This window comes from Paramesorhizobium salinisoli (assembly GCF_003335045.1).
GTDB lineage: Bacteria > Pseudomonadota > Alphaproteobacteria > Rhizobiales > Rhizobiaceae > Paramesorhizobium > Paramesorhizobium salinisoli.
This window is the reverse complement of the sequence record NZ_QOZG01000002.1, coordinates 171028-227506: the sequence shown is the minus strand read 5'-3', so window position 1 is coordinate 227506 and position 56479 is coordinate 171028. Positions and strand designations below refer to the sequence as shown.

At 62.0% G+C, this 56479-nt stretch carries 52 protein-coding genes and 1 tRNA gene (2 of these 53 running past the window's edge); 30 read left to right on the top strand and 23 right to left on the bottom strand.

Translation table 11 applies throughout. The features are described 5' to 3' along the window. From DUT91_RS04630 to DUT91_RS04615, 3 genes are all read right to left on the bottom strand, one after another. Positions 1–3387: the 5' portion of an AAA family ATPase gene (locus DUT91_RS04630; RefSeq protein WP_114439204.1), read on the bottom strand. 96 nt of this gene lie to the left of the window's left edge; only the first 3387 of its 3483 coding nucleotides appear in the window; the start codon lies at positions 3385–3387; its stop codon lies beyond the left edge, outside the window. Beyond that, positions 3387–4658 (bottom strand): metallophosphoesterase family protein, encoded by a 1272-nt coding sequence (locus DUT91_RS04625; RefSeq protein WP_114439203.1) that lies wholly within the window; start codon positions 4656–4658, stop codon positions 3387–3389. The genes DUT91_RS04630 and DUT91_RS04625 overlap by 1 nt, the downstream gene beginning before the upstream one ends. Positions 4659–5307: 649 nt before the next feature. After that, a complete protein-coding gene (locus DUT91_RS04615) occupies positions 5308–5676 on the bottom strand; it encodes a hypothetical protein (RefSeq protein WP_114439201.1) in 369 nt (122 codons plus the stop codon). Between the two features lie 150 nt (positions 5677–5826). On the opposite strand from DUT91_RS04615, the gene DUT91_RS04610 reads away from it, so the two are divergent. Further along, entirely contained in the window at positions 5827–6357 is a 531-nt protein-coding gene (locus DUT91_RS04610; RefSeq protein WP_114439200.1) for a DUF4142 domain-containing protein, read from the top strand. Positions 6358–6504: 147 nt separating this feature from the next. On the opposite strand, the gene DUT91_RS04605 is transcribed toward DUT91_RS04610, so the two are convergent. The 3 genes from DUT91_RS04605 to DUT91_RS04595 form a co-directional block, all read right to left on the bottom strand. Next, the gene (locus tag DUT91_RS04605) at positions 6505–6954 is read right to left on the bottom strand and encodes a c-type cytochrome (RefSeq protein WP_114439199.1); all 450 of its coding nucleotides are present in this window, start codon (positions 6952–6954) and stop codon (positions 6505–6507) included. A 160-nt stretch (positions 6955–7114) separates the two neighbouring features. Next, entirely contained in the window at positions 7115–8596 is a 1482-nt protein-coding gene (locus tag DUT91_RS04600) for an ATP-binding protein (RefSeq protein ID WP_114439198.1), read from the bottom strand. Further along, on the bottom strand, positions 8593–9312 hold the full coding sequence (locus DUT91_RS04595; protein ID WP_114439197.1) for a response regulator: 720 nt from the start codon (positions 9310–9312) through the stop codon (positions 8593–8595). Before DUT91_RS04595 ends, DUT91_RS04600 begins: the two co-directional genes overlap by 4 nt. Positions 9313–9631: 319 nt before the next feature. Between DUT91_RS04595 and DUT91_RS04585 the strand changes: the two genes are divergently transcribed. The 9 genes from DUT91_RS04585 (at position 9632) to DUT91_RS04545 (ending at position 16375) form a co-directional block, all read left to right on the top strand. Then, positions 9632–10102, top strand: a complete 471-nt coding sequence (locus tag DUT91_RS04585) for a (2Fe-2S)-binding protein (protein WP_114439195.1) — start codon at positions 9632–9634, stop codon at positions 10100–10102. A gap of 11 nt (positions 10103–10113) precedes the next feature. Then, positions 10114–12291, top strand: a complete 2178-nt coding sequence (locus DUT91_RS04580) for a xanthine dehydrogenase family protein molybdopterin-binding subunit (protein ID WP_114439194.1) — start codon at positions 10114–10116, stop codon at positions 12289–12291. Continuing rightward, the gene (locus DUT91_RS04575; protein WP_245419550.1) at positions 12278–12643 is read left to right on the top strand and encodes a c-type cytochrome; all 366 of its coding nucleotides are present in this window, start codon (positions 12278–12280) and stop codon (positions 12641–12643) included. Before DUT91_RS04580 ends, DUT91_RS04575 begins: the two co-directional genes overlap by 14 nt. Continuing rightward, positions 12630–13892, top strand: coding sequence for an NAD(P)/FAD-dependent oxidoreductase (locus DUT91_RS04570; protein ID WP_200834900.1), 1263 nt, complete (start codon positions 12630–12632; stop codon positions 13890–13892). Before DUT91_RS04575 ends, DUT91_RS04570 begins: the two co-directional genes overlap by 14 nt. Next, entirely contained in the window at positions 13889–14341 is a 453-nt protein-coding gene (soxX, locus tag DUT91_RS04565) for a sulfur oxidation c-type cytochrome SoxX (RefSeq protein WP_342634440.1), read from the top strand. Before DUT91_RS04570 ends, soxX begins: the two co-directional genes overlap by 4 nt. 35 nt (positions 14342–14376) lie before the next feature. Then, positions 14377–14844 (top strand): SoxY-related AACIE arm protein, encoded by a 468-nt coding sequence (locus tag DUT91_RS04560; protein WP_114439632.1) that lies wholly within the window; start codon positions 14377–14379, stop codon positions 14842–14844. Next, complete coding sequence (soxZ, locus tag DUT91_RS04555) at positions 14844–15164, top strand: thiosulfate oxidation carrier complex protein SoxZ (RefSeq protein ID WP_114439192.1); 321 nt, start codon at positions 14844–14846, stop codon at positions 15162–15164. The genes DUT91_RS04560 and soxZ overlap by 1 nt, the downstream gene beginning before the upstream one ends. Then, entirely contained in the window at positions 15164–15943 is a 780-nt protein-coding gene (gene soxA, locus DUT91_RS04550) for a sulfur oxidation c-type cytochrome SoxA (RefSeq protein WP_114439191.1), read from the top strand. The genes soxZ and soxA overlap by 1 nt, the downstream gene beginning before the upstream one ends. A gap of 192 nt (positions 15944–16135) precedes the next feature. Then, positions 16136–16375 (top strand): hypothetical protein, encoded by a 240-nt coding sequence (locus DUT91_RS04545; RefSeq protein WP_114439190.1) that lies wholly within the window; start codon positions 16136–16138, stop codon positions 16373–16375. Positions 16376–16889: 514 nt separating this feature from the next. Here the strand turns inward: DUT91_RS04545 and DUT91_RS04535 are convergent. Together DUT91_RS04535 and DUT91_RS04530 are read right to left on the bottom strand one after the other, a co-directional pair. After that, positions 16890–17144, bottom strand: a complete 255-nt coding sequence (locus tag DUT91_RS04535) for a 3-keto-5-aminohexanoate cleavage protein (RefSeq protein ID WP_281032599.1) — start codon at positions 17142–17144, stop codon at positions 16890–16892. A gap of 584 nt (positions 17145–17728) precedes the next feature. After that, a complete protein-coding gene (locus tag DUT91_RS04530) occupies positions 17729–18727 on the bottom strand; it encodes a GlxA family transcriptional regulator (protein ID WP_114439189.1) in 999 nt (332 codons plus the stop codon). A 263-nt stretch (positions 18728–18990) separates the two neighbouring features. Here DUT91_RS04530 and DUT91_RS04525 point away from each other — a divergent pair, with 263 nt between their 5' ends. From DUT91_RS04525 to DUT91_RS04505, 6 genes are all read left to right on the top strand, one after another. Further along, positions 18991–20328, top strand: coding sequence for a tetratricopeptide repeat protein (locus DUT91_RS04525; RefSeq protein ID WP_114439188.1), 1338 nt, complete (start codon positions 18991–18993; stop codon positions 20326–20328). A gap of 3 nt (positions 20329–20331) precedes the next feature. Beyond that, positions 20332–20493, top strand: coding sequence for a YjiS-like domain-containing protein (locus DUT91_RS27370; RefSeq protein WP_114439187.1), 162 nt, complete (start codon positions 20332–20334; stop codon positions 20491–20493). Between the two features lie 175 nt (positions 20494–20668). Continuing rightward, positions 20669–21112 carry a carboxymuconolactone decarboxylase family protein gene (locus DUT91_RS04515; RefSeq protein ID WP_114439186.1) on the top strand — a complete coding sequence of 148 codons (444 nt, stop codon included), beginning with the start codon at positions 20669–20671 and terminating at the stop codon, positions 21110–21112. Positions 21113–21194: 82 nt separating this feature from the next. Further along, the gene (locus DUT91_RS27160) at positions 21195–21323 is read left to right on the top strand and encodes a hypothetical protein (protein ID WP_281032592.1); all 129 of its coding nucleotides are present in this window, start codon (positions 21195–21197) and stop codon (positions 21321–21323) included. Between the two features lie 99 nt (positions 21324–21422). After that, positions 21423–21986, top strand: a complete 564-nt coding sequence (locus DUT91_RS04510) for a GNAT family N-acetyltransferase (protein WP_114439185.1) — start codon at positions 21423–21425, stop codon at positions 21984–21986. 201 nt (positions 21987–22187) lie between these two features. After that, positions 22188–22601 carry a hypothetical protein gene (locus DUT91_RS04505; protein ID WP_147272155.1) on the top strand — a complete coding sequence of 138 codons (414 nt, stop codon included), beginning with the start codon at positions 22188–22190 and terminating at the stop codon, positions 22599–22601. Here DUT91_RS04505 and DUT91_RS04500 read toward each other — a convergent pair. Both DUT91_RS04500 and DUT91_RS04495 read right to left on the bottom strand, forming a co-directional pair. Next, a tRNA-Arg gene (locus DUT91_RS04500) sits at positions 22572–22648 on the bottom strand. The two genes, DUT91_RS04505 and DUT91_RS04500, sit on opposite strands and share 30 nt — an antisense overlap. 188 nt (positions 22649–22836) lie before the next feature. Further along, on the bottom strand, positions 22837–24393 hold the full coding sequence (locus DUT91_RS04495; RefSeq protein ID WP_114439183.1) for a sensor histidine kinase: 1557 nt from the start codon (positions 24391–24393) through the stop codon (positions 22837–22839). Between the two features lie 214 nt (positions 24394–24607). Here DUT91_RS04495 and DUT91_RS04490 point away from each other — a divergent pair, with 214 nt between their 5' ends. Both DUT91_RS04490 and DUT91_RS04485 read left to right on the top strand, forming a co-directional pair. Then, positions 24608–25729 carry a carbohydrate kinase gene (locus tag DUT91_RS04490; RefSeq protein ID WP_114439182.1) on the top strand — a complete coding sequence of 374 codons (1122 nt, stop codon included), beginning with the start codon at positions 24608–24610 and terminating at the stop codon, positions 25727–25729. Next, the gene (locus DUT91_RS04485) at positions 25726–26649 is read left to right on the top strand and encodes a pseudouridine-5'-phosphate glycosidase (RefSeq protein ID WP_114439181.1); all 924 of its coding nucleotides are present in this window, start codon (positions 25726–25728) and stop codon (positions 26647–26649) included. The genes DUT91_RS04490 and DUT91_RS04485 overlap by 4 nt, the downstream gene beginning before the upstream one ends. 46 nt (positions 26650–26695) lie before the next feature. Here the strand turns inward: DUT91_RS04485 and DUT91_RS04480 are convergent, their stop codons facing one another. Then, positions 26696–27709 (bottom strand): aldose epimerase family protein, encoded by a 1014-nt coding sequence (locus tag DUT91_RS04480; RefSeq protein WP_114439631.1) that lies wholly within the window; start codon positions 27707–27709, stop codon positions 26696–26698. A gap of 300 nt (positions 27710–28009) precedes the next feature. Here DUT91_RS04480 and ytfQ point away from each other — a divergent pair, with 300 nt between their 5' ends. From ytfQ to DUT91_RS04455, 5 genes are all read left to right on the top strand, one after another. Further along, positions 28010–28975, top strand: a complete 966-nt coding sequence (gene ytfQ / locus DUT91_RS04475; RefSeq protein WP_114439180.1) for a galactofuranose ABC transporter, galactofuranose-binding protein YtfQ — start codon at positions 28010–28012, stop codon at positions 28973–28975. A 96-nt stretch (positions 28976–29071) separates the two neighbouring features. Beyond that, the gene (gene ytfR, locus DUT91_RS04470; RefSeq protein WP_114439179.1) at positions 29072–30622 is read left to right on the top strand and encodes a galactofuranose ABC transporter, ATP-binding protein YtfR; all 1551 of its coding nucleotides are present in this window, start codon (positions 29072–29074) and stop codon (positions 30620–30622) included. Then, positions 30619–31662, top strand: coding sequence for an ABC transporter permease (locus DUT91_RS04465; protein WP_114439178.1), 1044 nt, complete (start codon positions 30619–30621; stop codon positions 31660–31662). Before ytfR ends, DUT91_RS04465 begins: the two co-directional genes overlap by 4 nt. Continuing rightward, positions 31659–32648, top strand: a complete 990-nt coding sequence (gene yjfF, locus DUT91_RS04460; RefSeq protein WP_114439177.1) for a galactofuranose ABC transporter, permease protein YjfF — start codon at positions 31659–31661, stop codon at positions 32646–32648. Before DUT91_RS04465 ends, yjfF begins: the two co-directional genes overlap by 4 nt. 11 nt (positions 32649–32659) lie before the next feature. Next, the gene (locus DUT91_RS04455) at positions 32660–33421 is read left to right on the top strand and encodes a FadR/GntR family transcriptional regulator (RefSeq protein ID WP_114439630.1); all 762 of its coding nucleotides are present in this window, start codon (positions 32660–32662) and stop codon (positions 33419–33421) included. Positions 33422–33530: 109 nt separating this feature from the next. On the opposite strand, the gene araD1 is transcribed toward DUT91_RS04455, so the two are convergent. Continuing rightward, positions 33531–34523: an AraD1 family protein gene (araD1, locus tag DUT91_RS04450; protein WP_114439176.1), complete on the bottom strand. Its 993-nt coding sequence runs from the start codon at positions 34521–34523 to the stop codon at positions 33531–33533. Between the two features lie 370 nt (positions 34524–34893). On the opposite strand from araD1, the gene DUT91_RS04445 reads away from it, so the two are divergent. Both DUT91_RS04445 and DUT91_RS04440 read left to right on the top strand, forming a co-directional pair. Continuing rightward, positions 34894–36087: an efflux RND transporter periplasmic adaptor subunit gene (locus DUT91_RS04445; RefSeq protein WP_114439175.1), complete on the top strand. Its 1194-nt coding sequence runs from the start codon at positions 34894–34896 to the stop codon at positions 36085–36087. Between the two features lie 7 nt (positions 36088–36094). After that, entirely contained in the window at positions 36095–39235 is a 3141-nt protein-coding gene (locus tag DUT91_RS04440) for an efflux RND transporter permease subunit (RefSeq protein WP_114439174.1), read from the top strand. Positions 39236–39324: 89 nt separating this feature from the next. Here DUT91_RS04440 and DUT91_RS04435 read toward each other — a convergent pair whose 3' ends face one another. The 7 genes from DUT91_RS04435 to DUT91_RS25740 form a co-directional block, all read right to left on the bottom strand. Next, positions 39325–40314, bottom strand: coding sequence for an ABC transporter substrate-binding protein (locus DUT91_RS04435; RefSeq protein ID WP_114439173.1), 990 nt, complete (start codon positions 40312–40314; stop codon positions 39325–39327). Positions 40315–40365: 51 nt separating this feature from the next. Further along, the gene (locus tag DUT91_RS04430; protein ID WP_114439172.1) at positions 40366–41223 is read right to left on the bottom strand and encodes an ABC transporter permease; all 858 of its coding nucleotides are present in this window, start codon (positions 41221–41223) and stop codon (positions 40366–40368) included. Further along, positions 41220–42110, bottom strand: a complete 891-nt coding sequence (locus tag DUT91_RS04425; protein WP_114439171.1) for an ABC transporter permease — start codon at positions 42108–42110, stop codon at positions 41220–41222. Before DUT91_RS04425 ends, DUT91_RS04430 begins: the two co-directional genes overlap by 4 nt. Before the next feature lie 216 nt (positions 42111–42326). Further along, on the bottom strand, positions 42327–43136 hold the full coding sequence (locus DUT91_RS04415) for an ABC transporter ATP-binding protein (RefSeq protein WP_114439629.1): 810 nt from the start codon (positions 43134–43136) through the stop codon (positions 42327–42329). 46 nt (positions 43137–43182) lie between these two features. Beyond that, positions 43183–44640, bottom strand: coding sequence for a dihydropyrimidinase (hydA, locus tag DUT91_RS04410; RefSeq protein ID WP_114439170.1), 1458 nt, complete (start codon positions 44638–44640; stop codon positions 43183–43185). Between the two features lie 43 nt (positions 44641–44683). Then, positions 44684–45943 (bottom strand): Zn-dependent hydrolase, encoded by a 1260-nt coding sequence (locus DUT91_RS04405; protein ID WP_245419549.1) that lies wholly within the window; start codon positions 45941–45943, stop codon positions 44684–44686. Between the two features lie 33 nt (positions 45944–45976). Beyond that, a complete protein-coding gene (locus DUT91_RS25740) occupies positions 45977–46117 on the bottom strand; it encodes a hypothetical protein (RefSeq protein WP_160113622.1) in 141 nt (46 codons plus the stop codon). 190 nt (positions 46118–46307) lie between these two features. On the opposite strand from DUT91_RS25740, the gene rutR reads away from it, so the two are divergent. After that, the gene (gene rutR, locus DUT91_RS04400; protein ID WP_114439627.1) at positions 46308–46961 is read left to right on the top strand and encodes an HTH-type transcriptional regulator RutR; all 654 of its coding nucleotides are present in this window, start codon (positions 46308–46310) and stop codon (positions 46959–46961) included. Between the two features lie 18 nt (positions 46962–46979). On the opposite strand, the gene preA is transcribed toward rutR, so the two are convergent. The 3 genes from preA to DUT91_RS04385 form a co-directional block, all read right to left on the bottom strand. Beyond that, positions 46980–48287, bottom strand: coding sequence for an NAD-dependent dihydropyrimidine dehydrogenase subunit PreA (gene preA / locus DUT91_RS04395; RefSeq protein ID WP_114439169.1), 1308 nt, complete (start codon positions 48285–48287; stop codon positions 46980–46982). A 23-nt stretch (positions 48288–48310) separates the two neighbouring features. Continuing rightward, the gene (locus tag DUT91_RS04390; RefSeq protein ID WP_114439168.1) at positions 48311–49825 is read right to left on the bottom strand and encodes an NAD(P)-dependent oxidoreductase; all 1515 of its coding nucleotides are present in this window, start codon (positions 49823–49825) and stop codon (positions 48311–48313) included. 162 nt (positions 49826–49987) lie between these two features. Then, positions 49988–50443 (bottom strand): SRPBCC family protein, encoded by a 456-nt coding sequence (locus DUT91_RS04385; protein ID WP_114439167.1) that lies wholly within the window; start codon positions 50441–50443, stop codon positions 49988–49990. Between the two features lie 260 nt (positions 50444–50703). Here DUT91_RS04385 and DUT91_RS04380 point away from each other — a divergent pair, with 260 nt between their 5' ends. The 4 genes from DUT91_RS04380 to DUT91_RS04365 all read left to right on the top strand — a co-directional run bounded on the left by DUT91_RS04380 (position 50704) and on the right by DUT91_RS04365 (position 56178). Then, positions 50704–52503 (top strand): IlvD/Edd family dehydratase, encoded by a 1800-nt coding sequence (locus tag DUT91_RS04380; RefSeq protein ID WP_425373746.1) that lies wholly within the window; start codon positions 50704–50706, stop codon positions 52501–52503. A 168-nt stretch (positions 52504–52671) separates the two neighbouring features. Further along, positions 52672–54327 carry a glucose-6-phosphate isomerase gene (gene pgi / locus DUT91_RS04375; protein WP_114439165.1) on the top strand — a complete coding sequence of 552 codons (1656 nt, stop codon included), beginning with the start codon at positions 52672–52674 and terminating at the stop codon, positions 54325–54327. 46 nt (positions 54328–54373) lie between these two features. Further along, positions 54374–55435 carry a M14 family metallopeptidase gene (locus DUT91_RS04370; protein WP_114439164.1) on the top strand — a complete coding sequence of 354 codons (1062 nt, stop codon included), beginning with the start codon at positions 54374–54376 and terminating at the stop codon, positions 55433–55435. Then, on the top strand, positions 55432–56178 hold the full coding sequence (locus tag DUT91_RS04365; protein WP_114439163.1) for an HAD family hydrolase: 747 nt from the start codon (positions 55432–55434) through the stop codon (positions 56176–56178). The genes DUT91_RS04370 and DUT91_RS04365 overlap by 4 nt, the downstream gene beginning before the upstream one ends. On the opposite strand, the gene DUT91_RS04360 is transcribed toward DUT91_RS04365, so the two are convergent. Next, a protein-coding gene (locus DUT91_RS04360; RefSeq protein WP_114439626.1) for a hypothetical protein crosses the window boundary here: on the bottom strand, positions 56097–56479 show its 3' end. It continues 589 nt past the right edge of the window; the window shows 383 of its 972 coding nt (coding positions 590–972); its start codon lies off the right edge, out of view; its stop codon occupies positions 56097–56099. The genes DUT91_RS04365 and DUT91_RS04360 overlap by 82 nt on opposite strands.

The following is a 56479-nucleotide window of genomic DNA, read 5'->3' as shown; positions in this document are numbered from 1 at the left end:
CGCCATTTGTCCGAATAGCCGGAACACTTCCTCCGAGCGGGGCTCGTCGAAGGTTTCCATAATGTCATCGGCGATGAACGGCACGGATGGACGGGCTGTCGCGAACTCTTCATATCCAGCCAACCTCAGCGCCAGATACAGCTGGAACTGCGTGCCCTTGGACATTTCGACCGCCAGCTTCGAGCCGCCATGCCGCGACAGTCCGATGAGCGCTTCCCGATCCTTGTCGGGCCGCGTGGCGAGCCCCGTATATCCATCGCGGGTCATCAGGCGAAACGCTTCCGATGCCCGGTTCATCATGGCGCTGCGATGTCTATCCCGATAGGCGCGAATGCCATGCTCGGCGATCAGGCTGCCGCTTCGCAAACGCAGATATCGCAGTGCCAGATCCTCGATTTCGACAAGCACCGTTCGCCGGGTAACGTCGATGCGGGCGACGGCGTCATCGCCGCCTATGTCGTTCAAGCGATCCGTTGCACGCGCCTTGTCCGCGAAGAGATCCTTGGCGCGTCCGTCCAGATCCTCAAGCCGCGACGTGAGTTCGGCCTGCTCCCGTTGCAGTTCGGACAGGTCGGTGTTGGCCAGGCCAATCATCGCATCGTCCAGCGATTGTTCCTGCATCTCGCCGACGATCTGTCGCTCTATCTTGCCCTGCTGCACAACCAGTTCATCCCGTTTCCGGCAATTCTCCAGTTCTTGCCGAACATCGCCAAGGGTGGCGACATGGAAGAAGTCGATCATCTCGTTCCTGCGCGCGGCATGTACCGCAATCTCGTCCTCCAGTTGCTCGCGTTCGATCGCGAGATCGGCAAGCGCCCTGTTATGTTCCAGTCGCTTCGCTTCGCCCTGCTTGGCCTCCACGTACCGTTGGATCAGGGCTTTCGCGGCGAACAGCGGATCTTTTCCGTCAAGTGTCTCGCCAAGAGCCTCGTGAAGTTCGGTGACCGCCTTGGCGAATGCCTGCCGATCGGCCTCCATGGCATCGATACGATGTTGCAGATCATCGTGTTCGCGGAGCGCCTCCGGCAGGTCTGAGATCGCGTTCAGGAGTTCGCGCACGGCGCCCACGCTGCCTTGCTGGTCGGCGAACCATGTGGTCGCGAGGGTATTCGTCCAATCGCTCTCCCAAGCATTGGATGCCTTGATGGCTTCGTCGAGCGCTTTTTGTCGTTCGGCCAGGGCTGCTTCATGTTCATCGAGGCGTCTGTCCGCTTCCGTCCTTTTGGCATGGAGCGCGGCATGGTCCATGAGGATGTTGTCGGCAGCCTGCACCAGTGCGGCCAGGGCCAGCCCATCGACATTGATCCCGGTGGAGGCCAGCGCCTGCGCCAGGGAACTTTGCTCTGCCTTCAGTCCATCTTCGGCAACCTCGATATCGTTCAGGGCGCGACGCAGATGATCCCAGGCAGCCAGGGCTGAAGCGTGGTTCTCCGCCCACTGACTGATCTTCGCCAACCATGAACCCGTCGGCGCGTCGCCACTCAACGCGATTTCGGTGGGCGTCTCCGTCCTGATTTCACGACGCAAAATTTCCAATTCTTCATCGCTCTCGCGCAGCAATGCGCCTTGCCTGTCGAGGCCGGCCCTGGTCACCGCCACTGCAGCCGCCAGGGATCGCAATTCTTCGAGTTCCTTGGCCCCACTGAGGCGGGCGGCCGCGACCGCATCGGTCTTTCGCATGCTGGTCTCGAACCGCTGCGCCGTCTCGTGGTCCATCGCCGAGAGATGCTGTGCCCACGCCTCGTCACGATCGATCAGCACGGCGTTGGCCTCCCCGTCGTCCAGAAGGCTGGAAGCTTCGCGCAGGGCGGCTATTCTGGCCGCGTCCTCGTCCCTCTTCGTGATGAGCTCCCCTTCGCGTTCGACAATCTGCGAGCGTCGCTTGTCGAGCGCGGTGAAGGCAGCCTTCCAGGCTTCAAGGCGGTCAGGACGCGGCGGCGATAGCCTCAGGAGCGCGTCGCCATCGCCGGTCCAGGGGTGCAACCCGCCTACCGCGTCATCAAACGACTGCCGCTTGTCAGAAAGGCCGCGCTGGGCAAGACGGAGCTCGGCGGCCAGATTGCCCTCCCGCAGGCGGCTCACCAGGGATTGAAGCTGTGCGACTTTGCCGGCGTCGATCGCGGGCCCCTGCCTGTCGAGTGCCGTCCGGGCGCGCTGCTCTTTTTCCAGGGCCTGCCGGGCGGCTTCATGCTCTTTCTCGCCCGCCCGCCGGGCGACATCTATGCCGGATTTGTCAGCGATAAGATCACGGAGCACGCCGATCGTTGCTACCGGCACGAGAAGCGTCTTTGGATCGCCGACATCCGATTGGCCCAGAGCCGCGAGGATGAGATCGATCTTGCGGGTCCATTCGGCCAGCTTCCCTTGCCGCTTCGGCAGGTCTTCCTCAGCGGTCGTATAGCGCGCGGCCGCGTCTGGCAGCTGGTCGAGGCGGACCGCCATCTCGAGCACACATTGGTCGATCACCGGCCCTTGCAGCGCCTCCCGAACTTTCTGTTCGCGCTGTCCAAGTCCGTCCAGTTGGGTTTGAAGCCGCGTTTCCTCATTGATGAGGCCGGGTAGTGCCGCCGCCCAGTTCGCAGGCGGATGGAGCAGGGACTTGTACTGCTCCAGTTCCTCTTGTCCCCGACGGTGTTCCGCCGCCCGGGGGTGGGCGCGCAGGATGCGGGCTATCTCCTCCTGGCGCGCCTTTGCCGTGCCGATTTCCTTCATGACGGCGTCGTAGGCGGCCTCGGCCTGCGCGAGCGCGGTCGTCAGCGTCTTGTAGGCCGATGCCTGCGTGTCGATTTCGTCGCGCCGGGATTTAAGTTCCGCAATCTGCCGCTTCAGGCCTGCGATCTTCGTCGAACTCGCGCGCTTGCGGAAAATCCCATCGGCTTCGTCGATCGCGCTCTCAAGGATGGAACTGATGCCTGCAAGGCCGGCGCTCGCCGAAAACAGCAGTTCGCCCAGATCACCCTTGCTTTCCAGAATGGCGTTACCGCCATCTTCCAGCGTCTGATCGTCGAGCGAAAACATCATGCGATAGGCCTCGCGCGTCAGTCCGGCGAGCGGAACGCTCAAAAACGCTTCGTTGACCGGCTGTCCTTGCCCGTTCAGCAGGGAATTGCTGCGCTGCTTGACGCGCTTGAACTCATGCGCCTGCCCGTCGAACTCGAGGCAGGCGCCAATCTCCATGGCCTTGCCCTGATGAAGGAAGCCATAGCGCGTGCGTTCCTCGATACCGAAGAGAAGATCGAGATAGGCTGAAAGGGACGTCGATTTCCCGGCCTCGTTCAAACCATAGACGATGTGCAGGTCAGGCGTGCCGGGGACATGCTCCCCGAAATCGATCGAATGGTCCGTGAATTTGCCATAACGGGTGAGGTCGAGCCGGCGAAGACGCATCAGGTGGTCTCTGACATTTCGGGCTTCAGCCGGGCCAGCATGTCCTCGCTTCCCTCCCGGAGAAGCTGGTCGACCAGGGCTTCGAAGGCGGCTTCGTCATCGCCGCTGAAGCCGCGCGCTTCAGGCGGCAGATCATCGCGGAGTTCCTTGACCAGATCGCGGACGGCTTCGCGAACCCCATGCTGGTGAATGATGTCGTTGCGCATCAATTCGCCGAGTTCCAAAACGGGGTCGGCGGTAGTATTACCGGCGGGCGCGCTGACAGGCGCTGTCGTGACGATTTCGATTTTTTCGATCCACGTCTTGCCCAGTCCCTCAGCGCGCTGCTCGGTCTGCGCCAGCAGCAGATCGCGGTCGCGGCGCAGCTGCCATGACAAAGGCGTTGCGCCGCTCAGTTGCAGGCGTCCGACGAGATGCTCCGATCGTGTCCGGTCGCGAGCGGCCCCCATTCCCTGTTCAATCAGCTCGACCGCCTCCCGCCAGGTTCCGGCGGAGGAAAGGTCGACCGACACGCGTTCGAACTGGGCGATGCTGGTAGGACGCTCCTCGACGGTGAGACTTCTATCGTCGTGGACGGTCACGAGCGTGACCGTCTTTTCACCGGCTTCATTGATGTCCCGGCCTTGTGGCATCCCCGGCATGACCACCATGCGCTCTCCGGCATGCCGGGCGCGGATATGCACATGTCCCAGCGCCCAATAGTCAAAACCCCAGCCATGCAGGTCGGAAGCCTTGCAGGGGGCGTAAGGATCATGCCGGACATCCCCCGAAAGGCTCGTGTGCATGATGCCGATATTGACCGTATCGGGGGCAGGGCGGTTGTATTTTTCGAGCAGGCTTTCCGGCGCCTGGGGTTTGGCGAAGCTCAGGCCATGGATCGCAAGAGCAAGATCGCCGTGAACGAGTTCAACGGCGCCAGCCCGCTTGTCGAAGATCTTGACCGATGGCGGCAGGATCAACTCCTGCGTGATGCGCGACAGCGCATCGTGATTGCCCCGAACGATGAAAGCGGCGATGCCGGCCTCATGAAGGCGCTGCATCTGGCTGGCGAGAAACCGGGCCGTCTTCATCGAGGTCTGTTCGCCATCATAGAGATCACCGGCGATGATCAGCGCATCTACCTGCTCTTCGATGCAAAGATCGACAATCGCAACCAGCGCCTGTCGCGTGGCATCTCCGATGAGTTGGGCGAGATCCGCATTGCGCATCGCCAGGGAACGTAATGGAGAATCGAGATGGAGGTCGGCTGTGTGGACGAAGCGAAACGGCATGGTTTCATTCTCAAGGACAAATGGGGAGGAAGTAAAACAGAATTCTTGAATCGCCACAGTTTTCGCAGAATCCGATCGATCTAAAGACCGGAAAACGCTGGTCCCGAACCCAGCGCCTCATCGCAACTTGGCGACCTTGTCTATCCCCCTAGGCCTTCCGATTCATTTCGTCCATGGTGAAAGTCCGTCACCTCGCAGAAGCGCACGACGCTCAGAAAACCATTCCTCCGGAGTTCGCGATCTACCATCTGACAGGACACTCTGTCGCCTGCTCCTGACTGCAACAACGTGAAGCGCAAAACCTATTGAAGCCGGTGTTTCTGCCGCGGCGATCCCTTGGAAGTTACTGAATACCATTTATGGGATCTGGCACCGCCAGTATCATGTTTCTTGTCCCGGAGGCTTCCCTTGTGACCAAGGCTTTGAAGTAGTTCCTGCACGCCGACGCGGCCGGCTTGCCAGATGCCGGCTGAAAGCGCGGCCAATAGAGCGCGCGGATGTTTTCTGACCAGCACCCCGATCGCACGGAGCTTGGCCGCCGCTTTCATGCGGCCAAGCGCGGAATCACCCGCATGCTTCATGACTCGGCCTTCGATAAAGCGAGGAAGGCCGCTATGTGTTGCCGGCAAAGGCTTTACGCGCTGCAGGCTTAATGCCTTACCGTTTCTTTGCCGGCGTCGAGCTTTTTCCCTTTTCGGGCCTCCTCCGGTAGGAGGGACTGGGCAGTTTCAGCTAGCACTTCCATGGCGGCGTTTGTTGCGCTCTGCACCGCGTCTCCGGCTATGGCCATCGTCCTGCCGCTCTTTTTCAAACCCTTTTTACCCGTTTGGGCAATTTCATGCCTCTCTTCGACAAGGACCGCGGCGGCGGCGGCAGCAGCAGCCGTCAAGGCATTCGCCAGGACATTACGGCCAAGCGGCGTGCCCAAGAGTGCGCGCAGCATTCTAGACCGCCGCAGGGTCTTTGGCACCTTCACTCCACCGACGCGCTTCGGCACGGCTTTTCTTTTCTTTCCCATGGTTTTCCTCCGTTCGATTCAAGGATTGAACGCGACGGGCAGCCGGTAGTTCCGAAGAGCCGGATAGCCGCATTATTGCAAATTCCTTGGCAGAGGGAGGAACCAAGGACGCCTGCCAGGTGTTTTCGAGTTGGATTGACAGGAGGTCCCATGAAAACGCTCATCTATGCATCCATCATTCTTGCCACGGCCAGCTCGGCGGCCTTCGCTCAGTCAGCCGCGGAAAAGACCGGAGTGAACTCCGTCATGGGCGTCGCCCCCAAGACCGAGGATTTTGTGACGGAAGCTGCAAGCAGCGACATGTTTGAAATAGAATCAAGCAAGCTCGCGCTCGAACGTGCGGACGTGAAGACGAAGGCCTTCGCGCAGCAGATGCTGACCGACCATCAAAAGACGGCTAATGAACTGAAGGATTTGGTCACGTCGGGCAAGGTCAAGGCCACCATTCCCACTGCGATGACGTCGGCTCATCAAGGGATGCTGGATGATCTGAAGAAACTTCAAGGTGAGGAATTCACCAAGGAGTACCAGTCGGACCAGGAAGACGTCCATGAAGACGCGGTCGACCTGTTCAAGCGATACGGTGAGGAGGGCGAGAATGCTGATCTCAAAGCCTGGGCAGCAAAGACCCTCCCCGCCTTGGAGCATCACCTGCAGATGGCCACAGAACTGAACAAGTGACCTTCGGCATAATGAAATGACGACTAAAAGCGTCAACTGACGGGAGGGCCCCGCAAGACATGGTCTCTGCGGGGTCTCTTGCGACTCAAGGTGATCAGATCAATGCAGTGTTCAGCGGCTGCTCAGACTTGGGACCGTCGGTGGGCACTATTGCGCACCGGCACCTTCCAGATAGGTGATAATGGCCGCGCGCTGGGCGGCATTGGGAACGCCGACAGTCATCTGCGTGCCGGGCACCATCTGGCGCGGCGCTGTGAGAAAGGTATCGAGCGACTGGCTGTCCCAGACGATATCGGACTCCCGCAATGCGGCTGAATAGCGGGCGCCCTCGATGCTCCCGGCCTTGCGGCCTATGACATCAGATAGATGTGGGCCGGCCCTGTTCTGTCCGGGCTCCAGGCTGTGACAGGCGCCGCAGCGCTGCCGGAACAGCCGTTCGCCGTCAGCCTGCTGCGCGGAAGCGGCAGCCGGCATTAGCAGGGTGGCCAAAAGCATAGCCAATGGCGCACGCGCTCGCGTGATAGACGTCACCCCGGATACGGATAAAACTTCGGCGGAATTGACGGTGTTGCGTGTCCTGGTTTGTGAATAGTTCATCGGATCACCTCTGCGAAACGTTGACGGGAGGGGTTTTGCTGCAGCCGGAAGTTCCGGCAGGACCAGCCACTCGCCACCGAAGCGGCTGGATTTGGGTGTCTTGTCCTTTGTGCGACGACATTGATCCGTGGCGGCAGTTCGATCACGGGAAGGGTTTCGGTCAAACCGGCAAGGATCGTAGTCCGGCCGGAGGGGTCGTCTCGGGCACAGGCGCGGGGGCAAGCTGCTTGGTCATGTCGATCAGCGGCAGCCTGATGATCGCGCGAAGGCCTTTGCTTCGGTTTTCCAGCACGATATCTCCGCCGTGGTGGCGGGCGATGGCGCGGGCAATTGACAGGCCGAGCCCGACGCCGCCGGTCTCCCGGTTACGCGACCGCTCCAGGCGGAAGAACGGGGCGAATACCTGTTCCATGTTGCTCTGCGGAATACCGGGTCCGGCATCCTCGACAACGATGTCCAGGCTGTCGGCGCTCCTGACCAGGCTCACTTTTGCCCGCTCGCCATAGCGGACCCCGTTTTCGACGAGGTTGCGGATCGCCCGGCGCAGCGAGTCCGGCCGGCAGCGATAAAGCACCTTGGGCCCGTCGCTGACGGTGACGTTTTGGCCCAGCTCCGCCAGATCGTCGCAGAGACTGCCAACGAGCGCCGAAAGATCGACAGTCCGCGTTTCCTCTACTGCGGCGTCTTCACGCGCAAAGGCGAGCGCCGCTTCCGTCATCGTCTGGATCTCCTCGATGGTCTTCAGCATCTTTTCTTGGAGGTCGTGATCCTGGACAAACTCCGCGCGCAGTCGGAGCGAAGTCAGCGGCGTGCGCAAATCGTGGCTGATCGCCGCCAGCATGCGTGTGCGGTCCTCGACGAAGCGCTGCAGGCGCTCCTGCATGCGATTGAACGCCTCGGCGGTCAGGCGAATATCGTCCGGCCCTGATTCCGGCAGCCGCGGCACGGCTTCGCCGCGGCCGAACAGTTCAGCGGCATTGGCGAGCCGTCGCAGCGGACGCGCTATGGCCTGCGCCCCGAAAATCGCTATGGCGGACAGGATGAGTGCGGTGAGCGCCAGCGATATGGCCGATTGCGTTGTCCAGAATGCGTTGGGCATTGCCTTGGCGTACGCGGCGTTCAGCCAGGTGCTGTCATCGAGGCGGACGGAAAGACCCATGCCATTTGGGGCGGCGTCCATGTAAAGAAACTTGGCTGGCCGCGAGAAGGGTCTGCCATTGCCGGATAGATTCACCATGCGCGGCGGCACGGAAGGATCGGCGGCATCGACCGCGGTCGAGGCCTTTCCGTTCATGTAGGCGGCATATTTGCCGGCAATGCCGGGAAGCGGTTTGGCGAGCTGCGTCAGGGCCTCCTTTTGCCAGGCGAGGGGATTGTTCGGCCCGTCGGCCGAGGTCCAGAAGCGCGTATAGGCCGTGCCGCTGACGTTGAGGATGTCAGGCCGGAGCGAGGGGGGCGTCGTGTCCAGCAGGAGCGCAAGCGAGGACGTACGGCTGACGAACTCGCCCTTGGCCGCCGCGTGCAGTGCTTGTCCGCGCTCGTCCCACGAGATCAGAAAGGTGATCGCCTGCGACAGCGCAAGCGCAAGCAGCACCAGCATGAGAAAGCGGGCGGCCAGGCTGCGTCTCCACAACAGCATCATGCCTGGGCCACCTCCGCAGTGAAGCAATAGCCGCCGCCCCAGTGCGTCTTGATCAGCATCGGTCTCTTCGCATCCGCCTCGATCTTCTTGCGCAGCCGGCTCACCTGGTTGTCGACGGCGCGGTCGAAACCGTCGGCGGTGCGCCCGACGGTCAGGTCGAGCAGTTGATCCCGGCTGAGCACGATACCGACATGCTCGATGAAGGCGGTGAGAAGCCGGAACTCAGCCGTGCTGAGCGCGACCGCTACGCCATCGAGCCCGACCAACTCGCGACGGCCGACATTCAACGTCCAACGGTCGAACCGGAATGCGTTCGACTTGAGACGGCCGCGCTGCGGCGGCAGGCTATGGACACGCCTGAGCACGGCCTTGATCCGCGCCAGCAGTTCCCGCGGATTGAACGGCTTGGTGAGATAGTCGTCGGCTCCGATCTCAAGGCCCACGATCCGGTCGATTTCCTCGGCCATGGCGGTGAGGAAGATGATCGGAACATCCACCGCCCCACGCACGTAGCGGCAGGCGGCAATGCCGTCCTCGCCAGGCATCATGACGTCGAGGACGATGAGGTCGGGCAAGCTGCGGTCGAGCAGCCGCTTGAGCGCGGCCGTGCTGTCGGCGACGCTGACGCGATAACCCTGCTGGGTGAGGTATTTTGCCAGGAGATCGCGAATATCCCTGTGGTCGTCCACGACCGCGATGTGCTGCGCCACTTCCATGTCATGCTCCAAAGCCACCAACCAAATAGTTGGCCAGTATCGACGATATCCAGTTGGCGTCTATACAGATGATCATCTTCCGCGCCATGGCGGCAATCTCGCGCGACATCAACAAAACGTGAGAAATGTAACGAAGTGTATCAGAGCGCTGCGCCTGTGACAGCTTGCGATAAACTACCGGAAATTGGGACAAGGTTCTGCGACAGCTTCCGGCTAGCTTGGCCTGGTCGCTAGCCGGGACGGTCGGTCTCTGCTGCCAGACCATGTCGCGCAGGATCCGGAGGCGATCCTCGCCAGCCTTTGATCGGAGGATTGCACAATGGCCAGATTGATCATCAACAGCACCCCACATGAGATCGAGGTCGATCCGGACACGCCGCTGCTGTGGGTGATCCGCGAGCAGATCGGGCTTACCGGGACGAAATATGGTTGCGGAGTTGCTGCCTGCGGAGCCTGCACCGTTCATATAGACGGCGCCGCCACGCGCTCCTGCGTGCTTCCGGTGAGCGCGGTTGGGCCCGACCAGCAAATCACCACGATCGAGGGGCTTTCGCCAGACAGCTCGCATCCGCTCCAGCAGGCATGGCTGCAGCTCGACGTGCCGCAATGCGGCTATTGCCAGGCCGGCATGATCATGGCTGCGGCGGGTCTGCTCACGCAGAATCCGAACCCCTCGGACGAGGATATCAACAACGAGATCACCAATATCTGCCGCTGCGGCACCTACAACAGGGTGCGCGCCGCGATCAAGCTGGCCGCCAATGGCGGTGAAGCCACCCAACGCGGTTGAGGAGACTATTCATGAACGCGATCATTTCCATTTCCCGCCGCAACTTCATGATAGGCGTGGCCTCCACGGCCGGAGGCCTGTCCATTGGGTTCAACCTGCCGTTCATCAAGCCTGCACTTGCCGAGGGCGCAGGGACGACGCCAGAGGTTCCGGAGGTCAATGCCTGGGTGGTGATCAGGCCGGATGACACGGTAGTCGTCCGCATAGCCCGCTCCGAGATGGGGCAGGGGACGCTGACCGGCCTGGCGCAACTCGTCGCCGAGGAATTGAATTGCGACTGGTCCAAGGTCACGACCGAATATCCGTCGCCGGCCAAGAACCTCGCGCGTGACCGGGTGTGGGGCAATTTCTCCACCGGCGGTAGCCGCGGCATCCGCGAGTCGCACGACTATGTGCGTATGGGCGGAGCGGTCGCGCGGGAGATGCTGATCGCCGCCGCGGCCGCCGAATGGAAGGTGCCGGCCAGCGAATGCACCGCGACGAAGGGCGTTGTCACGCATGCAGCATCGGATCGTACCGCCTCTTATGGACAATTGGCTGCCGCCGCCGCGCAGATGACGCCACCCGCCAATGTTACGTTGAAGGATCCGAAGGACTGGACCATAGCCGGCAGGCCGCTGCCGCGGCTCGATACCGCCGACAAGCTCAACGGCAGCCAAATCTACGGTACCGATCTCAAGCTGCCAAACATGCTCAACGCGGCGATCCGGGCCTGCCCGTATTTCGGCGGCAAGGTGAAGAGTTTCGACGCGGCGGCGGTCGCGGGCATGCCCGGCGTGCGCACCGTCGTTCAGGTAGGCGACACCGCCGTTGCAGTGGTCGCCGATACGTGGTGGCGGGCGAAGACCGCTCTGGATGCCCTGCCAGTCACGTGGGACGAAGGCCCCAACAGGCAGGTTACCAGCGCCTCGATAGCCGCGATGCTTGAAGAAGGCCTGGGCGCCGATGATGCCTTCATCGGCAACTCGCAAGGTGATGCCGGTACTGCCCTGTCCACCGGCCGAACGGTCACTGCGACTTACGCTTTCCCCTACCAGAACCACGCGACCATGGAGCCGATGAACGCGACGGCGCTCTATACGCCGGAGCGTTGTGAAGTATGGGTGCCGACCCAGAATGGCGAAGCAAGCCTTGCTGCAGCGGCCGAAGCCGCCGACCTGCCGGTACAGCAATGCGAGGTGCACAAGATCCATCTCGGCGGCGGCTTCGGCCGGCGTGGCATGCAGGATTATGTCACGCAAGCCGTACAAATTGCGAGGGAACTCCCCGGTACGCCTGTGAAGCTCATCTGGTCGCGCGAGGAGGATATGTTGCAGGGGCGCTACCACCCCATCACGCAGTGCAGGCTCACGGGCGCGCTCGATGCCGATGGCAATCTGACCGCGCTGCGCATGCGCATCTCCGGCCAGTCGATCCTCGCAGCCGTCATGCCGCAGCGCATGCAGGATGGCATGGACCCCATCATCTTTCAGGGGCTCACCGCCGCCAGCCCGGAAGGGCACATCGGTTATACGATCCCGAACCTCCTGGTCGACCACGCCATGCGCAACCCGCCGATCCCGCCCGGCTTCTGGCGGGGCGTCAATCTCAACCAGAACGCCATCTACCTCGAATGCTTCATGGATGAGCTCGCGCACGAGGCAGGGGTGGATCCGCTTGCCTTCCGACGCAAGCTGATGGCCAACCACCCGAAGCACCTCGCCGTGCTGGACGCGGTTGCCGAACGGATCGGCTGGAACACCCCGGCCGCCGACGGCGTTCACCGCGGCCTGGCGCAGATCATGGGTTTCGGCAGCTATGTCGCGGCGGCGGCGGAGGTTTCGGTTACTGATGGACAACTCAGGATCCATCGTATCGTGGCGGCTACCGATCCGGGCCATGTCGTCAATCCCGCACAAATCGAACGGCAGGTCGAGGGTTCCTTCGTCTATGGTCTTTCCGCCTGCATTTACGGCGAATGCACCGTGAATGGCGGCCGTATGGAGCAGGAGAATTTCGACAGCTACGAAGTTATGCGCATGGCTGAAATGCCGGAGGTGGAGACGATCATACTGCCGTCCGGCGGCTTCTGGGGCGGCGTCGGCGAGCCGACTATCGCTGTCGCGGCGCCGGCCGTCCTCAATGCGATCTTCGCCGCCACCGGAAAGCGCATCCGCACGCTGCCGTTGAAGAACCATGACCTCGCATGACATGAGGCACACGAAGAACAGGCGCGGTAGACGATCGTTGACGCCCGTTCTGCCCGTGCTGCCCGTGCTGCTTGCCGGGCTTGTGTCCAGCGCGACTGCGTGGGCTGACGCTGCGCCGCCCGGTGCGACGGCGTGCACCGGCTGTCACGGGCCGGCGGCGCTCGGCTCGGTCATCCCTTCGCTCGATGGCCGGGCGGCTGACGACATCGTGGCCCAGATGCAAGCCTTCCGTTCCGGTGAACGCGAGGCGACGGTCATGGGCCGCATCGCCCGGGGATACACCGAGGAAGAGACGCGCGCTATCGCCGAATGGCTCGGCAAACCGGAGGCCACACGCCATGCCAAACCGTAGAGCCCTGATCGGCGGCGCGGCGGCCAGCGTCGCCGCGGCCGTTCTTGTCGCGCCGCATGTCCGCGCGCAGGCGCGGCCCGGCGTGGTCGTGGTCGGCGGCGGCTTTGCCGGGGCAAGCTGTGCGCGCGCGTTGAAGCAGCTGGACCGCGACCTTGCCGTGACGCTGATTGAGCCGGAGGCCGCTTATGTGGCCTGTCCCTTCAGCAATGCCGTGCTTGCAGGGCTGCGCGACATCGAGGCCCAAACCTTCAGCTATGATCAGTTCGACGATATCGAGTTCATCCGCAGGCGTGCCGTCGCCGTCGATGCCGAGCGCCGGCGCGTTCGGCTCGATGACGGTGAGGATATCGACTACACCAGGCTGGTGCTGGCGCCCGGCATAGAGCTGCGCTTCGACGCGTTGCCGGGCTATGACGAGGCGGCGGCGGAGAGCATGCCGCATGCGTGGAAGGCCGGGTCGCAGACGCTAATGCTGCGCGATCAGCTCGCGGCGATGCCGGACGGCGGGGTGGTTGTTCTCTCCGCGCCTGCCAATCCGTTCCGCTGCCCGCCCGGTCCCTACGAGCGGGCAAGCCTGATCGCCCATTACCTCAAGACCAGCAAGCCACGCTCCAAGCTGATCATCCTCGACGCCAAGGACGCCTTTTCGAAGCAGCGACTGTTCGAGGCGGCGTGGCAAGAGCTTTATCCCGGCCTGATTGAATGGGTTCCCCTGTCCTCGGGCGGCAGGGTGACGGAAATCGATCCGGCAACGAGAACGCTGGTGACCGAGTTCGGCAGCCACAGGGCCGATGTCGCCAACGTGATCCCGCCGCAGCGCGCGGGCAGGATCGCGCAGTTGGCCGGTGTCGCGGATCAGACGGGCTGGTGCCCGATCGACCCGGTCACCTTCGAGTCCCGCCTGCAGCCGGAGATCCATGTCATTGGCGATGCGGTGATCGGCGGAGCCATGCCGAAATCGGCCTTCACCGCCAACGCCCAGGCAAAGGCCTGCGCCGCGGCGGTAGCCGCCCTGGTCAGGGAGCGGCAGCCGGCGCAACCGAAGCTCATCAACACCTGCTACAGCCTGGTCGCGCCCGGCTATGGCATTTCTATCGCCGGCGTCTACCAGCCGCGCGACGGCCTGCTCGCCGAGGTGGAGGGTGCGGGCGGCACCAGCCCGCTCGAGGCACCATCCTCCGTCCGCGAACTGGAAGCCGCCTACGCGGAAGACTGGTTCCGGACGATCACGCGAGAGGTGTTCGGATGACGAGAATGGTTGGCCTCGCTCTTACCGGATTGCTGCTTGCGGCTTCGCCCTCTGCCGGCGAGGAGGTGGGATCCTATGCCGTCAGCGGCGATGCGATCACGCAGCCACTGGTTGGCGCCAGGGGTAATCCGGCGCGCGGCGCCGCGCTGATCGCTGATCGGCAGCGCAGCCTCTGTACGCTCTGCCATAGCGGGCCGTTCCCTGATGCGCATCTGCACGGCACGCTGGCGCCCGACCTGACCGGCATCGGGACAAGGCTTTCGGAAGGCCAGATCCGGCTGCGCGTGGTCGACATGAAGCGGCTCGCGCCGAATACGATCATGCCTTCCTATTACCGGATCGTGGAAGAGGAAAGCCGGCGCGTCGCCACTGCCTGGCGCAGCAAGCCGATCCTGACCGGCGCCGATATCGAGGATATCGTCGCCTATCTCGCGACGTTGAAAGGGTGATTATGCGCGAAAACCCGATTCGAGTTGATGAAACCATGGGAGCCCTGGGAGCCCTTGTCGGACGGCGGCAGTTTCTCCGGACCGGCATGACCGGCCTTCTGGTCATCAGCCTGCCGCGCTGGGCCGTTGCCCGCCCGAGCCTGGACGAAGCGATCCGCACCTTCACCGGCGGAGCTGCCGTCCTCGACGGCCGGGTCCGGCTTGACTTGCCGCCTCTGGTCGAGAACGGCAATGCCGTCGGGATCACGGTCGCCGCCGAAAGCCCGATGACCACGGACGATCATGTCCGGCGCATCGCGATCTTCAACGAGAAGAACCCGGAGGCGAATGTCGTGGTTTTCCACCTAGGCCCGCGCTCGGGCCGCGCCACCGTCTCTACGCGGATCCGGCTCGCGACTTCTCAGGTCGTTGTCGCGGTCGCCGAGATGAGCGACGGCAGCTTCTGGTCGAGCAGGGCGAGCGCGATCGTCACGCTGGCCGCCTGTATCGAGGATCTCTTGTAATGGCGCGCGCGCTTGTCAACGTGCCGAAGGAGGCCAAGCAAGGCGAGACCGTCGAAATCCGGGCGATGATCGCCCATCCGATGGAGACCGGCTATCGCGTCGGCCCGAACGGCATCAACATCCCCCGCGATATCATCCGCCGGTTCGCCTGCACTTATAATGGCGAGGAGGTGTTCCGGGCAGATCTCCATCCGGCAGTGTCGGCCAATCCCTTCTTCGCCTTCACGCTTGTCGCCCTGGCAAGCGGCACGATCGAATTTACCTGGACCGACGACGCCGGGGCAACGCAAACGGCGTCGGCCATGATCACGGTGAGCTGATGCGCACGCTCTGGCGGCTTGCAGCCATTGGTGTATCCGCTTTTTTTGGCATTGTCTCCGCCCGCGGCATCGAAGTCGGCGAGAAGCGCTCCGGCTTCGATTTCATGACGCCCGAGACGCAGGCGCTGCAGGCCGACGACATCAGCAATCCTGGCATGCTGTGGGTACTGCAGGGCGAGCAGCTCTGGCAGGAGCCGGAGGGAAGGGCGAATGTCGCCTGCTCCGGCTGCCATGGCGATGCGTCCCGGACAATGTCCGGCGTTGCCGTGCGCTACCCTGTCTTTGACGAGGCGACGGGCCGGCCGATCGACCTGGCCGGGCGTATCAATGCCTGCCGGACGGAGCGGCAGCAGGCTGAGCCTCTGGCGCCAGAGTCCGACGCGTTGCTCGCCCTGACAACCTATGTGACGCATCAATCGCGCGGCATGCCCGTCACACCGGCGAACGATCCCCGGCTTGCGCCGTTCCGCGAAAACGGCCGGCGTCTGTTCCAAAGCCGCATCGGCCAGCTCGATCTCTCCTGCGCTTCCTGCCACGACGACAATTGGGGCAAACGGCTCGGCGGCAGCGCCATCCCGCAGGCGCACCCGACCGGTTATCCGCTCTACCGGCTGGAGTGGCAGATGGTCGGATCGCTGCAGCGGCGCTTGCGCAACTGCATGATCGGCGTGAGGGCGGAGCCCTTCGCTTTCGGTGCGCCCGAATTCGTCGACCTGGAACTCTACCTTGCCGAACGGGCGCGCGGCCTGCCGGTCGAGACGCCGGCCGTGCGGCCGTGACGCTGCCTGCACGGATAGGCGGCCGAAAAAAGATGTATCCAAATTTGTCGAAGCGGGTGAAATCCGGCAAGTGCGAAGCTCCCACGTACATTCGCGTACATTTCGATGCTACTCGGGCAAACTCCTGCGACAGGGGCAGCATAAGGTTCAATCGTAAGCAGTAATACGCTCTTTCTAAAAAAGGAAAAAACGATGAACAAACTTCTCACGGCTTTCGCCCTCCTCGCCCTGTCGACGGGAGCTTCTCTCGCCGCCAATCAAAATCCGGATCGCGATCCTACCCGTGGATTCACCGCTGGTGTCGAGAAGAGCGAAATGATCCTGGACCACAATCCTACGGCCTCCTTGCCTCTCCCCGTGATAGCCCCGAAAGAAGGACAACCGCGGTCAGGCAAGCTTCTTAGAGGCCGCGCACCATGGGCGGGCCGTTAACCTGCACTGAACCTGTCTCCCGACGCTGGAATGTCCAATCACCCGCCATGCAAACGGGTGGTTGGACACGCGACGCAAGGTAACGAATTCTGCAGATTGAACCCGCCTGAATTGTCGTCAAGCGGGAGATGGAAGGAACAGACTCTCAGCACGGACTTTCGTCTCGACATTCAGTTCCGTCTTGCGTCGGGCCACGAGATCGAACCGAACCGAAATGATGCGCGATTGCGCGCGCACGATATCGTCGAGGGCGCCTCAGAAAACATGCATGTAAGTGAGAGAGGAATTGCCCACCTTTCGACATGCGACCGCACGGCAACCAGAGTTCCAGCGGCTGTCTCGTGCATATGGTCTATCTCCATCCTTACATCGGCCCACCCGAACTTGGACGTGTCAGCGTTCGGCCCATCCACGCGCCGAGCAGCTGAAAGCTCGCATCATCGACATGCCGACATCGTGTCGCACATCCCCGGATGGGCCACGCCTGCATAGATGATGATGCCGCCGCCGTTGCTCAAAACTCGACCCCGTCTCCCCCTGTGAGCTTGAGAAGGTCTCGCGCTTCGGCCGGCGTGGCAATCTCAAGGGACAATTCACCCAGGATTCGCCTGATCTTGGCGACCTGCTCTGCATTGCTCGTCGCGAGTTGGCCCTTGCCGATGTAGAGACTGTCCTCCAGACCGACCCGAACATTGCCACCCATTACGCGACAATATCCGGCGCAGCTACGAAATCTCCGCCTTAACTGGTTGCAGTGCTGGAAGCCGATATGACCGTTGACGTAGACACCAAAGTTCGCGTGGCAGACTCAGTTGCTAGAGCGGCTGAGAAAAGACAGTAATCCTGACCCAAAGGCAACTTGGTGGCCAAAAAGGCAAAATAGCTTGGCAGTCGACAAATTAAAATAAATGGCGCACCGTCGCGGGCGAAGATGAGAACTACGTTTGCGCTATAGCCCTATAAATGAGAGCTGTCATCGGTCGCGAACAGCAATCTAAGCTCATGGCGTAAAGGGGGCCGATTCTGGACCGACCGGTTCTGGCAAGAAACGGACAAAGCCGCCGTTCCGCAGTCGACCCCTTTGGGGTCGTTCCGTTGCCAGCTGCCGCTACCCGAAACCTGCCGTCCGTGTGCTACCGATCGTCGGCGTGAAGGGGGCTGTGAGCGGTCGGGCAGGTTCTCGCAACCAAAAGATGTTTGCGGTCATTCAACCCAATGGAACCGAGGGCTTCTGGCCAGCCCCAAGCTGCCGTTCCGCTGCGACGATCTATGATCGATATCGAGCTCGTCAGGACATGACCCAGGAGGATTCACAACCCCAAAGTTTGGGGTCCAGTGGCCTCCCGAAGCGAACTATCCGCGTGCGAAATCCGGGATTTGGAACCGACGACGGTACTCGCCGGGAGAGATGCCTGTCAGACGCCGGAACAGCCGGCTGAATGAGGAGGCGTCCTCGTAGCCGACTTCGCGGCCGACTGCATCGACGGGGGCTGAGCCGGTCTCGAGCATCTGCTTCGCCTCCTCGATGCGCAGCGCCTGGACATAGGCGAGCGGCGAGTAGCCGGTGGCGGCCTTGAAGCGGCGGTCGAACGTGCGCTTTGGCAAGCCCGATATGCGCGCCGCCCCGGTGATGACGTCGGCACGTTCGTAATTGTCCGCGAGCCAGGTCTGGCACTTGAGGACGAGGCCATCATCGTGCACGACGTTGACGGCCATGGATGCGTAGGGGAGTTGCCCGTCGCGGTGCCACTGGTAGAGGAACAATCTGGAGATACGGATCGCCTCTTCCCCGCTGCCATAGCGGGCGATGAGGAGGAGCGAGAGGTCCTGCCACGAGGAGGCGCCGCCGCATGAGATGATGCTGTGGCCCTCTCCGGTCTGGACCAGGATGCGGTCCTCATGCAGCCGGACGTCCGGGAACTCGCGACGGAACACGGGCACATGGCTCCAATGGGTCGTCGTCTCGCGGCCGGAGAGGAGCCCGGCCGCGGCCAGCACCAGAGAGCCACCACAGGCGGAGCAGATCACAGCGCCCTCACGGTGCATCTTCGCGACCCACGCGATGAGCCGGCGGTCGAGCGCGTAAAGTTCCTCGGGCGTGAATACGATTACGTTCGGCACGAATACGATGTCCGTCTGCCCGATATCGTCGATAGTATCCTGCGGAATAACGCTGACGCCTGTGATGAGCTGGAGCGGCCCGTGCTCGGCCGCGACGAGGCGCGGCTCGAAGAGCGGCTCCCCGGCCGAGTTCTTGAGGAATCTCCCCGCCGCCCAAAGCGTGTCGAAGACGCCGTAGATGATCGACGGATCGCATTCCCGAAAGATCACGATGCTGACGCGTTTCGGCACCGATTATCCCTCCTCCCATCCGTTTTTGGCTCATCTCGCACGGTTGCGGCCATTCTGCCTCGTGCCCATCCGCTGCACCACGTCTATTTCCCACCCGCTGTGCCAAGGGCACGAAAGTATCACGAAAGGTCAGTGAAACACAGAAGCTCGCTTGGACGGGAACATGGGCATGCAGCAGACCAACCAAGACCGGTAGAGCCGGCACTCTGCAAACCAGTTCACCCGCGATCCCGGCGATTAACCCAGTCAAGGAGTAGAACAAGATGCACTTGGATGCACAAGGCAATACGCTGTCCGGCGCAACGGCCGAGGCCGTGGAGTTTTTTAATCAGGCCGTAGAGGCCTTCAACATCTATCGCGGCGATCCGGTCGGTCTCGTAGACCAGGCAATCGCCATCGCGCCAGGCTTCGCCATGGCGTATATCCTCAAGGCGCATCTGTTCGGTCTCGCGACCGAGCCGGAGGCGACGAGGGAGGCGAAGGCGATCCTTGCCACGGTGCAGACACTGCGGTTCTCAGAACGCGAAGCGTCGCACGTCGCCGCTCTCGACCTGTTGCTGGAAGGGCAATGGACCGCCGCGGCGACTGCCCTCGACCGGCACAATGCAGACCATCCGCACGACATTGTGGCGTTGCAATCGGGTCACCTGATGGACTTCTACCGTGCCAGTGCGCGCGGCCTGCGCGACCGTATTGCCCGCGTGTTGCCCAAATGGTCGGACGGCATTCCGGGTCATTCCATCCTCCTGGGGATGCATGCGTTCGGCCTCGAGGAGGCCGGCGATTACGGTCGGGCTGAGGACACAGGTCGCCGCGCGCTAGACCTTCAGCCTCTCGACTCATGGGCACACCATGCCGTCGCTCATGTCATGGAGATGGAGGGACGGGCCGAGGACGGTATTGGCTGGATGATCGCACGCGAGCCGCATTGGTCGGGTGACGACAACTTTTTCAAGGTCCACAATTGGTGGCACCGGGCACTTTGCCATCTCGAACTCGGCCAGGCCGACGAGGTGCTCGCGCTCTATGACGGGCCGATCCGGCAGGACCGCAGCCTCGTCGCGCTCGACATGGTCGACGCCTCGGCCTTGCTTTGGCGGCTGCACCTGACAGGTCACGAAGTTGGAGAGCGCTGGCAGGAACTGGCGGCGGCCTGGGACAGCCATGCCGACGGGCGAACGTATCCGTTCAACGACTGGCACGCTGTGATGGCCTATCTCGGCGCTGGCCGGGCCAGGGATGCCGAACGTCTCCTCACGGGCTTCCGCGCAGGCGAGGGCGTGACGGAAGTCGACGCGTGGGGGCGCAAGACCGCGCTCCCGCTTATCGAGGGGTTCGTCGCGTTCTGGCGTGGCGACTACCAGACTGCAGCAGACCGCCTGCACGGCGCACGTCATATCGCCAACTCGTTCGGCGGCAGCCATGCACAGCGCGACATTATCGACTGGACGCTGACCGAGGTGACGGTGCGGGGCGGCATGACCGACATGGCCGATGCGCTCGCCAGCGAGCGTCTCGCGCTGAGGCCTCACAGCCCGGTGAATCGGTCTTTCCTGCGCCGCGCTCGTGGAAACGCGACTGCTGAACAGAAGGCAGCCTGAACGATGCCGATTTCCCAGCAAACCCTGTTCGAACGCTGGCGGGAAATGCGCAGGTGCCATCACGCCGAACGCGAGCTGCGCGCCGCGCTCGCCGAACTGAACGACCATCTCCTGAGGGACATCGGGCTTCAACCTCGCCGATCCGCCCGCGTACGCGGGCTGTAGCCCGAATATGACAATTCCCTGGATCTTCCGGGGATAGGTGGAAGGCGCCCTCAGTATTCTTCCGCCGATCAGCAAGGCTCTTTCCCTAAGCGGAAATACAGCCCGTGGCCCGGACTGAAGGCGATCCGGGCCTCGACCTTCTACGCCTTCGAACACGACAACGAAAGGAAGTCCCATGAAGTTCATCAAATCTGCCGCGGCGCTGGTCGCTGTTTCCACCCTTGCTTTCGGCATCGCCTCGGCCGCCGCCCAGGACAAGCCAACGATCGAGGAGACCTACGAGGATATCAAGTCGGTCTACGGCGTGACGCCGGAATATATGAAGGTCTACCCCAAGCAAGGCATTGCCGCCGCCTGGGCGTTGACCAAGGCGCTGGAAGTCGAACCCGGCGCGCTCGATCCGAAGATCAAGTCGCTGATCAACGTCGCTGTGGCGGCGCAGATCCCGTGCCGCTACTGCATCTGGCTCGACAGCAAGTTTGCCCGCGAACTGGGTGCAACGGACGCGGAGATCGCGGAAGCCGTGGCCCAGGCAGGGCTGACCCGCCACTGGAGCGCCATCCTCAACGGCATGCAGATCAACTTCGAAGACTTTAAGGCCGAGTTCGGCGGCGACTGAAACCTGCGGAAAGAGGCTCGTCGGGAACCGATTCCGGCGGCCCGTCCAATCCAACACGTGCGCATCGCAGAAGGACTGTCAGATGACCCACAAAACTCATTCGATCGCGATCATGCTGTCGATAGCTTCGTTGTCGGCGCTGATCCTGATGGCAATCCTCGTCGCCTATGCCTGGCTCAACGCCGGGCCAATCCTCGATATGCGCCTCTAGCCGCGTCACGCGACCGGATCAGTCCCTCGATGCCAGCCAACGGCCGGCTGCCACGCACGATCAACACAAGCGCCAACACGTCACGCGAAAGGAAAAAACATGTTGAACGACACAGCCTCATCCCGCTACATCGTCCGCCATGCTCGGCCGGCCGACATCCCCGCGGTACGGGCCATGCAGGAGCGCTCCATGTGGGTTCTCGGCAGCGACTTCTACACCGCCGGAGAGATCGCCACCTTCCTCACCCTGTTTGGAACGATGGACGACGCGGTGGTGGAGGAAGGCCACTACTTCATGGCCGAGGACCATCGCGGCGCAATCCTCGGCAGCGGCGGCTGGACACGTTCCCGCCCGCCCTACCACAACGCGATTGCCGAGGCCGAAGCGCCTATCGGCATGGCGACCGTCCGCAGCGTGTTTGTCGATCCCGCCGCCACGCGTCGCGGAGTTGCATCGGCGATCATGATGCGAACGGAACGGGATGCGCGGGAACATGGCGTCGATACGCTCCACCTCACAGCGACGCTCTCCGGCTTCGCGCTATACCAGGCGATCGGATACCGAACGGAAGAAGCGACAGAACTGAGATTCCCGGATCAATCGAGCTTCGGCTGCATCAGGATGCAAAAGACACTGGAAAAACCGCGGACCAGGGCTGCTTGAGCGGGCTCGATTGGTGACGGCTTACTGTTGGAAGCTGACCAACACGAACCTCATTTTCGCGGTCCGAAAATGGCGCAACTGTAGCTGCAGATCCGTCATTGCGATGTCCGCTTTGCATTGACGAAAAAGGCGAACTTTGGGCATCCACCTCCGGTTCGGCAGTAGGTCAGGTGAATTTTGGCGATGGTTGGTCGAAGTCTCTTGAAGGAGATGATACCCGCCACTTTTTCAAGTTGTTCTCGACTGTCGATGGAGGCCGAAGATCCCAACCTCAAGGAACGCTTCCTTGGCCTCAAGCTGCAACGAGACGAACTGGCTATCGAAATCAGGGAGCTTCAGGAGCCGCTATCATCCAGCGAGCCTGAAATCACGCCGGAGAAAATCGAACGGTTTGCTCAATTGCTACGCGACCGGCTCGTGAAAGGCTCCGCGGAACTCCGGCAGGCCTATGTACGGATACTCATGCAGGGGGTAAGCGTTACGAAGAAGGAGATCAAAATCAGCGGGTCGAAAGCGACCCACGCAAAAGCAGCCTCACAAGGATTGGGAGCGACCTCGCCGGCAGTTCTCTCTTTTGTTCGAGAATGGCGCGCCCGAAAGGATTCGAACCTCTGACCCCCAGATTCGTAGTCTGGTGCTCTATCCAGCTGAGCTACGGGCGCGTGCCACTTGTGCGCTTCAAGCGCAGCGCGGTTCCTAATGGGTTCGGCTCCCAATTGCAAGCGCTTATGACAAAAAACTGTAACTGTTGGGCAATTTCTCGCATGCCGACGAATGGTCCTGCAATGCCGCTTCCAGAAAGCGTGGAAAAGCCGAATTGCTGCGGTGCCGACGCATCGCGCAAGCGGGCTCAGGCGCTCTTGCCTGCCTCTGCCGCTTCCTTTTGCCGGCGCCAGTTGGCCAGAGAAACCGGCATGTCGGGAATGCGGATTTCGAATCGGGTGCCGCATGTCCGGTCGTCGCGCAATTCGATCGTGCCGCCATGCGCGCGCACCAGTTCATGCGCGATGGCGAGGCCGAGGCCGGAGCCGTCGCTGCGCGTCGAGCCGCGAAACGCGGTGAAGAGATTGTCTCGGGCCTTTTGCGGCAGGCCGGGCCCTGTATCCTCGATGCCGATGATGGCGACAGAGCCGACCCGTCCCGCCGTGACTGTCAGGCGCTTGATGACGCTCTCGTCGCCGGGGCGGTCCGCGCTCATCGCCTGAATGGCGTTGCGGCAAAGATTGGTGATAATGCGGAAGAACTGCTCCGTATCCGCATCCATCTCGAAATCCGACGGCACGAGATTGCGGAATTCTATGCCGCTGTCGGGCTCGATGGACAGCGTTTCCTCGACATCGGCGATGATGGTGTGGAGCAGGACGCGGCGCTGCTTGGGCGGGGCCTCCTGGGCCCGGCCATAAGCGATGACGCTTTCGGCATAGCTGATCGCCCTGTTGAGCGTGCGGATGAGCTTGGGCGCGAAACGCTGCACCATCGGGTCCTTGGCATCGGCCAGATGATCGGACATCAACTGCGCGGAGGCGAGGATATTGCGCATGTCGTGGTTGATCTTCGAAACCGCCAGCCCGAGATCGGCGAGATGCTTCTGTTCGGAGAATGTGCGCTGCAAGTCGCTCTGGATCGCCGCCAGCTGGCGCTGCGCCACGCCCAACTCGTCCCGGCGGCTGTCGGGAATGATGATGCGCGTCGGATCGTCGGGCGCCTGGGCGAAATTGATCATGTTGCGGTGCATGCGACGCACCGGGCGCAGCAGCAATTCGTTGATGGCGAGGTAGACGAGGCTCGCGGCGATCAGTGAAATGACGAAGGACAGCAAGGCGACGTTGCGTGCATAGAGCAGCATGGCTTCACGCAGCGGCTCGTCGGATGTCACGAGTTCGATGGTCCTGCCGCTGTCGTCCGCCGGGCCGTAGACCCGCAATGTGCGGTTGCCTCCGGTAAAGAGCGTGTCGAAGGCGTCCCATATCGCCGCCGCCTCGCTGGTGTGGGAGACGTCGATATGCTGGTCGATGGTCTGCGGCATTTCCGACATGGCGAGCAGGCGCGAGGCGCCTTTCTCACGCAGCGCGATTGCCTTCGTCCCGGTCGCCAGGAGCACGCTGTCCTGTACCTCCCGCGGCACGACGGGGCTTTGGCTGTCTGCCAGCACGATACTGGCGGCGGCCACCGTGTCGAGCCGCGTCGTCAGCCAGCGCATCCGCATGCTGGCGATGGAAGGGACGAAGATGAGCACTTCCGCCACAAGAACGGAAAGGACCGTCAGGAGCAGCAACTTGCTGGAAAGACGGTGCCGCAGCGGCAACTTGATCAGTGGGCGGTTTTTCTCGCAGGCGCTGGCGCGGCATGCCGAGCCGGGAAGGTTGTCGCTGCCGTCTGTCACCGAGCCCACTTCGTTTTCAGCCATGATTGATCCGAGATTCTATCCGGCGAGGAGTGCTGCCGGCAACAGTATGAGCGCACCTCGATCATTTCTGCGATCGGGGCAGTATGACCATATATACGCCCTGGAAGCGTGCTTTTCCATGGCAACGCCCTGCAACACCTTGAAAACAGATGTTGATACTGTAGTCACAAGTTGGTAAGCCTCGGCAGGACAATGGTTGGTGATCGGGTGCGGCATGGACGATCTTGGCGCGCAGGAGCGTGCGGTTCTGGAACTCATAACGGCCAATCCCTTCGCCGGGCAGCAGGATATCGCCAACATGCTGGGTCTGGCGCGTTCGACGGTGGCGGCTCATGTCGTCCAGCTCGTGCAGAAGGGCTATATCCTCGGTCGTGGCTATGTTCTGCCCGCATCTAAGCGCATTGCCGTTCTCGGCGGCGCCGTATTTGACCGCAAATACCATGCCCGCGCGCCGCTGATCTCAGCTACGTCCAATCCGGTGGATGGCCACCGCAGTTTTGGCGGTGTGGCGCGCAACGTGGCGGAAAATCTCGCCCGCCTCGGCGTGACGACAAGCTTTGTGTCAATCGTCGGCGACGATGATACGGGGCGCTCGATCATCCGCCATTTGCGTGATCTTGGCGTGGATACCAGCCAGATCATCGTCACAGGTGAAGCGCCGACCGCTGAATATGCCGCCATATTGGGGATGGAGAATGAGCTGGTGCTGGGCATCGCGGATATGGGCATTTTCGATCTGTTTCAGCCCGCCCATCTCGATCGCGCCTGGCCGCATCTGGCCGCCGCCAGCTGGGTCTTCGCCGACTGCAATCTGCCTGATGAGACGCTGCGGGCGCTGATCACCCGCAAGCAAGGCGCGCGCTTCCGGCTCGCCATCGATACGGTGTCTTCGCCCAAGGCCAGACGGCTGCCGAAGGATCTGACGGGCATTGATATTCTCTTCCTCAATCTGGATGAAGCCCACGCGGTGCTGGGCCGTCACGAAAACGAACCCCGCCTCTCGCCGGAAGAGGCGACAGACAGGCTGCGGGCGGGGGGTATCTGCGAAGTCGTGCTGACCATGGGCGCGGCAGGCCTGCTTGTATCGGGCGCCGAAGGCATGGCAAGGATCGATGCCGTTCCAGCCCAGCCGGTCGATGTGACCGGCGCGGGTGACGCCATGATCGCGGGCACGCTCTATAGTCTTCTCACCGGCGCAAATCTTGCCAATGGCGCGCGCACCGGCTCGCTGCTGGCGACGCTGACGACCGAGAACAAGGCAAGCGTTCACCCGCTGCTTTCACCGCAATTTCTCGCGGCTCATCTCCATCGAATCCCAGAAAGGACTCCGCTATGACCGCACCGCTTCTCCACCCGACCGAAGAGGTCAAGGCCGCGATAGCGGACGGCGCGCCGCTCGTGGCGCTTGAATCGACCATCATCACCCATGGCATGCCCTATCCCGCCAATCTGGAAATGGCGCGCAAAGTGGAGGCCGTGATCCGCAGCCATGGCGCAATTCCGGCAACCACGGCCGTGGTCGAGGGCAAGATCCGCGTCGGGCTGGCCGACCGGGAAATCGAGAGGCTGGCGCAGGCCACGGACGCGGTGAAAGCATCGAGCCGTGACCTCGCGGCGGCCATGGTGCAGGGCCGCTCCGCAGGCACCACCGTTTCCGCCACCATGCGGATCGCAGCCCTCGCTGGCATCGACATCTTTGCCACCGGCGGCGTTGGCGGCGTGCACAGGGGCGCGGAGGCGACATTCGACATCTCAGCCGACCTGACCGAACTCGGCCAGACCGCAACCACCGTCGTCTGCGCCGGCGTCAAGTCGATCCTCGATATCCCCAAGACGCTCGAATATCTGGAAACCCAGCGCGTGCCTGTTATCGCCTATGGCAGCGACGATTTCCCGGCCTTCTACACCCGCTCCAGCGGCTGCAAGGCCGACCACCGGCTGGATACGCCGGAGGAGATCGCCAGGGCCATGCTCCTGCACGCGCAATTGGGCTCAGGCACCGGCATCCTCGTCGCCAACCCGATCCCCGAGACGGACGCGCTCGACCCGGCCTTCATCGACGGCACGATCGCCGAGGCCGTGGCCGAAGCGGCAAGGCGCGGCATTGAACGCAAGGAGCTGACCCCATTCCTGCTTTCCCGCATCAACGAATTGTCCAAAGGCGCGAGCCTCAAGGCCAATATCGCGCTTGTGCTCAACAACGCCGATCTGGCGGCCCGCATGGCTGTGGCGTTTGCGAGGGTGAAGCTGGGGTGATGTCGGGTTGCAGCGCGCTGCACCATCTCAACATCTGGCAGCCCCCTCAATCTCCCAGGCTAAACCCGTACTGCGTCACCTGCCGATAAATCTCTCCCGGGCGCAGCACGGATCCGGGAAAATGCGGATGATGGATGGCGTCTGGGAAGCGTTGCGGCTCGAGGCATAGCCCGCCGAAGCGCTTGCCTTGCCGTCCTCCGCGCAAGGGCTGCGGCACCGGCAGGAAATTGCCGTCGTAGAATTGCAGTCCGGGTTCCGTGGTCCAGATTTCCATCTCGATGCCGCTTTGCGGGCCTTCCAGCCTTGCGGCGGGGCGGGGCGTTGCCGCGGGCTCCATCGCGAGGACGAAATTGTGGTCGTAGCCAGTGTGGGCATTGCCGGAATGGATGGCGCGCGGCGTGCTGAAATCGAAGATGGTGCCGGCCACGGGCGCGATTTCGCCGGTCGGGATGAGGTTGTTGTCGACAGGCGTATAGGCCTGCGCCGGTATGGTCAGCCTGTGGTCGAGGATCGTATCGGAACCGTCGAGATTGAAATAGGCGTGGCCCGCGAGATTGACGAGGGTAGGGCGGTCGGTCTCGGCGATAAGTTCGAGCGTCAGCGTCATCCCCTCGATGGAGTAGCGGCAGATCGTGCGCACTTCGCCCGGATAGCCCTCGTCGTCATGCGGCGAGACGAGTGTCAGCGTCACCGACGATGGCCCGGCGTCCGCAATGCTCCACAGCTTGGCGGAAAATCCCTCGACGCCGCCATGAAGATGTGTGCGGCCGTTCTCATTCAAGCTGAGCTGATGATCGACCCCGTCGAGCGTAAACCGTCCCCCGGCGATGCGGTTGGCGCAGCGCCCGGCGATCGCGCCGACATAGGCCGTCTGAGCCAGATAATCCTCGAGTCGGTCGAAGCCAAGGACGACTGAATGGGGGCCGTTTTCGGTTGGCAGGGTCAAATCGGCCAGCGTCGCCCCGTAGGTGAGGATGCGCGCGCGCAACTCAGGCCCGCCGATATCGATCGCATGCACCGTCTGCCCGCCCGCCAGATGTCCGTATTCAGTCTTTTTCATTGCGATTGCGTCCCACATTTCGCGTTTTGTTTTCTTTCCGCCATTCTTTCGGTTTTTTCGCGAGAGCGCAAAGGGTACCGTAAATTGCATGCGGAAAATTGAAATAGCGTCTTTTCAATTTATATTACTATATGATAATAACTAGAACAGTTCGGGAGGACATTACAGTGCCGTACGTTTTCAGGAGCGTGCAAAGGAGAGCTGTAAGTTATTGAATCTGCGCATCGTGTTTTGCGAAAGCCGACTTCGGCTTTGGGCTCGGTGCGTTGGTCCGGACAGTGAACGACAAGGGAGGAAACAATGTCGTATTTGAAGCGCATGATGATGAGCACGGTCGCAGCGGTTGCATTTGCCGGCGCCGCGAATGCTGCTGACCTGACGGTCGGTTTTTCGCAGATCGGATCGGAATCCGGCTGGCGCGCCGCGGAGACCGCCGTCACCAAGATTGAAGCGGAAAAGCGCGGCGTCGATCTCAAGATCGCCGATGCTCAGCAGAAGCAGGAAAACCAGATCAAGGCCATTCGCGGCTTCATCGCTCAAGGCGTGGACGGCATTTTCGTCGCTCCGGTCGTGGCGACGGGCTGGGATGCGGTTCTGGAAGAAGCCAAGGATGCCGAAATCCCGGTTATTCTTCTCGACCGGACCATCGAGACCGCAAATCCCGACCTCTATTTGACGGCTGTCACATCCGACACCGTTCATGAAGGCAAGGTCGCGGGCGACTGGCTGGTGAAGACGATCGGCGACAAGCCCTGCAATATCGTCGAATTGCAAGGCACCGTTGGCTCGAGCCCCGCGATCAACCGCAAGAAGGGCTTCGAGGAAGGCATTGCCGGCCACGCAAACCTGAAGATCGTCCGCAGCCAGACGGGCGATTTCACACGCTCCAAGGGCAAGGAAGTGATGGAAGGCTTCCTCAAGGCGGAGAACGGCGGCAAGGACATCTGCGCGCTCTACGCTCATAATGACGACATGGCCGTCGGCGCGATCCAGGCCATCAAGGAAGCGGGCCTCAAGCCCGGCAAGGATATCCTGGTCGTCTCCATCGACGCCGTTCCGGATATCTTCAAGGCGATGGCCGACGGCGAAGCCAATGCGACGGTCGAACTGACCCCGAACATGGCCGGTCCCGCTTTCGATGCGCTGAAGGAATTCAAGGACAGCGGCAAAGCTCCGCCGAAATGGATCCAGACCGAATCGAAGCTCTACACGCAGGCCGACGATCCAATGAAGGTCTATGAGGAGAAAAAGGGCCTCGGCTACTAATCTCTTCGTCCTTCGTTTGGTGGCAGCCGTTCCCTCCGGGGGGCAGGGGACGGCTGCTGCAAGCCATGGGGAAGTGGACAGAGGAGGAGCGGCAGTATGACGGCAAACGTCTCACCGCAGGACGATGTGCTCCTGAGCGTCGAAAACATTCATAAGTCGTTTCTTGGATTCAAGGCGCTGGATGGTGTCGATTTCGATATTCGCGCAGGCGAAATCCACGCGCTTCTCGGCGAAAATGGCGCCGGAAAATCGACATTGATCAAGGTTCTGACCGGCGTGCATCAGCCTGATTCCGGCGTGATCCGCTTCGAAGGTCGGGAGATCGGCGTACGCGACACGCTGCAGGCGCAGCATCTCGGCATCGGCACCGTCTATCAGGAGGTCAATCTACTGCCCAATCTGTCGGTGGCGGAAAATCTCTTCATTGGCCGCCAGCCCAAGCGCTTCGGCTTTGTCGATCGCCGCGAGATGGAAAGGCGCGCCCGTGCGCTGCTGGCCCAGTACGGCATGGATATCGATGTCTCGGCCGATCTGGCGCAATATTCGGTAGCGGTGCAGCAGCTGATAGCGATTGCCCGCGCCGTCGATCTCTCGGGCAAGGTGCTGATCCTCGACGAGCCGACCGCCAGCCTCGACCGGAACGAGACGGAAATGCTCTTCGCCGTGATGCGCCAGCTCAAGGAGCGCGGGATGGGCATCGTCTTCATCACCCATTTCCTCGACCAGGTCTACGCCGTCAGCGACCGCGTGACGATCCTGCGCAACGGCAAGCTCGCGGGAACGGCGCTGACCAAAGAACTGAGCAAGATCGACCTCGTTTCCAAGATGCTGGGTCGCACGCTTGCAGAGGTCACCCATACGACGCACCGCACCGCACCGCCGGCCTCGGCACGACGAATCTCTTTTCGCGGTTACGGCCTATCGCGCAGCATCGCGCCTTTCGATCTCGATATCAGCGAGGGCGAAGTGGTTGGCGTAGCCGGGCTTCTCGGATCTGGCCGCACCGAAACGGCGCGGCTTCTCTTCGGCATCGATGTTCCCGATAGCGGCAAGGCCACGGTTGATGGCAAGGAGATCCGCCTGTCTTCGCCGCGCGAGGCGGTGGCGGCGGGTTTCGGCCTCTGCCCCGAAGACCGCAAGACCGACGGTATCGTCGGCGACCTTTCCGTGCGGGAGAACATCGCGCTCGCGCTGCAGGCGCGGCGCGGCTGGCTCCGCCGCCTGTCGAGCCGGGAGCAGTCGGAACTGGCCGACCGCTTTATCAAGGCGCTCGATATCCGCACCTCCGACATGGAAAAGCCGGTGAAATTTCTCTCCGGCGGCAACCAGCAGAAGGTCATCCTCGCCCGCTGGCTTGCCACCAATCCGCGCTTCCTCATCCTCGACGAGCCGACGCGCGGCATCGATGTCGGTGCGCATGCGGAAATCATCACGCTCATCAACCGGCTCTGCGACGATGGCATGGCGTTGCTGGTCATCTCCTCCGAGATCGAGGAGATCGTCGCTTATTCGAGCCGTGTCCGCGTGCTGCGCGACCGTGTCCACACCGCGGAACTGACCGGCAAGGACATCAACGCGGCGACAATCATGCGCACTATCGCAGCAGATACTCCCCTCGGGGACGAGCCCATGGAGGCCAAACAATGAACGGTTTCATGTCCGGCCCCATCGGAAAGGCCATGCCGCAACTCCTGTCGCTGGCGGCCATTTTGTTTTTCAGCTATTTATCCTTTCCCGGCTTCTTCGACATCCGCCTTCAGGATGGCCGCCTCTTCGGCAGCTTGATCGACGTGCTCAATCGTGGCGCGCCGGTGGTGATCCTCGCCATCGGCATGACCGCCGTCATCGCCTCCAAGGGAGTCGATCTCTCGGTCGGCGCGGTCATGGCGGTTTCGGGGGCGATTGCGGCGACACTGGCAGTCGAGGGCTATCCGCTGGCGGTCATCATCCTGGCGGCGCTCGGTGTCGGCCTCCTCTGCGGCTTGTGGAACGGCCTGCTCATCGCCTTCTTCGACCTGCAGCCCATCGTCGCCACGCTGATATTGATGGTGGCGGGGCGCGGTATCGCCCAGCTCATCACCGAGGGCACCATCGTCACGTTCAACGACCCCGGCCTGATCTTCTTCGGTACCGGCGCCTTCCTCGGCATTCCCATGCCTATCGTTCTCGCGGCGGTGCTCGGCCTCGTCGCCATCCTGCTGGTGCGGCGCACCGCGCTCGGGCTCCTCATCGAGGCGATCGGCGTCAATCGCAGCGCCAGCACGTTTTCCGGCATCAACAGCCGCTTTATCATCTTTGTCGTCTATGGCTTCAGCGGCCTGTGCGCGGGGCTGGCGGGCATCATCGTTGCCGCCGATATCCGTGGCGCGGACGCCAACAATGCCGGGCTCTGGCTGGAGCTCGACGCCATCCTTGCCGTCGTGATCGGCGGCACCTCGCTTCTTGGCGGCCGCTTCAGCATCCTGATGTCGATCCTCGGCGCCATCATCATCCAGGCAATGAACACCGGCATCCTGATCTCGGGCTTCCCGCCGGAATATAACCTCATCCTGAAAGCCGCCGTCATCATCATGATCCTGCTGGCGCAATCCGCCTCGGCCTCGGGCTTCGGAACATTCCTGAAGCGCGAGCTGAAGCCGGTTCCGCCGCCCGGAAACACGACAGAGCGGCAGGAAATCCGACCATGAACACCCGTCTTCTGCCTTTCTATGCCACGCTGCTGATCTGTGTGTTGCTCTATGCGGCCTGCGTGATCCAATTTCCCAACATGCTGTCGACGCGCGTCCTCGGCAATCTCCTGACGGACAATGCCTTCCTCGGCATCGCGGCGGTTGGCATGACCTTGGTAATCATTTCGGGCGGCATCGATCTTTCGGTCGGTTCGGTCATCGCCTTCACCGGCGTCCTGATCGCCGTTCTGGTGAGCCATCACGGCATGCATCCGCTGGCCGCCTTCGCCATCGCGCTAACATTTGCGGCGGTCTTCGGCGCGGCCATGGGCGCGATCATCCATTATCTCAACGTGCCCGCCTTCATCGTCACGCTGGCAGGCATGTTCCTCGCGCGCGGGCTTTGTTTCGTCCTGACGACGCAGTCGATACCGATCAACCATCCCTTCTACACCGCTTTGCAGGGGCTCTACTGGCGCCTTCCGGGCGGCGGCAGGTTGACCTTCATCGGCGGGCTTATGCTGGCGGTGTTCGCAGCGGGCATCATCATCGCCCATTTCACCAAGTTCGGCTCCTACGTCTATGCCATCGGCGGCAACCGCACCTCAGCCGAGCTGATGGGGGTCCCGGTCGCGCGCACCACCATCGGCATCTATGCCCTGTCAGGCTTCCTCTCCGGTCTCGCCGGCATCGTCTTCTCGCTCTACACCTCCGCCGGCTATTCCTTGTCGGCCGTCGGCGTGGAGCTGGATACGATCGCAGCCGTGGTCATCGGCGGAACGCTTCTGACCGGCGGCGTAGGCTATGTCGCGGGAACCTTCTTCGGCGTTCTCATCCAGGGCATTATCCAGACCTACATCGTCTTCGACGGCACGCTTTCGAGCTGGTGGACCAAGATTGTGGTGGGAATACTGCTTTTCGCGTTCATTGCGTTGCAGCGCGTTCTTGTGTTTGTGTCGGAAAGGCGCATATCGGGGCGTACCATAGCAAGGAGCACCGGGTGACAACCAACAAGATGCAGCTTGGCCAATATGATTTCAGCTCGTCGGCGCAATCGCGCACCCATCATGCGCATGTCATGCATGATCTGGGGCTTGGTATCGTCAAGGGATTTTATGCCGAGAACAGCATCCTGCCCGGCGACGCCGAACTTCTTGAACGCTTCGGCGTTTCGCGCACAGTCCTGCGCGAGGCCCTGAAGACGCTTGCGGCCAAGGGGTTGATCCAGCCCAAAGCCAAGATCGGGACGCGGGTGCGCGAGCGCTCGCAATGGAACCTGTTCGATTCCGATATCCTGATCTGGCATTTCGAGGCGGGCGTTGACCTGAAGTTCATGGAGAGCCTTGCCGAAATGCGGCTGGCGCTCGAGCCGGAAGCAGCTGCGCTCGCCGCCCAAAGGCGCACGCAAAGTCAGCTTGCCGAGCTCTATCGCTGGGCGGATCGGATGGGCAATCGCAACGATACCGCGCAGGACTTCGTCTATAGCGATCTGCAATTCCATCTGACGGTTGCCGAAGCATCGGGCAATCCGTTCATGCGCTCCTTGAGCGCCCTCATCGAGGTGGCGCTCGTCACCGCATTCACGCTTTCCTCGCCCATTCCGGATTCGCAGCTCCATGCCACATCCGCCATGAAGCATCGCGCCATCGCCGATGCCATTGCGGCGCAGGATCCGGAAGCAGCCCGCGCCGCCATGCGGCTCGTCATTTTCGAAGGCGCGGAGCGGAGCGCACAGGCCGCCCGCGAAAGGGACGATCTGGAAAGCGAAAGCGCTTAGGCCAGCTTATCGGCAGATACACTCCGCACGGCCTGAATGGTGAGGCATGAATCCCCATGCTTGTCACAGGGATTCACGTTTTCAACGGCATCTCTGGATGCCTTTCAGCTCAGAGCGCCTTGATCTTCACTTTCTCCGCCTTGGAATTGCGCAGCGGATTGCGCAGCGGCAGGCCGAAATCCCCGGCTTCGATCTCGAACACGTCGCCCGGCTCGGTGCGGATGCTGTCGGCGAAGGAAAGGGTCGCGGTTCCGAACATGTGGATGTGGATGTCGCCCGGTTGGCGGAAAACCTCATATTTGAAATGATGGTATTCCAGATTGGCGATTGTGTGGGACATGTTGTCCTCGCCTGACAGGAATGGCTTTTCCCACAGCGTCTTGCCCTTGCGCAAGATGCGCGAGGTGCCGTTGATATGGTCCGGCAGTTTGCCTGTCCGCAGCTCGGGCCCGATGGAGCATGGGCGCAGCTTGGAATGGGCGAGGTAGAGATAGTTGACCCGCTCCATGATGTGGTCGGAAAATTCATTGGCAAGCGCGAAACCGAGGCGGAAGGGCGTGCCGTCCGGGCCGATGAGATAGATGCCGGCGATCTCGGGTTCCTCGCCGCCATCGTCGGCGAAAGAAGGCGACAGGAGTGCCGCGCCCGGAGCGACCAGCATCGTGCCATTGCCCTTGTAGAACCATTCGGGCTGCACGCCGACCTTGCCCTTTTCAGGCTTGCCCGCTTCGAGCCCCATCTGGAACATCTTCATGGAATCGGTGAGATTCTCGTCCTTCTGCGCCGAAGCCTTCTTGTGCATTGCATCGCGCGTCGCGGCGGAGCCGAGATGCGTCAGGCCGGTTCCGGTGAGATGGATATGCGCTGCATCGGGTGCGTCGATCGGCGATAGGAGGCGCCCTTCGTCATAGGCTGCATCCACGTCGACGGCTTTGCCTAGCCCGCGCGCTTCGGCGGCGGCGGCAATCGTGGTTTCGCCTTCGACGGCCGCATGGGCAAGCTCGAGCACCGAGCGCGTACGTCGAACGATGAAGAAGCCGTCCTTTGTCCGCGCCGCGACCTGCCGTTTACCTTTTTCGTTGATCAGTTGAACCAGATTCAAAATACCCTCCCAATTCCACGGGTTCATCCCTTCGAAGGATGTCCATTAGCATTGCGCGTTTAAAAGTCATACTATATGAGCAATATCAAGAGGCTTCTTCACGCTTGGGTTATTTGATTACATAAATTTAATTGGACGCGCCTGACTGCAATCGTCAAAGTGCCCATCACAGCAAAGTGATTTGAATCTCTCACCTGAGGTTACGACCGATCGGAAAGGCCGCACCTTTGATGGATGTCGATCAGATTCTGTTAATTCCCCCGCCAGTTGCCACATATGTCCTTGCGATGTTTGGGAGTATGATCGGTGGCGCCAAGACATGTGGTGACGCGTTGCGTTCCCACATATGTTCCCATAACCGGAGTGCCGGATGAAAGTCTGGAAGCAGATTGTCCTGACGATGTTTCTCCTGCTGGCTGCGTTTGCCGGCTGGGCCTATTTTTATCCCGGCGCAAATGAAGTGCTCACGCGCGCCGGCATCGACTGGCTACCCGCTGAGGTGAAGCCTGCGCCGCAGAGCGCGGCGAGCCGGCAAAATGGCGGCGGATCCAGTGGAGGCTCGCAGGCCGCCACACTCGTCGTCGCCCGCCCCGCCGAGAACGAAACGATCAACAACCGGCTGACCGCCATCGGCACAGGCCGCGCGCTGGAGACAGTTTCCGTGACGCCCTATACTGGCGGGATGATGACCAAGCTTCTGGTCAAGGCCGGCGCGCGGGTGAAGGAGGGGGAGCCGATTGCCCAGCTTGATGCCGAAAACGAGCAGATCGCCGCCGACAAGGCGCAGATCGCCCTGCAGGATGCCCAGAATACGTTGCGCCGCGTCACGACGCTGCGGGCAACCAATACAGTGACGCAGGTGCAGGTGGTCGATGCGGAGCTTTCCGTCGCCAATGCCAAGCTTGCTTCGGAGGAGGCAAGCCTCGCGCTCAGCCGCCGGACTGTCACCGCGCCGATCTCCGGTGTCATCGGCATTCTGCCGGTCAATGCCGGCAATTTCGTCAGCCCGCAGACATCGATCGCCACCATCGATGATCGCTCGCAGATCCTGATTGATATCTGGGTGCCCGAACGTTACGCCCCGCAGATCAAGATAGGCCTGCCGCTCACCGCGACCGCGCTTGCCATGCCGGGACAAATATTCGAAGGCAAGATCAGCGCCGTCGATAACATGGTCGACGAGGCGAGCCGGACACTGCGCGTGCGCGCCGGCATAGCCAACGCGAAGGATATGCTGCGCGCAGGCATGTCGTTTGAGGTGACGATCCACTTCCCGGGCGATACTTATCCCGCCGTTGACCCGCTGGCCTTGCAGTGGAGCGCGGAGGGCGCTTTCGTCTGGCGAATCGTCGACGGCCTGGCCGAAAAGGTTCCAGTGCGCATCATCCAGCGCAACACCACAAGCATTCTGGTCGATGCCCAATTGCGGGCGGGTGACATGATCGTCACACAGGGCGTCCAGAGCGTGCGCGCCGGCAACCCGGTCAAGATCACGCAGGACAGCACGCCCCCCGCCGGTGAGCAGACGGAGCCTTTCGCCACCCCGATCGACAACGCCGGATGAGCCCGCGATGAGCGACCATTCCCCCTCGGTTTCCAACGAAGGCGGCTTCACCGCGCTTTTCATCCGCCGCCCGGTTTTGGCTTTTGTTCTCAACGTTCTTATCGTCGTTGCCGGCCTTGCCGCCTTCACCGGCGTCGATATCCGCGAACTTCCCGATGTCGATCGTCCAGTTGTGACGATCCGCACCCAGTTCGACGGCGCGTCGGCCGAAACAATCGACCGGGAGCTAACGCAGGTGCTGGAAAACGCCGTGGCGCGCGTCTCGGGCGTCAAGTCGATCTCATCGGCCTCGTCGTTCGGGCAGAGCCGTGTGACCGTCGAGTTCAATGACGGCGTGGATTTGAACGTCGCCGCCGCCGACATGCGCGACGCGATCTCGCGCGTCGCCAACGATCTCCCCGCGGAAGCGGATGCCTCGCAAATCATCAAGGCCGACGCCAATGCCGATCCGGTGATGCGTCTCGCCGTCACTTCGAATTCCATGTCGATCCAGGATATGACCGTCCTGGTCGAGGATCAGATCCAGGACGTGCTGGCTGCGGTGCCGGGTGTTGCCGACGTGCAGATCAATGGCGACCGCGACAAGATCTTCCGGATCGATATCGATCAGGCAAAGCTCGCCAGTTACGGCCTCACCATCGCCGACGTCTCCAATGCCCTTTCCACCATGGCGCTCGACACACCCGCGGGATCGCTGAGGAGCAATGATCAGTCGATCGTCGTGCGCGCCGCCGCGACGCTCACCACGCCGCAAGCCTTCGAGAATATCTTCATCAACAACCGCACGAAGCTTGGCGATGTCGCCAATGTGACGCTGGGGCCGGATATCGAAACCTCCGCCGTGAGCGCCAATGGCAACACGGCCGTCGGCCTCGGCATCATCCGCCAAGCGCAATCCAATACGCTCGATATTTCAAAAGGCGTCCGTGCCGCCGTCGCGCAATTGCAGGAGCACCTGCCGCCGGGCGTAACGATCCGCGTCACCAGCGATGACGCCAATTTTATCAACGGCGCGATTCATGAGGTCGAGATCGCCCTGATCGCCTCGGTCTTCATCGTGATCGCGATCATATTCCTGTTTCTGTGGGATATCCGCGCGACACTCATTCCCGCTATTTCCATGCCGGTCGCGCTGATCGGCACGATCGCCGCCATCTATCTCACGGGCTTTTCAGTCAATATCCTGACACTGCTCGCACTGGTGCTGGCCACGGGGCTCGTTGTCGATGACGCCATTGTCGTGCTCGAAAACATCGTGCGTCGGCGTAACCAGGGCATGGGGCCGCGCGCCGCGGCTGTCCTGGGAACGCAGGAGGTATTCTTCGCCGTCATCGCTACGACGCTGACGCTCGCCGCAGTATTTGTACCCATCTCGTTCCTTCCGGGCCAGACGGGCGGCTTGTTCCGCGAATTCGGCTTTGTGCTGGCGATTGCGGTTCTGTTGTCTTCAGTCGTCGCGCTCACGCTCTGTCCGATGCTCGCTTCCCGTTTCCTGACGGAAGCGGCGGCGCACCATCAGGATATCAACCATTCGCCGGGTGTTTTGCGCCGGTTCGGCGGATTGCTCGCTACCTTTTATCGCCGGAGCCTTCACGCCTGCCTTTCGGCTCCCTTCGTCGTTGTCATCGTCGCGATCCTCTTCGCGGCAATATCCTATGGCGCGTATGGGCTTATCCGCCAGGAGCTGACGCCGACCGAGGATCGCGCCGTCGCGCTTCTGCGCCTTAACGGGCCGCAGGGCATCAGCATCGAATTCCTGATGAGCCAGATCGACGAGATCGAGGCGTTGTTGCAGCCGCTGAGGGATTCCGGTGAGATCCAGAATACCTATGCCATTGCCGGCACTGGCGGATCATCGAATAACGGCATCATCGTGCTGACGCTCGCTCCCTGGGGTGAACGCACGCGCAATCAGCAGCAGATCATGGCCGATGTGACCCAAAGGCTGAAAGTCGTCACCGGCGTGCGGATTTTTACCGCTCAGCCAAACAGCCTCGGCATTCGCGGCGCGGGCAACGGGCTGCAATTCGCGATCGTCGGCAACGATTACGAGAAGCTGCAGACAGCCGCCCAGAATGTCGTGGCGGCGATGGAAAAGGATCCCCGTTTCCAGCAGCCGCGCTTGTCGGTCGAGCCGACGCAGCCGCAGCTCGCAGTCGATATCAACCGCGAACGCGCTTCCGATCTCGGCATCGATATCACCGGCTTGGCCAACGCCATCCAGTCCGTCCTCGACGGGCGCAAGATCGGCTCGGTCTATATCGGCGACCGCAGTTTCGACGTCAAACTGGTCTCTACCACCAACCCGATCAATGACCCGACCGATCTTGAAAACATTTTCATGAAGACGGGCGACGGTCGCTATGTGCCGATGTCGTCCATCGCCACGGTAGTCGAAAAGGCCGTGCCGCCGCAGCTCAACCGCGAACAGCGGCTGCGCTCCGTCGCGATCACTTCAGGTCTCAGGCCAGACTTCGCGCTCGGCAATGCCTATGAGGTGGCGCAGGGAATCGCAGCGCCTTTCCTGCCTGCGGGCGCGCGCATCATTCCGCTGGCTGAAGCACAAACGCTGGACGAAACCTCCAGAGGGCTGGCGATCACTTTCGGCTTCGCCATCATCATCATCCTGCTGGTCCTGGCGGCACAGTTCGAAAGCTTCGTCAGTGCGCTCATCGTCATGGCCACCGTGCCGCTTGGTCTGGGCTGCGCCGTCTTCGCCATGCTGATGACCGGAACGAGCCTCAACGTCTACAGCCAGATCGGCCTGGTCCTCCTCGTCGGCATCATGGCCAAGAACGGCATTCTCATCGTCGAATTCGCCGACCAGCTGCGTGACAAGGGGTTGAGCGTGCGCGAGGCGGTCGAGGAGGCGGCGAATATCCGCCTGCGTCCGGTGACGATGACCATGATCTGCGCCGTGCTCGGCGGCGTGCCGCTGGTGCTGGCGAGCGGCGCCGGCGCTGAGGCGCGCGTCGCGCTTGGCTGGGTCATTGTCGGCGGCCTCGGCCTCGCCACCATCGCAACGCTCTACGTAACGCCCGTTGCCTATCTCCTGCTTGGCCGTTTCACCAAACCGAAGGCCGAGGAACACGCCCGCCTGCAGCGCGAGTTGGAGCAGGCTGCGGGAAGGCCTGCGCCGGCGGAATAGGTAGCGCGTTGATTGAATCGCGAGCCCCTCTGGCCGGCAGGCCGGAGGGGCTCGCTGTCTCGCCGGTGTTAGCTGGCGGGCTGCGAAGCCTACTTGATCGCTTCCATTACCTTGGTGGTCCAGGCGCCCTCAGGCTTCTTGGTGATGACGGGATCGGAGCCGCCGCTCATCAGTGTTTCTACCGTGCGATCCGCCGCGCCGGTGTCCAGTCTGCCGTTGGAGCCTTCGGTCAACTTGTTGATTTCGCTCACCATCCGCTTCTGGTGCTTTTCAGTCTGCGCGCCGGAAGCATCGTTTTCCAGGACGATCTCCGCCGCCTCATCCGGATTTTTGCGGGTATAGTCCCAGCCCTGAATCGAGGCTTTGACGAAGCGGGCGAGCTTGTCGACCATGGCCGGATCGTCGAGGCTCTTTTCGAGGACATAAAGACCGTCCTCCAGCGTTGCCACGCCCTGGTCCTCATATTTGAAGACGACGAGCTGGTCTTCCGGGATGCCGGCGTCGATCACCTGCCAATATTCGTTGTAGGTCATGGTGGAGATGCAGTCGGCCTGCTTCTGGATCAGCGGATCGACGTTGAAACCCTGCTTGAGGACGGTTACACCCTCCGGCCCGCCATCGGTCTTGATGCCGAGATGGTTCATCCAGGAGAGGAACGGATATTCATTGCCGCCGAACCAGACGCCGAGCGTCTTGCCCTTGAAGTCCTCGGGCTTGGTGATGCCGGTTTCCTTGCGGCAGGTCAGCATCATGCCGGAACGCTTGAATGGCTGGGCGATGTTGACGAGCGGCACGCCCTTTTCGCGCGTGGCAAGCGCTGATGGCATCCAGTCGACGATTACGTCGGCCCCGCCGCCGGCGATGACCTGCGGCGGGGCGACATCCGGGCCGCCGGGCTTGATCTCGACATCGAGCCCTTCCGCCTCGTAGAACCCCTTGTCCTTGGCGACGTAATAGCCGGCGAACTGGCCCTGCGTCACCCATTTGAGCTGCAGCGTCAGCTTGTCGGCTGCGAGCGCTGTGCTACCGGCCATGAGCGACATGGCGACCCCGAGCGATAATGCGATCGTTCTTTTCATTGCGGTTCTCCTCTGGTTGGCGGCTCCGCCTTATGCGGGTGGAGTCCGTATCTAATTTCTGTACGATGGATGCCAGAATGTGACGGCGCGTTCGACAAGCGCGATCAGCCCGTAAGAAAGCGAGCCGGCAAGGGCGGCGACGAAGATTTCGGCCCAGACCATGTCGACATTCATCCGTCCGATCTCCGCCGAGATGCGGAAGCCCATGCCGACGATCGGTGTGCCGAAGAACTCCGCCACGATTGCGCCGATCAGCGCCAGCGTCGAATTGATCTTCAACGCGTTGAAGATGAACGGCATCGCAGCGGGGAGCCTGAGCTTCAAGAGCGTCTGCCAATAGCTGGAGCCATAGGTACGCATCAGGTCGCTCTCCATGTGCCCCGAGGCCGCGAGCCCCGCCACCGTGTTCACCAGCATCGGGAAAAAGGTCATGATGATGACGACCGCCGCCTTGGACGGCCAGTCGAAGCCGAACCACATCACCATGATCGGCGCGATGCCGACGACGGGAAGCGCCGCAACCAGATTGCCGATCGGCAGCAATCCTTTGCGCAGGAACGGCACCCGGTCAACGATGATGGCAGTGATGAAGCCTGAGCCGCAGCCAAGCACATAGCCGGCGACGACGGCCTTCAGGTATGTCTGGCGGAAATCGGCCCAGAGCGTCGGAACGGAGGAGATAATGCGGGCCCATATCATCGAAGGGGCCGGCAGCAGCACGGACGGGATGCCAAAGGCGCGTACGACCAGTTCCCACAGCACCAGCAGCCAGACGCCGAAGAGAATGGGAATGGCGATATCGACAAGCCGTTGTCCACGCGGTGAGGCAAGCCGCAAGCCGGCAAGGCTTTTCACGGAAAACCATGCGACGAGCCAGACGGCGATGACGAGAAGCAGTGGCTTGATCATCGCCTTGCCTCGCTGGCCTGCAGGCCCATCCGCCGGTTGACCACATGGGCGGCAAGCCCGACCAGTGCCACGAGGACGGCGGCCATCAGCGATGCGGCGATCAGCGCGGCCCATATCTGCACCGTCTGGCCGTAATAGGAGCCGGCGAGGAGCCGTGCGCCCAACCCCGCCACCGCGCCGGTCGGCAATTCGCCGACGATGGCGCCGACGAGGCTGATGGCGACGGCGATCTTCATGGAGGTGAAGAGGTAGGGGAGTGCTGCCGGCCAGCGCAATTTCCAGAACACCTGGCTTGCCGAGGCGCTGTAGGTGCGCATCAGGTCGAGATGCATGATCTCGGGCGAGCGCAGGCCCTTCACCATGCCGACCGCGACGGGGAAGAACGACAGATAGGTCGAGATCATCGCCTTCGGTAGCAGCCCGGTCATGCCGACCGCATTCAGGACCACGATGATCATCGGCGCGACGGCCAGGATGGGAATTGTTTGCGAGGCGATGATCCACGGCATCAGGCTCTTGTCGAGCGTGCGGGAATGGACAATGCCAACTGCTAGCAGAATGCCGAGCAGCGTCCCCATGACGAAGCCGAGAAGCGTCGAGGAAAGCGTCACCCCGCCATGATAGACGAGGCTGCGCTTCGAGGTCGGCCTGACGTCGAAGACCGTCTTGCGGATTTCCTCCGCCACCTGATGCGGGGCGGGCAGAACCGGCCGCTCCTGGTGCATGGTATTGGCGATGAGCTGACTGGTAGAAAGTTGTGTCCCGCTACGCTGCGCCTGGTCACGCTCGAAAGGCGCGTTGAGGAATATCGCCAGCAAATACCAGAGCGCAAGAATGATGAGGAGAACGGTCGTGACCGGGAAAAGCTTGTCGCGCAGGAAGGTCATTTTTCACCCCCCATAAACTGCAGAGCTCGGCGAGCGTCTCTACCCCCCTCTGCCCTGCCGGGCATCTCCCCCTCAAGGAGGGAGATTACTCTTTCATAGATGTTAGGCATCAATCGCAAGCGTCGCAGGACGAACATAGAGGGTCGTTTCAGCCAATCTCCCCCCTTGTGGGGGAGATGCCCGGCAGGGCAGAGGGGGGTAATGTCTCGCACCACCCTACTGCTCATAGCTATGCCCCAGCCTCAGCCCCTCACGCACGCGATGGGCGATCTTCAGAAATTCCGGTGTCTCGCGGATTTCTAGCGGACGGTCGGGCCCGAGATTGCAATCGATGATCTCATGGATACGGCCGGGACGGGGGCTCATCACCACGATCCTGGTCGAGAGGAACACCGCTTCGGGGATGGAGTGTGTGACGAAGATCACCGTTTTGCGCGTCTTCGCCCATAGCTTCAGAAGCTGCTCGTTGAGATGATCGCGGACAATCTCGTCCAGCGCGCCGAACGGCTCGTCCATGAGAAGCATGTCGGGATCGAAGGAAAGCGCCCGGGCAATGGAGGCGCGCTGCTGCATGCCACCTGAGAGCTGCCAGGGATATTTTTTGCCGAAGCCGGTGAGATTGACCAGCGCGAGGTTCTTCTCGATTAGCGCGGTGCGTTCCGCCTTGGCGATGCCCATCACCTCGAGCGGCAGCGAGATATTGGCGGCGATCGTCCGCCAGGGATAGAGCGCCGCGGCCTGGAAGACATAGCCATAGGCGCGCTTCCTGCGCGCTTCCTCTGGCGTCACACCATTGACGGTGATCGTACCCGATGTCGGCTGCTCCAGATCGGCGATGACGCGAAGGAGCGTGGTCTTGCCGCAGCCTGACGGGCCGATGAAGGAGACGAACTCGCCGCGCTCGACCGTGAGAGCGATATCGGAAAGTGCGTGGACCGGGCCATCTCCGGTCTGGAAGACGAGCGACAACCCGCGCGCATCGATCACCGGCCCATCGGGGCTGAGGTCGGAAGCGGCGGCGTTCATATGTGGTTCTTGCTTGATTGCGGCAGCGACATTCATCAGACCCTCTTCAGACTCCGGCCGGCATATGTTCGGGCTTGCGTTCGACCTTGCGCGGCGCCACCAGTTCCTTCCAGGTCGAGAGCGCGCGATTGACGGCTGCGTGCGGCTCGCGCTCGACGAAACGGCCGTCCCCGGCTTCCGCCAGAACCTCGCCATCCCTGTAGGCGATGCGCCCCCGCGATAGTGTCATGCGCGGCAGCCCCGTCAATTCGATTCCTTCGAAGACATTGTAGTCGATCGCCGATTTCTGCGTCCCGGCCGAGATCGTCTTCTTCGCTTCCGGGTCCCATATGACGATATCCGCATCCGATCCCGGCAGGATCGCGCCCTTTTTGGGATAAATATTGAGGATGCGGGCGATGTTGGTAGAGGTGACGGCTACGAACTCGTTCGGCGTCAGGCGGCCAGTGCGCACGCCCTTGGTCCATAGCACCGGGAGCCGGTCTTCGAGCCCGCCGGTGCCGTTGGGGATCCTGGTAAAATCGCCGAGCCCGAAGCGCTTCTGCTCGGTCGTGAAGGCGCAATGGTCGGTCGCCACCACCTGCAGGCTGCCGGCGGCAAGCCCCGCCCATAGCCCATCCTGATGCCGCTTGTCGCGGAACGGCGGCGACATCACGCGCCGCGCCGCATAGTCCCAGTCCTCGTTTTTGTATTCGCTTTCGTCGAGCACCAGATGCTGGATCAGCGGCTCGCCGAAGACCCGCATGCCCTTCTGCCGGGCCCGCCGGATCGCCTCGTGGCTCTCCTCGCAGGAGACATGCACCACATAGAGCGGCACGCCCGCCTGGTCAGCGATCATGATGGCGCGGTTAGTGGCCTCGCCCTCCACCTCCGGCGGGCGGGAATAGGCATGCGCCTCCGGGCCGTTATTGCCTTCCGCCAGCAGCTTCTGCTGGAGATGCGCGACGACATCGCCGTTCTCGGCGTGCACCAGCGGCATGGCGCCGATTTCGGCGCAGCGCTGGAAAGAGGCGAACATCTCGTCATCATTCACCATCAGCGCGCCCTTATAGGCCATGAAATGCTTGAACGTGTTGATCCCGCGCGCCACCACCTCGGGCATCTCGTCGAAGATCTGCTTGTTCCAGCCGGTAATCGCCATGTGGAAGGAATAGTCGGTGCGCGCCTTGCCCGCCTTCTGGAACCATTCTTGCAGCGCATCGAGCAGTCCGCCTTCCGAACCAGGCAGCACGAAATCGACCACCATGGTCGTGCCGCCGGCCAGCGCCGCCGCCGTGCCCGTGTCGAAATCGTCGGAGGAATAGGTGCCCATGAAGGGCATCTGCAGATGGGTGTGGGGATCTATGCCCCCAGGCATCAGATAGCAGCCGGTCGCGTCAATCACCTCGTCGCCTGAGAGATTGTCGCCGATCGCCGCGATCGTCTCGCCGTCGATCAGCACATCCGCCTTGTAGCTGCGGTCGGCGGCGATGATCGTGCCGCCCTTGATGACTTTTGTCGCCATTTGTTCGTTCCCCTTTTTGGTCTTGTGCCGAACAGGCTGTTGACTACTCCACGATCTCCGCCGTTTCGACTGCCGCATGAAGCAGCACATCGGCTCCCGCCGCCGCCCATTCCTTGGAAATCTCCTCGTCCTCATTGTGGCTGAGGCCATCGACGCAGGGGCACATGATCATCGTCGCCGGCGCAACCCTGGCCGCCCAGCAGGCGTCGTGGCCGGCGCCGGAAATGAGGTTCATGTGAGTGTAGCCTAGTCTCTCCGCCGCATCGCGGACGCGGCCGACCAGCACCGGGTCGAAAGTGACGGGATCGAAATGCCCGACCGCCTCGATCGAACAGCCGACGCCGAGCGTTTCGGCAATCGCAGGCGCCTCGGCCTCGATCCTGGCCCGCATGCGGTCGAGCTTCGCCTGATCAGGCGTGCGGATGTCGATGGTGAACACCACCTTGCCCGGCAGCACGTTGCGCGAATTGGGCGAGAAGAACATCTGCCCGACGCCGCCGACGGCGCCGGGCTGGTTTTCCATGGCCACCGTCTGCACCATTTCGAGGATACGGGCCATAGCGAGCCCCGCATTGACACGCAAGTTCATCGGCGTCGAGCCGGTATGCGCCTCCTTGCCGGTCAGCGTCACCTCCAGCCACCAGAGGCCCTGGCAATGGGTGACAACGCCGATCTGCTTGTTCTCCGCCTCGAGGATCGGCCCCTGCTCGATGTGATATTCGAGATAGGCGTGCATCTTGCGCGCGCCGACTTCCTCGTCGCCAATCCAATCAATGCGCTTCAGCTCCTCGCCGAAGGTCTTTCCCTCGGGGTCTGTGCGGGCATAGGCATAGTCGAGCGTGTGGACGCCGGCGAAAACGCCGGAGGCGAGCATGGCGGGGGCGAAGCGCGCGCCTTCCTCATTGGTCCAGTTGGTGACGACGATCGGGTGCTTCGTCCTGATGCCGAGATCGTTCAGCGTCCGCACCACTTCAAGCCCGCCAAGGACGCCCAGAACGCCGTCATATTTTCCGCCCGTCGGCTGCGTGTCGAGATGGCTGCCGATATACACGGGCAGCGCGTCCGCATCGGTGCCAGGGCGGGTGGCGAACATGGTGCCCATCTTGTCGACGCCGATCGTCATGCCGGCCGACTCGCACCAGGTCTTGAAGAGACGGCGTCCTTCCGCATCCGCATCGGTCAGCGTCTGGCGGTTGTTGCCGCCGCGCAGACCGGGCCCGATCTTCGCCATCTCCATCAGGCTTTCCCAGAGGCGATCGCTGTTGATCCTGAGATTGCCCATGAAATTGGCCGTGACTGCCATGGTCGAATTCCCTCCGTGCCTTTGCGGCTGGTTCTATGAAAGCGTCTTGAGAATGGCCGAGAGCGAGCGCATGTCTCTGGCGAGAAGGTGGAGGCTCTGCTTGAACGCGCGGCTGGCCGGGAACGGCATCCGGAACGCGCCGAATTGTTTGGTGCTCGATGCCGAAACCGACATGCGCCCTGCCTCCTGGTTGCGGCCTTTTTTAACCGCTGTGGTTTGTTATGTTCCCGTGACCTGCCGCTTGGCGGCGGCGGCAATCAAAACTTGACTACTTGGTCAAAATGCAGGCTAGAAGAGCGGTGGGATGCGGTCAAGCGCTTTCGCAGGTGCCCCCGTCGATTCAAAGTCGATCGAAAGGTTTCAAATGGCCACAGCGGTCAAGGGAAAAAACGGCGAGCGACCGGAGGGCACGACCCGCATCCAGGGCATCAACCGGCGCATCATTCTCGATGCCGCGCTGGAGGTCTTTTCGGCCTATGGATTTCGCGGCTCGACCATCGACCAGATCGCCGCGAAGGCGGGCATGTCGAAGCCCAATCTGCTCTATTATTTTCCGCGCAAGCAGAACATCTATGTGACGGTTCTCGAGGATACGCTGGAGGAATGGCTGCGTCCGCTGGATGATATCGACCCCGCCGGCGATCCGGTCGAGGAACTGCGCAAATACATCACGCTCAAGCTGAAGATGTCGGAGGAGAGGCCGGAGGCTTCCCGCCTCTTCGCCAATGAAATCCTGCATGGCGCGCCGGCTATCTCCGATTTTCTCAAGGGTCATCTGAAAAAGCTCGTCGACGAGAAGGCCGCCATCATCCGCCGCTGGGTGGATGAAAAGAAGCTCAGCCCCGTCGATCCCTATCATCTCATCTTCATGATCTGGGCGACGACCCAGCATTACGCGGATTTCGATGTGCAGGTGCGCGCCATTCTCGGCTCGCAGGTCAGTCGCCCCGGCTTCCACGAGCAGACGGCACAGGCCGTGATCAGCATCATTCTCAACGGGATCAAGCCGCGCGATTAAAACCTGGTTCCCGGCAATTCATTCCGCAGCCATTTTCGCCATCGGGTTGTTCGGATGTGTCGTCCAGTTGGCATAGTCGGGATGGATCGGCGCCTTCGTGCGCGGATCAATACCTGCAATCGTTTCCATGGTGATGCAATCCTCGACGGGGCAGACATTGACGCACAGATTGCAGCCGACGCACTCCTCGTCGATAACCTCGAAATGCCGCGCGCCGTTGATCGTCGCTGTGATCGCCTGGTGCGAGGTGTCCTCGCAGGCGATGTGGCAGCGCCCGCATTTGATGCAGAGATCCTGGTCGATCCGCGCCTTCGTGACATAGTTCAGGTTGAGGTACTGCCAGTCGGTGACGTTCGGCACCGCCATGCCCTGGAATTCCTCGATGGAGCGGAAGCCCTTGCGGTCCATCCAGTCCGAGAGGCCGTCGATCATTTCCTGCACGACCTTGAAGCCATAGGTCATTGCGGCGGTGCAGACCTGCACATTGCCGCAGCCAAGCGCGATGAATTCGGCGGCGTCGCGCCAGGTGGTGATGCCGCCGATGCCGGAGATCGGCAAACCGCGCGTTTCCGGGTCGCGGGCGATTTCCGCCACCATGTTGAGCGCGATCGGCTTGACGGCGGGGCCGCAATAGCCGCCATGCGAGCCACGCCCGTCGATCGAGGGGATGGGCGCGAAATCGTCGAGATCGACCGAGACGATGGAGTTGATCGTATTGATCAGCGACACCGCATCCGTGCCACCGGCCTGCGCCGCACGCGCGGGCTTGCGAATATCGGCGATATTGGGCGTGAGCTTGGTGATGACGGGCATGCGCGTATATTGCTTGCACCAGCGCACCACCATCTCGATATATTCCGGCACTTGGCCAACCGCCGCGCCCATGCCGCGCTCGCTCATGCCATGCGGACAGCCGAAATTGAGCTCGATGCCATCAGCCCCCGTTTCCTCGACCAGCGGGAGGATCGCCTTCCACGCGCTCTCCTCGCAGGGCACCATGATCGAGGCGATCAGCGCGCGGTCGGGCCAGCGCATCTTCACCTCCTTCATTTCCCGCAAGTTTACATCTAGCGGCCGGTCGGTGATGAGCTCGATATTGTTGAGGCCGAGCAGCCTGCGGTCCGGTCCGTGGATCGCGCCATAGCGCGGCCCGTTGACATTGACGACCGGCGGGCCCTGTTCGCCCAATGTCTTCCAGACGACGCCGCCCCATCCCGCCTTGAAGGCGCGCTCGACATTATAGGCCTTGTCGGTCGGCGGCGCGGAAGCGAGCCAGAACGGGTTGGGAGACTTGATACCGAGGAAATTGCTTGAGAGATCAGCCATGGCAGTGATCCTTGTCCGCTTGTTCAGCGCGCCTGTGGAGGAGCCGAGGGATCGGCCGAAGGACTTTGATGAGGCATCTGGCTTGCCTGACCAGCCCCGCCTCCGGCGAGCACCGCTTCGGCAAAGCCGTCCATCCGGTCGGGAATCCGCATCAATGCGCGGTGAATGGATTCCGCTGCAAGCTTGCCGTCCTGCACGGAGGCCACCGTCAAATCCTGGCCGCCCGCCACGCAATCGCCACCGGCCCATATGCCGTCGATGGAGGTGCGGCGTTCCGCATCGACGCTGATGCGGCCTTTTGCCAGCCCGATGCCTGAACCGGCGAGGGGATGGGCTGTGAAAGCCTGGCCGATCGCCTTGAACACCTGGTCTGCAGGGAGCGTCAGCGTTTCGCCCGTGCCGACGAGCTTCCCATCCGGCTGAGCGGTATATTCCAGCTCGATGCCGCAGATGGCGCCCGCTTCATTGCGCTTCACCGCTTTCGGTTGCAGCCAGTGGCGGATGACGACGCCATGTGTCTGCGCCAGTTCCTGCTCATAGGCGCTGGCGTTCATGCTTTCGCGCCCGCGCCGGTAGGCAATGGTGACGTTCTCCGCTCCGAGCAGCTTGATCTGGATGGCGATGTCGATGGCGGTCATGCCGCCGCCGATCACCACCACGTCGCGGCCCACGGGAAGCGTGGAAAGATTGTCGCTCTGGCGGAGCGCCGCGATATATTCGACGGCATCGATGCAGCCCTCGGCGTCCTCGCCTTCAAGGCCAAGATCGTTGACATCGGGCAGGCCCATGCCGAGGAACACCGCGTCATAGCCGGCGTTCAGCGCCTCTATGCTGATATCGCGGCCGAGAGTCTTTCCGTTCTCGATGGTGATGCCGCCGATCTGCAGGATGAAATCCAGTTCCCTCTGGGCGAAATCGTCGACGGTCTTGTAGGCGGCGATGCCATATTCGTTGAGGCCGCCGCCTTTTGGCCGCGCCTCGAATATCGTCACATCATGGCCGTGCTTCGCAAGACGATGCGCCGCCGACAGCCCGGCGGGGCCGGCGCCGACAACGGCGACATGCTTGCCCGTCGGGGCGGCGCGGGTGAAGGGATGCCCGCCTTCCGCCATCAGGTGGTCGGTCGCGTAGCGCTGCAAGAGGCCGATCTTCACCGGCTTGCCTTCCGCCATTTCGCGCACGCAGGCCTGCTCGCACAGCGTTTCGGTGGGGCACACGCGGGCGCACATGCCGCCGAGAATATTTTCGGCCAGGATTGTCTTGGCCGAACCCGTCGGATTGTCGGCGGCGATCTGGCGGATAAAGAGGGGAATGTCGATGCCGGTCGGGCAGGCGTCCATGCAGGGCGCATCGTAGCAGAAATAGCAGCGATCCGCCTCGACAAAGGCCTCGTGCCGTGTCAGCGGCGGATGCAGATCGTCGAAGACATCGATATAGGCGGCAGGATCGAGCCTGCCCGCTCTGATATTCGGAGCCTCTGTTTCAAAGGCGGCTCCTGGTGTTACCGGTGCCGTTGATGCCGGTTCTGTTGAGGCCATGAGATACATCTCCCATTGCTTGAGCCGCGTGGTTCCCCGATACGCTGAACTCTGTTCCCGGTAGCGATATTCTTCGCCTTGTCGGTTATGGGCAGGATGACATATTTTTTCAGAAGGTCAAATTTTTTATCATCTGGTCAATAATGGGCGGGAAGGTTTCCGTCAGGTCTGAAATTGGCCATGGCTGGCCGCCTTGCCGATGTTGGCGAAGAACCGATCCGCCAGCTTCCGCGCGCTTGAACTGATAAGCCTTGTACCGAGCTGCGCTATCGTGCCACCGGCATCGCCCCTGATTGCATAAGTCAGCAGCGTTTCGTCGCCGTCCTCGATCAGCACCACATCGGCACTGCCATGGACGAAGCCGGCGATGCTGCCCTTGCCCGCGCCCGAGATGGTATAGGAGATCGGCGGATTGAGATTGGAGAGTGCCAGCTCGCCATAGAACCTCACCTTCAGCGGGCCGAGCCTCATGGCGAGCGCTGCGTCGATCTCGGTCGCGGAGCGTCTTTCCAGTGATTCGCAGCCCGGGATCGAGGCTTTCAACGTCTCTATATCGTTCAACGCCTGCCACACCGCTATGCGCGGGGCGGCGATCCGCTCCTCTCCGCTCAAATCCATGCCGGCTCCTTTCGGGACACTCTCAACGGGCCTGTGCATCGCTTGTCGAAATCTTTTCGGTTTTCGAGTCGATACGTGATCGGCAATGTAGATTTTCCTGCCGGATTTCACCATGCATCAGGCTGCTATCGTCCTTCGCGCGTCCAAATGGCGCGCCATGATCCAAAAGTCATTTAGTAATACTTGTTGCCGAGAGGGGCCGTTTGTCCTATCCATGGCGGAAAAGGCTGGGCTGGAAAATGGCCGGTGAGGAAAGCAAAATGAGCGAAAAGAAGACCAGGACACTCCGTTCCCAGGAATGGTTCGACAATCCCGAAAATCCGGGCATGACGGCACTCTATCTCGAGCGCTATCTGAATTTCGGGTTGACGAGCCGCGAATTGCGTTCGGGAAAGCCGATCATCGGCATTGCCCAGACCGGATCCGATCTCTCGCCCTGCAACCGCCACCATGTCGAGCTCGCCAAGCGCGTGCGCGATGGTATCGCGGCTGCGGGCGGTGTCGCGCTGGAATTTCCGGTCCATCCCATCCAGGAGACCGGCAAGCGCCCGACAGCCGCGCTCGACCGCAATCTCGCCTATCTCGGCCTCGTCGAGGTGCTTTACGGCTATCCGCTTGATGGCGTGGTGCTGACGGTCGGTTGCGACAAGACGACACCCGCCATGCTGATGGGTGCGGCCACGGTCAATATCCCTGCCATCGCGCTTTCCGTCGGTCCGATGCTCAATGGCTGGCATCGCGGCGAACGCACAGGCTCCGGCACCATCGTCTGGAAATCGCGTGAGCGGCTTGCGGCCGGCGAGATCGATTTTGAAGAATTCATCGACATCGTCGCTTCATCTGCGCCCTCGGTCGGCTATTGCAACACCATGGGCACGGCGACCACGATGAATTCGCTTGCCGAAGCGCTCGGCATGGAACTGCCGGGCGGCGCGGCCATTCCGGCTCCCTACCGCGAGCGCGGCCAGATCGCCTACGAAACGGGCTACCGCGCCGTTGAGATAGTGCGGGAGAACCTGCTGCCGTCGGACATCATGACGCGCGAAGCCTTCGAAAACGCCATTGTCGTCAATTCGGCCATCGGCGGCTCGACCAATGCACCGATCCATTTGAACGCGATCGCCCGCCATCTCGGCGTTAAGCTCGACAATGATGATTGGCAGACGATCGGCCATGAAATCCCGCTCCTGGTCAATTTGCAGCCGGCGGGTGAGTATCTTGGCGAGGATTACCACCATGCCGGCGGCGTGCCCGCCGTCGTCAACGAACTGATGAAGGCTGGAATGCTGCCGCATCCGGGTGCGCTGACCGTCAACGGCAAGAGCATCGGCGAGAATTGCAGCGGCGCGGAAAATCTTGACACGAAGGTCATCCGTCCCGTCTCCGATCCGCTGAAGGAGAAGGCCGGCTTCATCAATCTGAAGGGCAACCTCTTCGACAGCGCCATCATGAAGACCAGCGTCATCTCGCCGGAATTCCGCGACCGTTACCTGTCGAACCCGGCTGACCCGGAGGCTTTCGAAGGCATCGCGCAGGTCTTCGGCGGGCCGGAGGAGTACCACGCCCAGATCGATGATCCGGCACTCGGCCTCGACGAGAACACCATCCTGATCATGCGCGGCGCAGGCCCGATCGGCTATCCCGGCGGCGCGGAAGTCGTCAACATGCAGCCGCCTGCCTATCTCATCAAGAAGGGCATTCATGCGCTGCCATGCGTCGGCGATGGTCGCCAGTCCGGCACGTCTGGCTCGCCGTCGATTCTCAACGCTTCGCCCGAAGCTGCCGCCAATGGCGGGTTGGCGCTGGTGAAGACGGGCGACCGGTTGCGCATCGACCTGAAGAAGGGAACTGCCGATCTCCTCATCTCCGACGAGGAACTACAAAAGCGCCGCAGCGAACTGATGGCTGCTGGCGGCTATCCATATCCCGCCCACCAGACGCCCTGGCAGGAAATCCAGCGCGGCATGATTGACCAGCTCTCCGAGGGCATGGTGCTCAAGCCCGCCGTCAAATACCAGCGCATAGCCCAGACCATGGGCCTGCCACGCGATAACCATTGATCGGATTACAGATGCGGCGGTTCTCCGCCGCAACGTTCGGCTCAGGCCGGGGCGGGGAGATTTCCTCGCTCCGGCCTTTTGCTTTTTTGCATGGCATCTGGAACGCTGCCCCTTTCAGGCATATTGAAGTAAAAACGGAACCTTTTTCGATTCGGGAGTATGTGCGTCATGACCAGGAACGGGGCCAAAATCGACGAAGCCGTAGCTGCCTTGAAAAGCCACTGGCTAAAGGGCGCGCCGAAGGATATGCGCGACGCATTCGACTCCGACCCGAGCCGTTTTTCACGCTATTCGCTCACCCTCGACGATCTGCTGCTCGACTGGTCGAAATGCCTCGTGAATGACGAGACGATGCGCCTCCTGAGGGATCTAGCCGTCGCCGCCGATGTCGAAGGCCGCCGCGCCGCCATGTTCTCGGGCGTAGCCATCAACAATTCGGAAGACCGCGCCGTCCTGCATGTCGCGCTACGTGATACGACGTCTGAGAAGATCATGGTAGACGGCGAGGACGTGCTGCCCGGCGTGCGCGAGGTGCTGGACCGTATGGCGGCGTTCTCCGACGGCATCCGCAATGGGACGATCAACGGTGAGACAGGCAAGCCGATCACCGATATCGTCAATATCGGTATCGGTGGGTCGGATCTCGGACCCGTCATGGCGACGCTGGCGCTGTCACCCTATCACGATGGCCCGCGCGCTCATTTCGTCTCCAATATCGACGGCGCGCATATCGCCGATACGCTGGGGCCGCTCGACCCGGCAACGACGCTGATCATCGTCGCGTCCAAGACCTTTACAACAATCGAGACCATGACCAACGCGCAGACGGCGCGCAAATGGATCGCTGAGGCGCTTGGCGAGGCGGCTGTCGGCGCACATTTCGCCGCCGTTTCCACCGCGCTCGACAAAGTTGCCGCCTTCGGCATCGCGCCGGACAGAGTGTTCGGTTTTTGGGACTGGGTCGGCGGGCGCTATTCCATCTGGTCGGCCATCGGCCTGCCGCTGATGATCGCCATCGGCCCGGAAAATTTCCGCCACTTCCTCGAAGGCGCCCATGCGATGGATGTGCATTTCCGCGATGCGCCGCTCGATGAGAACCTGCCAGTGATGCTCGGCCTCGTCGGCTACTGGCACCGCGCCATCGCCGGTTATCACAGCCGCGCCGTCATCCCCTATGACCAGCGCCTCGCCCGCCTTCCGGCCTATCTTCAGCAACTCGACATGGAATCGAACGGCAAGAGCGTCACGCTTGACGGCAAGCCCGTATCAGGCCCGACGGGGCCGGTCGTATGGGGCGAGCCGGGGACCAATGGTCAGCACGCCTTCTTCCAGCTTCTGCATCAGGGAACGGATATCATCCCGGTGGAATTCATCGTCTCGGTGAAGGGGCACGAGCAGCATCTCGTTCATCAGCACGAAATGCTGCTCGCCAATTGTCTGGCGCAGTCGCAGGCGCTGATGAAGGGCCGCACGCTGGCCGAAGCCAAGGCACAGCTGGCGGCCAAGGAGATGGAGCCGGCGGAGATTGATCGTTTGGCCCCGCACCGAGTCTTTTCAGGCAATCGACCCTCGCTCACGATTATCTACGATCTGCTCGACCCCTATGCGCTCGGCAGGCTCGTCGCGCTTTACGAGCATCGCGTTTTTGTCGAGGCGCAGCTCTTCGGCATCAATGCCTTCGACCAGTGGGGCGTCGAGCTTGGCAAGGAACTGGCGACGGAACTACTGCCCGTCGTGTCAGGGGAGAAGTCCGCCGAAGGCCGCGACGCCTCCACGCAAGGTCTTGTCGCCCATCTGAGCGAACGACGCCGGATTATTGGATAGACTGCCATGCCACTTGAGCTGACACCAATTGCAGGCCGAAAGAATCATGAAAACTGAGACGATCACCCTTCCCGGCGATGTGCCCGGCAACACCATCGAATTGCGAGTCCTGCGCTTTGAAGGCAAAGATGCGAATGCGCCGACGGCCTATCTGCAATCCTCGCTGCACGGCGGCGAGCTTCCCGGTCAGGCTGCGCTGCATTTCCTCGTTCCGCTTTTGCAAAAAGCCGAGGCCGAAGGGCGCATTGCCGGTAATATCACTATTCTGCCCCAGGCCAACCCGATCGCCTCCAACCAGTGGCAGGGCTATCAACATCTCGGCCGCTTCGAATTCTTCACCCAGACCAATTTCAACCGCGCTTTCCCGCTTCTGCCCGATTTCAATACGTCGGCCCTGCCGGAAATAGATGCACCCGTGCCGCTTGCCGGGAGATTGAAGGCGACGCTCTTGCGCCTCGCTTTGCCGCATGAAATCGTCCTCGATCTGCACTGTGACGATCAGAGTGAGAACTATCTCTATATCCATCAGGATTTCCTGCCGGACATGTACGACTTGGCTGCCGCACTGGGTTCGAAAGCGATCCTTTCTTGGGATTCGACCGCCGATGCTGCCTTCGAGGAAGCCTGCGCATATCCGGTGCTGCAATTGCCCGGCGATGCCCGCGACATGAAGCGGCGCGCCGTCACCACGGTTGAGTTCCGCGGGCTTGCAGACGTCAATTTCGATACGGGGCAATCGGATGCGCAAGGCCTCTACCGCTTCCTCGCCCATCGCGGCGTGGTGAAGGACGAGGATGAGACACTTGCCATCGAATTCAACGGCCCGGTGACGCCACTTGGTAATGTCGAGATGGTGCGCGCGCCTGAAGGAGGCATGGTGCTCTATCATGTCGTCCCCGGCGACGAGGTAGGCGAGGGTGACGCGCTGGTCACCATAGTAACGCGGCCAGGCGATCCTTCCGGGGATGTCACGCTGGTCGCTCCGCAGGCCGGCCGCATCCTGACGCGGCGCAGCCTGCGCTATGTCAGGCGCGGAGACGACCTGCTCAAGCTGCTCGGCTCGCGCCCCTCGGCTGTCGCCAAGCGCCCCGGCGCATTGGAGGCATGATGGCCCATGTGCCGCTTGGCGCCATCAAGGCCATCCTCTTCGACAAGGACGGCACGCTGGTCGATTTCAACCGCACATGGTTCGGCATATCGAAGGAACTGGCGCGGCGGTCGTCCGGGGGCAACGAGGCGAAGGCCCGAGATATCCTGGATGAGGGCGGCTACGACTGGGCGGCCGGTCGCTTTCGCCCCAATTCGGTGATCGCCGCCGGCACGGTGGAGAATATCGTCGATCTCTGGCACCCCGACGAGAAGCCGGAGGCCCGCGCCGCGCTGATCCGCGAATATAATGATTACTGCGTCACGGAGGGCGCGCGGGCTGCGGTGGCGATCGAGGGCCTGCGCGAGACGCTGGCGGATTTGCGCGGCAAGGGCTTCATGCTCGGCATTGCCACCAATGATTCCGAAGCCGGCGCGCGGGCGACGGCGGAAGCGTTGGGCATTGCCCCGCTGTTTCACACCTTCATTGGCTATGACACGGTCGCCCGCCCCAAGCCGCATCCCGACCCGATCTTCCATTTCGCCGAAAGGCTCGGGCTGAACCCCGGCGAGATCGCTATGGTCGGCGACAATCTCCACGATTTGGAGACCGCCCGCGCGGCCGGAGCAGGCCTCGCGGTGGGTGTCCTCTCCGGCAACAGCCCGCGCGAGGCGCTGGAGCCTTATGCGGATATGGTGCTCCCTTCGATTGCCGGGTTGCCGGAGGTGTTTGCGGCCCGTAACATCGCCAGCAACCGCTCATAGCGCGGCGCGAGATTTCGTAAGATCGCGGCCGCTTCCGCATCCCGGCCCACCGTCAGTGGATATTGCAGTGCGCCGACAAGATACGCCTGCTTTGAGGCGATTTGCGCCGCTTCGACGAGGCCGATCCGCGCAAGGCATGTGGCAGCGTCTGCAAGCCGCCGCGCGCCGACGCGGATGGCGAAATGGATGAGGTGGCCGCGCAGGTCTTCATCACAGCCGCCCTCGATCATCGCCGCCAAAGCTTTCGCTGCCGCGCCATTGCCAAGCGTTCCGGCGGGCAGGTGCTGAACGCCTTCCATGG

Excerpts from the sequence above, each read along its gene's own strand:
- DUT91_RS04625 (WP_114439203.1), bottom strand. The coding sequence starts at position 4,658 with ATGCCGTTTCGCTTCGTCCACACAGCCGACCTCCATCTCGATTCTCCA.
- DUT91_RS04615 (WP_114439201.1), bottom strand. The coding sequence starts at position 5,676 with ATGGGAAAGAAAAGAAAAGCCGTGCCGAAGCGCGTCGGTGGAGTGAAG.
- DUT91_RS04610 (WP_114439200.1), top strand. The coding sequence starts at position 5,827 with ATGAAAACGCTCATCTATGCATCCATCATTCTTGCCACGGCCAGCTCG.
- DUT91_RS04605 (WP_114439199.1), bottom strand. The coding sequence starts at position 6,954 with ATGAACTATTCACAAACCAGGACACGCAACACCGTCAATTCCGCCGAA.
- DUT91_RS04600 (WP_114439198.1), bottom strand. The coding sequence starts at position 8,596 with ATGATGCTGTTGTGGAGACGCAGCCTGGCCGCCCGCTTTCTCATGCTG.
- DUT91_RS04595 (WP_114439197.1), bottom strand. The coding sequence starts at position 9,312 with ATGGAAGTGGCGCAGCACATCGCGGTCGTGGACGACCACAGGGATATT.
- DUT91_RS04585 (WP_114439195.1), top strand. The coding sequence starts at position 9,632 with ATGGCCAGATTGATCATCAACAGCACCCCACATGAGATCGAGGTCGAT.
- DUT91_RS04580 (WP_114439194.1), top strand. The coding sequence starts at position 10,114 with ATGAACGCGATCATTTCCATTTCCCGCCGCAACTTCATGATAGGCGTG.
- DUT91_RS04575 (WP_245419550.1), top strand. The coding sequence starts at position 12,278 with ATGACCTCGCATGACATGAGGCACACGAAGAACAGGCGCGGTAGACGA.
- DUT91_RS04570 (WP_200834900.1), top strand. The coding sequence starts at position 12,630 with ATGCCAAACCGTAGAGCCCTGATCGGCGGCGCGGCGGCCAGCGTCGCC.
- soxX (WP_342634440.1), top strand. The coding sequence starts at position 13,889 with ATGACGAGAATGGTTGGCCTCGCTCTTACCGGATTGCTGCTTGCGGCT.
- DUT91_RS04560 (WP_114439632.1), top strand. The coding sequence starts at position 14,377 with ATGGGAGCCCTGGGAGCCCTTGTCGGACGGCGGCAGTTTCTCCGGACC.
- soxZ (WP_114439192.1), top strand. The coding sequence starts at position 14,844 with ATGGCGCGCGCGCTTGTCAACGTGCCGAAGGAGGCCAAGCAAGGCGAG.
- soxA (WP_114439191.1), top strand. The coding sequence starts at position 15,164 with ATGCGCACGCTCTGGCGGCTTGCAGCCATTGGTGTATCCGCTTTTTTT.
- DUT91_RS04545 (WP_114439190.1), top strand. The coding sequence starts at position 16,136 with ATGAACAAACTTCTCACGGCTTTCGCCCTCCTCGCCCTGTCGACGGGA.
- DUT91_RS04525 (WP_114439188.1), top strand. The coding sequence starts at position 18,991 with ATGCACTTGGATGCACAAGGCAATACGCTGTCCGGCGCAACGGCCGAG.
- DUT91_RS27370 (WP_114439187.1), top strand. The coding sequence starts at position 20,332 with ATGCCGATTTCCCAGCAAACCCTGTTCGAACGCTGGCGGGAAATGCGC.
- DUT91_RS04515 (WP_114439186.1), top strand. The coding sequence starts at position 20,669 with ATGAAGTTCATCAAATCTGCCGCGGCGCTGGTCGCTGTTTCCACCCTT.
- DUT91_RS27160 (WP_281032592.1), top strand. The coding sequence starts at position 21,195 with ATGACCCACAAAACTCATTCGATCGCGATCATGCTGTCGATAGCTTCG.
- DUT91_RS04510 (WP_114439185.1), top strand. The coding sequence starts at position 21,423 with ATGTTGAACGACACAGCCTCATCCCGCTACATCGTCCGCCATGCTCGG.
- DUT91_RS04495 (WP_114439183.1), bottom strand. The coding sequence starts at position 24,393 with ATGGCTGAAAACGAAGTGGGCTCGGTGACAGACGGCAGCGACAACCTT.
- DUT91_RS04490 (WP_114439182.1), top strand. The coding sequence starts at position 24,608 with ATGGACGATCTTGGCGCGCAGGAGCGTGCGGTTCTGGAACTCATAACG.
- DUT91_RS04485 (WP_114439181.1), top strand. The coding sequence starts at position 25,726 with ATGACCGCACCGCTTCTCCACCCGACCGAAGAGGTCAAGGCCGCGATA.
- DUT91_RS04480 (WP_114439631.1), bottom strand. The coding sequence starts at position 27,709 with ATGAAAAAGACTGAATACGGACATCTGGCGGGCGGGCAGACGGTGCAT.
- ytfQ (WP_114439180.1), top strand. The coding sequence starts at position 28,010 with ATGTCGTATTTGAAGCGCATGATGATGAGCACGGTCGCAGCGGTTGCA.
- ytfR (WP_114439179.1), top strand. The coding sequence starts at position 29,072 with ATGACGGCAAACGTCTCACCGCAGGACGATGTGCTCCTGAGCGTCGAA.
- DUT91_RS04465 (WP_114439178.1), top strand. The coding sequence starts at position 30,619 with ATGAACGGTTTCATGTCCGGCCCCATCGGAAAGGCCATGCCGCAACTC.
- yjfF (WP_114439177.1), top strand. The coding sequence starts at position 31,659 with ATGAACACCCGTCTTCTGCCTTTCTATGCCACGCTGCTGATCTGTGTG.
- DUT91_RS04455 (WP_114439630.1), top strand. The coding sequence starts at position 32,660 with ATGCAGCTTGGCCAATATGATTTCAGCTCGTCGGCGCAATCGCGCACC.
- DUT91_RS04445 (WP_114439175.1), top strand. The coding sequence starts at position 34,894 with ATGAAAGTCTGGAAGCAGATTGTCCTGACGATGTTTCTCCTGCTGGCT.
- DUT91_RS04440 (WP_114439174.1), top strand. The coding sequence starts at position 36,095 with ATGAGCGACCATTCCCCCTCGGTTTCCAACGAAGGCGGCTTCACCGCG.
- DUT91_RS04435 (WP_114439173.1), bottom strand. The coding sequence starts at position 40,314 with ATGAAAAGAACGATCGCATTATCGCTCGGGGTCGCCATGTCGCTCATG.
- DUT91_RS04430 (WP_114439172.1), bottom strand. The coding sequence starts at position 41,223 with ATGATCAAGCCACTGCTTCTCGTCATCGCCGTCTGGCTCGTCGCATGG.
- DUT91_RS04425 (WP_114439171.1), bottom strand. The coding sequence starts at position 42,110 with ATGACCTTCCTGCGCGACAAGCTTTTCCCGGTCACGACCGTTCTCCTC.
- DUT91_RS04415 (WP_114439629.1), bottom strand. The coding sequence starts at position 43,136 with ATGAACGCCGCCGCTTCCGACCTCAGCCCCGATGGGCCGGTGATCGAT.
- hydA (WP_114439170.1), bottom strand. The coding sequence starts at position 44,640 with ATGGCGACAAAAGTCATCAAGGGCGGCACGATCATCGCCGCCGACCGC.
- DUT91_RS04405 (WP_245419549.1), bottom strand. The coding sequence starts at position 45,943 with ATGGCAGTCACGGCCAATTTCATGGGCAATCTCAGGATCAACAGCGAT.
- DUT91_RS25740 (WP_160113622.1), bottom strand. The coding sequence starts at position 46,117 with ATGTCGGTTTCGGCATCGAGCACCAAACAATTCGGCGCGTTCCGGATG.
- rutR (WP_114439627.1), top strand. The coding sequence starts at position 46,308 with ATGGCCACAGCGGTCAAGGGAAAAAACGGCGAGCGACCGGAGGGCACG.
- preA (WP_114439169.1), bottom strand. The coding sequence starts at position 48,287 with ATGGCTGATCTCTCAAGCAATTTCCTCGGTATCAAGTCTCCCAACCCG.
- DUT91_RS04390 (WP_114439168.1), bottom strand. The coding sequence starts at position 49,825 with ATGGCCTCAACAGAACCGGCATCAACGGCACCGGTAACACCAGGAGCC.
- DUT91_RS04385 (WP_114439167.1), bottom strand. The coding sequence starts at position 50,443 with ATGGATTTGAGCGGAGAGGAGCGGATCGCCGCCCCGCGCATAGCGGTG.
- DUT91_RS04380 (WP_425373746.1), top strand. The coding sequence starts at position 50,704 with ATGAGCGAAAAGAAGACCAGGACACTCCGTTCCCAGGAATGGTTCGAC.
- pgi (WP_114439165.1), top strand. The coding sequence starts at position 52,672 with ATGACCAGGAACGGGGCCAAAATCGACGAAGCCGTAGCTGCCTTGAAA.
- DUT91_RS04370 (WP_114439164.1), top strand. The coding sequence starts at position 54,374 with ATGAAAACTGAGACGATCACCCTTCCCGGCGATGTGCCCGGCAACACC.
- DUT91_RS04365 (WP_114439163.1), top strand. The coding sequence starts at position 55,432 with ATGATGGCCCATGTGCCGCTTGGCGCCATCAAGGCCATCCTCTTCGAC.